The organism is Legionella parisiensis, assembly GCF_001467945.1.
GTDB classification, from domain to species: Bacteria; Pseudomonadota; Gammaproteobacteria; order Legionellales; family Legionellaceae; genus Legionella; species Legionella parisiensis.
Map to the genome: position 1 here is coordinate 683,311 of NZ_LNYQ01000013.1, position 57,671 is coordinate 740,981.

A 57,671-nucleotide genomic window follows, 5' to 3' on the forward strand; every position below is an offset into this window, starting at 1 on the left:
TCAGTTCGCTCAAGACAGGCGATAGTTCCTGGAACAAAGGCAACAATGGAACTGTCTTCATTGAGTAAAGCGAGTTTACCAATGAGTTTACCTATAAAAGGCATGTGCCCTACGAGCATGATGTCTTGTTTTTGCTGATTTATTTCATCTGCGATCGGGTCCACGGGATCCAGAGGCTCCAATCCTTGATGGTATTCAATTTTGTTTGAGGATAAACTCGATGCTAATATTCTCGCAGTTTGTTCGGCTCTGTGTTTACTACTGTGGAGTATACGATTAATTTCTATTTTTTTTTCAGCAAGAAAATGACCTAAATTGTCAACATCAGTTGTTCCTTTTTTACTAAGAGATTGTTGGGGGTCGGTTTCTTTTCCTAAGTTTTCCCCATGCTGAACGAGATAAATTTTCACGGCAGCTCCTTGCTAAGTATGGTCCAATGCGATCATGCCTAGTGGCATTCGCAAATGAATAATCAGTTCTTTGCGAAAGTTGCATGAATTTTGAGGGTTCAATTGCTATGATTTAAGTGCATTTCATTATAGATGATCTGAATATTTATAGTAAGCTAAAAGAATAAAAGTAATGAATTGGGTTAGGAGTTACGAAGATTTGCAGGGATTTTATTTGTCGATTATGGTTTGTTTATAACATCGGTATATGATTTTTCCTGTAGCAATCTCAATAATTTCTCCTGAAGCTCCAGAATGTTCTGAATCACATTTATCGATCAAATGTATTTTCAATGCATCGACATTTTTTCCGGTTATTTTGGAAATAACGATTTCCTCTATTTTAACTATGGCTTCATAGGGATCCTTCTCTATAGGTGAGTTCATATCCTATACCTCCAATTTCTGCTTCTATATACAGTATAGTGCAAACTGATTAATTAACTGGCTAAAATAGGTACAAAATTGACGTTGTAACGCAGGTGCAGCGCAGCGAAACCCCGCTTGAGATAATATGCTCAATATTTCGGGATCTACTGCGCCAGTGTTAGAGAATACTAGTTGCAGAGACTCTTATAAGTTGCAACCAGACTATTTGGATTAGAAACTGGTAAATCTGTATCAGCGCTCCACATAATGGCGCCTTTGAGTTGCTTATCCTTGATAAATCTACATACTGCTTTAACTACTTCAGGAGATTGGTAGCCAACAAATTGTTTCTCTGTTGCATTGTAGAGATAAGAACCGGTAATAAACGAGTTGTTCTTTTCATCCAAGGCATTCACGTGGTAAATCTTATAATTGAGTTGATTTATTAATTTATTTACAGCTTTATAAGGTAAAAGACCATCCTGGATTGAATATTCAGTAGCGAAATGGCTGGCACCAGACCACGGTTGTTCAAAGCCAGGAAGGGCGGTGTTTTCACCAGATGCCACTCCCGAGAAGCCACGTCCATAGGCAGCTAAACCCACTTGTAATTTTTCTTTGGGTATTCCGTATGCAAGAACCTGTTCTGTAATGGAGTCTGTTGCATAGTTAATTGCAAACTCATCTTTACGGCTGGTGTCAGGTTGTTTTAAATAAGCATGAACTGCAGTATAGGGATCACCACTTTGTGACCAGGGACCATGTAAATCGTAGGTCATTAAATTGATGCTGTCTGTGTAATTTGCAATTTGTTTAAACCAGCCACCATCAACTGATTGATTGATTTTTTCCAAATAATCCTTATTCACGGTAATGGTTACAGATATATATGCATCTTTTCCCAAAGTGTATCGACTGGCTTTAACTAAATCGAAAAGATGTTTGTAGTCTGCCAAGGTATTTGCACCGGGGGGTAATTGGCCGCCGGTCTGCAGATCAATAGGCGGTTCAAAATCATAATCAATTCCCTTTAAGTTTTTAAAATGATTCATCCAGGATTTAAATTGATTTAGGAATTTATCTTGATTGGCAAAAATGGCGGCAAAAGTGGCTGTGCTGATTCCTTTATTATCTGGCGTATTCGCTCCGCCAATAGCAATAATACGTTTTGTGGTGTATTTGGGGGAATGGATAAAAGCACCAAAACTATTGAGTTGCCCCACACCTTTTTGATCTGTGTAATTAAATAACTCCTTTTGACCGGTGTTGCCGTTCATTTGTACGGAAGTGCATGCACCTTGATTTGCGGTACAAAACTCAAGGAAATCTTTAGTCTCTGGAGGTAAGGGTGATATCCAGGAACCCTCTAAAGGTAGCTCACCCCAGAGATCAGAAAAGTGCATTAAACCATCCCAACTGGCAGGAATTTGGTACTGTGCCTGATTGGGATCTTTGCTATTCCATACTTGTAGAAAGCTCCAGGCAATGACATCAGCCTTATTAAATTGAGCAACCATTTCTGGATTGGAAACATAAGCTAATTGTCCATAAGGCCGACCATTTTTATAAGCGCCATCATATTCATAAGGATTTTGACCATACATAGACCAATTGGTGGTATATAAGGTTAACGTTGCATTAGCTACTGCAGGAATAAGAGAAGCAGCAAGCATGGTTGATGGAATAATTTTCTTTAAAAAATTCATGATGATTCCCCAATAGACAAGTGGGTAAATTTTAATACTTGTAATCGGTGGGTAACCACTGTCATTTATGACAGGGGTCATAGGGTCAGCAATTGATATGCTAATGCCTTGGCCAAAGATTGATATTTATTTTTGACACCTAATTTTTTATTGATTTTTTGAATATGAAAATTGATGGTTCGCTCACTGATTTCGAGACGTTGTGACATCTCTCTGACAGAGTGTTGTTCTGCAATCAACAATAAGCATTGGATTTCTCGTTGGGTTAAATGAAATGATTCCTGTTCACTGACCTGATCTAAAAGATGAGTTTGGATGTAGTGATAATAGTGATGTGCTGCAACAAAAAACTCATATTGAGCACAACTATCTTGTAAATCGCATTGTTGATTTTGCATTTGTACTAATAACAAAATTGCAAAATTATTATGCGGACCGTGAATAGGAATTGATAAACCTGACTCTGCGCCAAAGGCTATAGAATCTTTGCGCATTTTACGTTCTGACTCACTGGTCGCTTGTGCCAATTGCTGCTTTAAATTCCAATAAATCGGCAGATGATTGTTGTAAACAAAATTTAGTGTACTGTCGATGTTATGGTATTGTTCAGCAAGGTAATGTTGATGCCAGGATTTAAAATTGGCAGAACACATGTCATATTTTAAGCGATTGGCTGAGTTCGGATGGTAGGCATAATAAGTAAAGGAAAATGTGGTAACGCCTTTTTTGTTTAAATAACAACTCAAGGCGTGATCACAATCAGTCAGCGAGGAGGCTTGTACTAATTCATTTTCTAAAGACACGAGGAAATCAATCATTTTTATTCATCACTCCGCAGGTTAGAATAACCAGTGCTGTATTTGCTGCAAAAATATAAAGAAAAAAGCCAGAATATCCCAATTGTTGTTCTATCAGGCCACTTAATGCGCCAAAAAGTACATATCCTAAAGACATGATGGAAGTACAAATGGTATACATTGACATCGGATAACCACTTTTATTGGCAACCGTCAAGAGATATCCCATATAAGTCCCATTAGCTAACCCTACAGAAAATTGATTCAATAAAACAACAAGATAAAGTAGCGGATGATTGGTATGAAAAAGGGGGAATAAAAGGTAAAGTAAATGACCTAAAAGCAAGAAGAAGGTCACATTTTTCAGGCATTTTTCCAAGAGGAAATGTCTAATAAGCCATCCTGATACAAAAATACCGAGCATCAAGAATATACTTCCAGAAATTCCATATAGTTGTCCTACCTCATATAAATTGAGGCCTAATCCTTCTTTGTCGAGCAAAAATAAAGGAATAATTTTTTGCATCTGTGCTTCGGAGAAATTGTATAAAAAAATGAAGAATAAGATCGGATAGATCGACGAATTAAAAAGAAGTGTTTTAAAAACTTGGCGATAATTTGGATTAATTGATTGTTGTTTTGTCTGCCTTTCCGGGATTTTGGTTTTATGATAGAGGGTGAGTAAAAATCCTATCATAAACAAGGTGAAAAAAAACACTTGCCATACATTAATTTTATAATGCAAGGCTAAGCTGCCAATAAAAGCCAATATTCCTCCTTTAATGATTAACCGCCCCATTTGATAAAAGAAGCTTCGGAAAGCGACAAACTTTTTTTGTTCTTCACTATTTAAATTAATTAAATAAATACCATCAGAGGCAATATCATGAAGCGAGGAAACAAAGGCAAGAGCTGCGAAACTTAAGAAACTAATCATAAGAAAGTTGGGCTGTTCGACACATAATGCCAATATGATAAAAAGCAGGTTTACCGTTGTTTGAGTATAAAGAGTTAGCTTTTTTCTCGTAGCAAGATTTTCCAGAAAAGGAGCAAATAGAGGCTTAATTGTCCAGGGAAGCATGAAGAGGCTGGTTAAAAAAGCAGCCTGAGTATTGGTCATTCCATACTGTTGGTACATAATAGTTGCAATCAAAGTGATTACCACATAGGGTATACTTTGAAAAAAATAAAGACTGGCTATCCATTGATGATTCTTTGGAGATATTAAGGAAATCACGGGTTAATTCCACTCTATTGTTGCCCATATTGTAACATAATCGATCAATAATAAAAAATACAACTTAGCTCATTGAGACTATGATTGTTGTACGGGCTTTGTGGCAGGTTGATATTCTAATTCAACAAGATCTTCCTGTTCTTCTTCCATCTTAGTAATATAGGTATCCAAGGACTGCTGCAGTTCTGCAGGATTTTGCATGGTCATATTTTTTATTCGGTCTGCAATAAGTAACATGTCTTTAGCACAAAGTGTTTTGATTTTATATCTTAAAAAAATATTCTCATCAATATATGAAACAATTTCTTGCATGTTTGCAGGGATTTTCACTTCAACTATGGGTTTGGCAGAATATAATTCAAGATAGATGTTTGCTTTATCCATACTGGGGACGGCAGGATGCATCAATAAAGCCAACTTTTGCAAATGTATTGAAAGATTTGTTTTACATGATTTTGAATCCATCATCCATGCAGCAAGAGAAAAAGAGTTATCCTCCATTCCATAAGCTACATTTGATTGATAAATGTACCCTAAAACCCCCACGGATGTTTTTTCACAAGCAAGCATGACATAGGAGTGTCCAGGGATGTCGATACGAACAATTTTGGGCAAGTCTTTTTCTAGTTCTTCACCAAGATACTCGAGGGAGTAAGTTTCTTTCCCAGAAGAAATCATTTCGTCCCCGGTCATCATTTTACAGAACGTATTTGCAACATCACCACATCCAACCGGTGTAAAAATAGAGTTAGCTATAGACGTATTGAGTAGTCCATTTTTTTCCATTGCCAAAAGAATTTTGACTGTAGATTCCAAATCGATTCCGCATATAGTCAAATAAAGTCGAGCATCTGCCACACTGCTGTAGCGTTTCTTATAAGCAGATAACACGAGCTTGCGAAAAATAGAGTCAAAGTTATCTATGGATGAGACTTCATAATGAGACGAGGTGAAAAAAGTGGATTTGCTTTGCATGAAAATAGAATAAAATTATATATTGTTATACAATACTGCAACTTTTTGTTATTTGTGGCAAGAATTTAATTAACTAAATAGATTATGCGCGAACATTATAAATTTTTTAAAGAAGTGAATACGTTCAAAGTCCATGCTCAAACGCTACTATATCGTCTAAGAAAACAAAGAGATCCTAATTTAATTAATGCGATACATCTTGTTATTGATGGACAATTCAATAGTTCCTTGCCTGCAGAAATCGCAATCTTAAATGATCTTTTAAATCATCCGGAGCAATTTATTAAAAATATAAACCCCGACGCTAAGGAAGAAATTCAATCTGAAATTAAGGAAATGTTGATGAGTTTTGTAACTGAATTCTGTGATGAGGCAATTTGCTCAAAGGCAGCATTACGCGTTTAAAAAAGTTGTTTCATGAAGGGGGTACTGTTTCTGCTCTTTATTGATTATCATCATCTTTTTCGATCCAGCAATCACTTGGAACTCCAGGCGGTATCGGACGCCTTGGCATGGGTGTCGGATGAAATTTTGCTCCTTGTCCATTCCTGATACTCCGCGTTGCTTCTTTTTCCCGATGGGTGTTGATAATTCTGCTTAAGGTATCAATGAGAGTTCGTTCTTTAAATAAGAAAAAGAGATCATTATCCTGGACGGATTCATCTGATTCGCATTTGCTAATTATGAATAAATTGGCATCATTTTTATCATTGAAGTTTGCGATTGCTCTTTTTTTCAAGGCATTTTGTGTTTTAATCATCGCGTGGAAAGGAAATTGAATAAGATTAAGGTCTCCATTACCTTCTGCGTATTTTGCATAGGAAACAGAGATATTTTCCCTATTTATTTGGTGTAATAAATCAGAATCATCATACAACCTGAAAATAATTTTTTGTTTTTCCAAGTCTGCATTTGCTGCTTTTTTCGCAATAAAGATGTGTGTGTCCTTGAATTCGTTAAATTCGGCAATGACTTTTTCTTCACCTCGTGCAAATTGTTCAGTAATTTTATATCGCATAATAAATAAGTTATCAGTAATAAATTTTATAGATAGAAGACAATAAAATTATATCATAAAGTGCTCAAAATGAGCGATTATCATCTAATCCATCCGGGCATGATTTGTACAAAAAGTGTTCTCAGCAACAACAGAACGATATCAGAAAACTCATACTCTAGAAATAATGAGAGTATCTATTGATTTTTTGAAAATATTGCATAACGATAGCAATCTGTATTAGAACAAAACTCTAGACTGATAGTGTAATGGTACCACGAATTGGATATAAGCTTTTCTCGCAAACATGCATCTGTTGGTTGATAACTTAACTGCCCCTTTTTGTCGAGTGTGGACTGGAGAATAATTACTTCAGGTTTAAATTTCATCACTTCTTCACATTGCCACTTATATATATCTTTGCGCCAGCTCATTTCTTTATTGTTCAGACAATACGAATCTAAAAAATTCAAATTACTTTGGTAACCAATGAGACCAACATCACCCAACGAGACCCAGGATCCTTGGGGTACATAACGATCCAGCCAATCGATAATCTTTTCTCTTAATCTTTCCCCATGCTGGAGATTGATAGTAAAAGTTCGATACGCTTTTAGACTCATTGCTGGGATGAAGAAAAATGCGATAACTCCAGCAATAATATATAAAGTAAATGTATAAACTTCATTCCTGTCTGGTAAATATTTGTCAAGAAAATGCATTAATCCCTGTAAGGCAAGAGGAAGAATTAACGCAAAAGCAGGCAGAAATAAACGGTTAAAGTATGCTGAAAAGGGCATAGCTTTTATTAAAAGCAGCAAGTAAATAAGTGTTGGCAACCAAAAAAAGTAAGACCGCTTATCTTTTGACTTATAACTCGCCACAGCAGCAAGTAATAAAAAAGGCCAGGAAAAACGTAAATAGGACCAATCCAATTTATAGGTAAACTCATTACTGAAGCCTTTGCAATAAATAGGATTGGGAAATAACTGCCCAAAGTAATGCCACCTCCAGAGAAAATAGGGCAAAAAAATCCCAGCGAATACTAGCCCACTTGAAAAAAGAGGCCAGTAATATGTTTTAGTAAAGGATGGGCGATCCCAAAGTGCTACTGCATAAAATAGAAAGACGAGTACGGGGGCTTCTGGACGTGTGAATGCAGAAAATGCAAAAAAAAGCCCCGCAAAAGCCAGGAACAAGGGGTTCGAATGTGTGCGTTTTGCGGGGAAGGGGTTATAACCTATTCCCCGCAATAAAAAAAACAAGGCAAAGCAAATAAATGCTTGGTAAACTGCTGTCTCCATGCCACTCACAGCCCAGAAAATTTGCCCCCTGTAAATTAATAGCCAAAGACAAGGAATAAATGCGAACCAGGCTGAGCATAATAACCTGGATAAACAATATACTGCCCAGGCTGTAAATACCAATCCCAAAAAACCTGCCACTTTTAATAAAAGGATAGGATTTAAATTTACAACCATGCCTGCTGAAGAAAGAAGAAGAAAACTAAAACTGGAATATCCTTCTACTGGTGGTTCACTAAGATTCCATAGCAATCCATTTCCGTCCACCCAGTGTTTGGCATAACGTAGAGGAATATAAACATCATCAATAATAAAATGCCAGGCAGCAAGGGACTGTAAAAGAAGAAAGTAGGTACCAATAAACAGTATAACAAGTATGTATAGTTTTTTAGGCATTCATGTTCATCAATCCCGTATTTTAGAAAGTTATCCATAAATCCCATTATTCTATATTTGTATACGGGGATAATTGGCTATTCAACAATAGTAGAACAAAAGATACAAAAATCGTATCTTTTTGATGTTTTATTTCTTAAGCTTCGTACACACTCTGCACGATAGAGTAACCCTTAAGCTTTTTTGATTATTTGCACATAACTTTTTCCATCTTCTCCAGAAATAACTCCATGAATTTCAGTTGCAAAACCTGGAAGTTCTGTCCCTATATCGTCCAGCATCAATAAGAAATCAAGAATCACCTCGCAGCTATCTGTGATTTGCTCTCCTGGCATAATTAAGGGGATCCCAGGCGGATAGGGCAAGATCACGGCAGCAGAAACTTCACCTTTAAGCTGCGCCAAAGGAACCAGTTGGGTTTCTTGCCGAATAAGTTTTTGATATGCCTGATGGGGTGTCATGACACTAATTGGAAGTGCATCAAAAGCATGATACATCATTTGAGGTAAATTATGCTTTTGCATTAACCCGTGGATGGTTTTAGCTAAGGTTTGAATGGATATTTTTTCATAAAAATCTGGATGCTCCTTATAAAGCTGGGGAAGGATGACTTTAATTGGTGCATTTTCATCATAAAATTGTTTAAACTTATTTAAAGCCGCTAATAAGGCCATGGATTTGGCACGGGTAATTCCAGAGCTAAATAAAAACAACATCGAATATGGTCCCGTTTTTTCAACAATGATTCCATGGGATGCAAGAAATTTTTCCACAATCGTTGCGGGTATACCCCATTTCTCTAATTTATTGTTTTTAATTCCTGGTAAAAGAACGGTCACTTTGACGGGATCCAAAAATAAATGATCTTCATCTACCTGGTGAAATCCATGCCATTTCTCATTGGGTTTTAAGGGGAAACAGGACATTTTTTTTTCTGAGGCAGGTTGCCACACATCAAAATACCAATCACAACTTTGCTTTTTTAAACGTTTTATTTCTGTCCGAAAATCCAAAGCTAATTCAATCGCTTCATTAATTAAGTCATAACCATGATTACCGGCCATCATCGCAGCAGAGACTTCACAACTGGAAACAAGAGGATAAAAGGGGGAGGTGCTCATATGCATCATATAATTGGTATTAAGAATATTTTCATCAAAATTACCTTTAACATGGATCATGGACGATTGACTGAACGCTGCCAATAATTTATGAGTTGATTGGGTTTCAAAAATCACTTGATCTTTTTGTGGCGTTAAGCTGAGTCCAAATTTTTCAGCGTAAATAGGATGGAAATTGGTATATGGAACCCAGGCACTATCAAAATGCAAATGTTTTACTTTGAGTTCATTTTGAAGATTTTCAACTTGATAAAGTATGCCATCGTAGGTTGAGTTCGTAATGACTGCATAGGTTGGCCAGGCAGTTGCCTGAGGGTGTTCACTAATTTTGTTTTTGATTGCTTTTTCTGTATATTCCGATTTAGGGATTCCCCCAAGAATTCCATATGTATTTCGCGTAGGTTTTAAATAAATGGGGATTACATCAACCATCATTAAAAATTGTGCGATTGATTTATGACAGTTACGATCAACAAGTACTGTGTCACCGGAAGTTGCCGAATACATACCTACTATTTTATTCGATGTTGATGTGCCATTGGTTACGATTAGAGAACGATCACTTTTAAATACATTAGCTATAAATTCCTCTGCTTCGCGTTGAGGTCCTGAGTGCTCAAGTAAACTTCCAAGTTCTTCAATTGACACTGAAAGATCAGCGCTAAAAATATTTTTACCAAAAAAATCATAAAATGCAGCACTGGTTGGATTTTTTTGAAATGCTGTTCCGCCTAAATGCCCAGGGGTACAAAAAGCATAATTTAACTCACGAACATAATGCATGAGTGCTTTGGTAAAAGGAGGCAAAATTGCTTGCAGGTATTTTTCTATAGCAAGCACTATGCGTTTAAAATCATCGTGCGCTAAATTGGCATCATATTGCAAAAAGTCCAGATTGAGATCAAAGTCATTAAGATTAATGTCAATTGAGGCATGTTTATTCGTCATGGCAAAAACAGGCAATAGTTTATTATGATTTGAAAAATGATGTAAATCATCAAATCCAAAATCATCCCAATCATAAAGAATTGTGACAATTCTTGGGTTTAAGCTGCTCACGTCATAGGCTTCTTTTAACGAAGTGCATATAGTGAGCCCATAACTATTTTGTGTTAAAAAATCCTCCAGCATACTAATAAAATGCTTTTTGTATTCTTCAATTCCCTGTGCATAAACAATAAGAATATGATTCATTGGTTGTCCTTGACCTTATTCATTCTCTAAATGTACTTTAACTTATAAGTTTTAAAATGATATATTTTTTATGAATCTTTAAAAACATTTTGAAAAAAATTGATAGGAATAGTATGCCTCATATAAAAATTAATGATATTGCCATGTATTACGAGATACACGGCAATGGAAAGCCGCTTGTTTTTATCGCTGGATTCAGCGCAGATCATACAACTTGGCTAGAGGTAGTTGAGCTTTTTAAAGATACGTATCAAGTTATTTTATTTGATAATCGTGGGGCTGGCCGAACTGAGGTACCTGATGGACCATATTCTATAGAACAAATGGCTGATGATGTGCTTGCTTTATGTTCCGTTCTTAACATTAAGAAAGCTCATTTTGTTGGAAATTCAATGGGTGGTTTTATTGTGCAGACCTTAGCATATCGTTATCCGATGCTGGTTCAATCTGCAGTAGTGAGTAATTCAGCAGCAATATTACATAATGTTTTTCATATTTATGTTGATGCGCAATTAGAATTGATTAAAACCAATGCATCACTTAAAGCGCTGCTTAAAGCGAACTGCAGTTGGGTTTTTTCATATCCGTTTCTTTCTCGACCCGGGATCCTTGACCAATTAATTCAGATCGGTTTAGAGAATCCTTTTCCATTTACTGTAAATGGGTATGAAGGACAATACGCTGCCCTTGTGCATTTTGATTCAAGAAGCTGGATCAGCAAAATCAGCGTTCCAGTATTCGTACTGACTGCGGATCAAGATATAATATTTAATGAGAAAAATGCCCAATTTCTTGCTGATCAGATACCAGGAGCGCATTATTATCGCTTTATGGAGTGTGGTCATTTGCCACAAATAGAATATCCAGAGCTATTCACCAAAACAGTACGTGGGTTTATTGATAATTTATCCTAATAAAAGCGCTGCACCCAGCCTCGCTCACGGATGTTGTCATTCCTGCGCAGGCAGGGATCTATTCAAGATTAAGCACCTTGCCAATTTAGAAATAGATCCCCAATCTGCGTGGGTATGCCGGATATGAAAAATTTCTAATCAATATGGGCTTTAGTAAAGGCATGAATTTCTGGAATAATAATATTGCGGAATTTCTTGCCGTTGAACAATCCATAATGACCTACTCCTTCTGCAAGGAAATATTGTTTCATGGAGTCAGGTAAATTTTTACATAAACCCAGTACAGATTTTGTTTGTCCTACTCCCGTGATGTCATCCTGCTCACCTTCAATAGCCAAAATAGATGTATTCTGAATATCCTGCAAACGGACGTTATGTCCACGCGATTTGTACCGGCCGGTTGTTAACAGCTTTTCTTGAAAAACGGTATTTATTGTTTGCATGTAAAATTCAGCAGTCAGATCCATGGTTGAAAAATATTCAAGGTAGAATTTGATTATCTTGAAGGCTGCTTCTTTATCATTGTCCGCGTACCGATCAACCGCTTTTTGCAATGATTCCATATGGCGTTGAAAATTCATACTCATAAAACCCGCAAGTTGCATAAATCCCGGGTAAACAAGCCGCATTGCACCAGGAAAACGAGAGGGTACAATCGAGATAACATTTTGTTGGAACCAGTCATCTCCTCTGGAAGTCGCTAATTCATTGACTGATGTGGGAGATTGATTCGTATCAATTGGTCCACCAAGCAATATCGCTGTTCGAGGCAGGTTGGGCGAATTCTTGGTGGACATAAGCGCAACAGCAGCTAAAACAGGAACGGTTGGCTGGCAGACCGCCATGACATTCAAATTGGGTGCAAGCAAATTTAAATAAGAAATGATGTACTCAATGAAATCATCCAAATCAAATGACCCTTCAATTAAGGGGACGTCGCGCGCATTTTTCCAATCCGTAATATAAACATCGTACAAGGGAAGTAAATTTCTGACAGTATCGCGTAATAATGTTGCATAATGGCCTGACATGGGGCAACTACGAGCAGTTTTGGTAAATTCAACTGCTCGCCATTTACTTTTTTAAAACGAATTAGGTTGCAAAAACTTTTCTTGTCAATAAGTTCTTCTTGAACATCATAATATTCATCTTGGATTTTGACTTCATTAATATCAAATTTTGGTTTATCATATACATTAATAACCATATGAAATATATACGAATATCCAGATAACCTACGAAAATGACCTGAAGTTGCTTCCCAATATTTTTTTTAACCCGTTTTGCTCATCATCTGACATATAAGGAATGCGAACAGGTAAATTAATATTGTCAGAAATTCTACGAAAGCGTTTTGCCAGATTGTCAAAATAATCTGAGTAAGGTTGCAGCAAACGCATATTAAAATCATAGATATTATAAAGATAGCTATTATCAAGAGGATTAAACATTTACGAGCCTCGCATTTTAGTATGATGACAACTGGAGTGGTGCATCACGATACTAAAGTAATATACACAAAATTATAAAATAGCAAATCCTCTCATTTTGTGTTTCCCCAACACTGAGAATAATAATAATAGTCTCTAATTTCCTCTTGAATCACAGTTGCCGGTTTTCCTGCTTTAAATTGATAGATAAGCATTTTGGCGCTGATAAGGCGTTGTTGAAGAAGAACCACCAGGGAATGAGAGTTTTTTTCTGGTTTACCATAAAACTCAGCATTTAAATGGGATTTCAATTCATCAGCGTGTAAAGAAGAATCTAAAGTAATTGCGTTGTATGATTGTACTAATTCTTCTTCCAATAAATGAGGATTTTGAGTTATATTTTTCTCAGCCGCAGTAATTGCCTCACAAAAACCTTCAAGCATGGAGCGGCTAATCGGATCTTTTTCAGACATGTTGAATAAGTCGGAAATTACTGTATGAGGAAGAAGAGGAGCGACTAATTTATCAAAAGGGAGAGCAAAACCATGGCGGTAATGATTACGATAATTCTGTCCGAAAAATGAGTAACTTATTTTTTTAGCTGGGGAAAAATCAGGATCATCCAATGCTAGGGTATCTGCATGCCGTCCTTTGTAACTCAGAATACCTGCACAACCAAAATCAACAATAGCAGCTTGTTTTACAGTATTGTTAATCATGCAATAGCCAGAGTTGAGTAGTTTGGAATTTAATAAATCCCATAAATTAAAAACTAAAGCTACAGCATACAATTGCCCGAGAATTCTTGCCTCTTCTGATGTGAGGGATAAATGAGCACGTTTGGGTAAATACTCCCGTTCAAATAAAGGTTCTGTTTTCACTACTTCTTTTTTTGCTAAAAATTCGGAAAAACTGTTTATGAATTTGGAAATGACTCCAATTGATTTATCCTTATCGACATGAAGATAGTTTTCAGGGACAACTAAAATACCATCAAACATTTTTTTTGCCATTCGGGGAATTAAAACCTCAAGAAAAGCGCTTTCAAGCTTAATTGAGAAAATATGTTCCATGGTATCAAATGTAGGATTTTTCAGCTCCTCATGAGAAAGATATCCTTTAAATACATCCTCTACTGTCAGAGGGTCCGGTTTTTTAATCAGATAATAAGCACCAAACTGATCGCATAATATTTTTTTTTCTGTGATTCCCTTTGATAAAGAGGATGCAATTTTCTCTGGCAGCTCTTCTTTTATTACCTCTACAAGCTCAATATTAGGATGAAGCTTTGGCATGATTCATCTCCCACAAAAAACTCAATAAATGTCGTTGTTGGTTTTTAGTTGCAAATTAAAGTTTATTTTTGAGTAAAAAATGCTTACTTATTTCCATCTTATTACACAAAGAAAGAATAAGGCACTATTTTATTTGGATTTTTAACAAGGAAGTGAAGATGATTGGATTCTGTTCGAAATGAAAATATTTTCTATTGATCAGCCAAATCACATTATTTACATCAATGTGATTTGGTTATAAGCGAATGCAAAATTCAATTAAGCACTCATATATTGACCGCCATTGATATCTACATTAGACCCCGTAATAAATCCTGCTTCTTCACTGACTGAAAATGAAACTGCATTGGCAACCTCTTCGGGTTTACCTAGTCGTCCTACAGGAATACTGCTTGTGATCTTATCAAGGATGTCTTTTTTCAGAGTAGTTACCATGGATGTTTCAATATAACCAGGGGAAATGGTATTTACGGTGATCCCTTTACTCGCAACTTCCAGAGCCAAGCTTTTTGAGAATCCAAATAAAGCAGATTTTGTCGCAGCATAATTGCACTGCCCTAATTGTCCTTTTCTACCATTAATTGATGAAATACAGACAATGCGTCCATAATTTTTCTCAATCATGAAGGGTAGAACGTTACGTGTAATATTGAAAGTACTTGTTAAATTAGCATCAATTATTTGTTGCCAATGGTGAGGTTCCATTTTTTTTAAGCTGACATCACATGTGGCTCCTGCATTGTTTATCAGGATGTCAATGTGACCAAAGCGCTCTATAATTGAATTAGTGAGTGTTTCACAATCAGAAAAATTGATTAGATTTGCAAAAAGAATTTCAATATCATAACCCGCTTTTTGTTGTGCAGTTTGCCATTGCAATACTTCGTCATGCTTACCATTTTTAAAGTAACATGCAACAACTTTATAATTGGTTGCGAGACGACGACAAATTGCAGTACCTATTCCTCCTGTACCTCCAGTAACAACTGCTATTTTTCTATCCATGAATAGAATCTCCCGGGTGAAATTGGATATTGGCTCTCTTTATGCTAGATTAAGCGTTTCGATATTATTCTAAATTTTATTGTAATATGGCTAGTTAGTTTTTACCTTGGAAAGCGCTGTGGTAAACCCTAATAAACTAAAAACTCACGAAAATGGATAGAAAAGCTGTTAATGCTGTTAAAGTTGTTTAAAAAATTCTTTTGTAATGAAGGAATTGCTTTAATTTAGAAAAATTAACCGTTTATATTGGGGATAGCAATCACATGCTGTCTAATTATTTTAGTATTATTTTTACCAAGGGAATCGATATGGGTTTTGCTAATGCAGCTGTTTTTGTGGTGGATGACGATCCTGAAATTTGCCGGTCATTTCGTTGGTTATTTGAATCAGTGAATATCCCAGTAAAAACTTATGAAAATGCCAAAGCTTTTCTTGATAGTTATGATGTCACTCAGAAAGGATGTATTATTATCGATGTACGTATGCCAGTTATGAGTGGGCTCGAGTTACTGGAACATATCAATACTTTAAGAAATCAATTATCAGTGATCATGATCACTGGATATGGTGATATTCCAATGGCTGTGCGAGCTATGAAAGCAGGGGCTGCTGATTTCATCGTTAAGCCGGTTAATCACCAGCATTTACTGGAAATTACGCAAAAATGTCTTAAAAAAATACACACTAATTCCATCCAGTCACATCCTAATTTCTATGAGCGCCTGGATCGCTTAACGAAGCGTGAACGGCAGGTTATGGATTTAGTCATTGAAGGAAAATTAAACAAGCAAATAGCTCATGAACTTGACATATCTATTTCCACAGTAGAAGTCCACCGCGCAAATGTTATGCGAAAAATGGAGACTAAGACTTTAGCCGAACTCATAAAAATTAATCTGCTTCAAGCTTTTTCTAATGATGAGCTTAATTCTTTAGCGAGTCTTGATGGTTAGATACGCTTTCGAGTCAAATTGAGTGGTAAAACAAAACACCCGAATACAAGAGAATCTTAAATAGACTAACAATGTGCTATAAAGTGGGATTGATAAATAATCACAATGACAAAATAGTTTTTTAAATGGATAAAAAATGATATTATTTTCAGTTTTTTACATAGCGAGGTATGAATTATGTCACGATTCCCAAATACAACTTCTAATGAGTTACGCCGATACTTTAATAGCCAGAGCTTGGAAAATTTACTCAAAATTAACATCTCTTATGGGCCGCATTTTGAGTCGTTGGATGCTCGAATTGACGAGTTCAAAATGAATTTAGGTAAGGCTAATTCGCGCTTGGCTTATTTTACAGAAAAGCATACGGCTCATCTGTTAACTTATAAAGAGATTGAAATCCGTGAAGTATCATATCAATCAATTCGCAATAGCATGCTTTCTGAAACGGATCAAACTGACCGACTTCTAGGATTAAAAGCAATAGGTATTTCTCCCATGGAGACATATGAATATGAGGAAAGGTGCTTAGCAGAAGCAATATCAAAAACATCTGATGAAATTGAGCGCATGAATCGTTTTATTACTGATTTAGAGGAAAAGGTAAAAATCGCTTTTTCTGAATTAAGAATTTTAAATAGTGTTATACAAGCTAAAAGACAACTCATATCTGAACCCCCCTCGAAGCAATTGGGATCACAATACTAAATCCTGTCTTTAGGTATAGAATAAAAAGAGATTTAAAGTATTCGGTAATTCATCAACTTATCGAATACTTTGCTTTCGGGTCATGCACGAGGCCTATTCTGGGAGGGGGCTATTCCAAAATATCTTTAGTATAAATAAAATTGTTCCTTGCTTTATTCATGAGTATCTTAAATTGTTGTAAGTGTTTTTCTGTTGCTGTTGATGAATGTAAAACAAATTCAGAAACACATAGTGCAAATATGAGCCTGCGTATATCCCGAATTGTTTCCTGAAAAATATCAATTCGTTTTTTGGTTTCAGAGTTGATTTTAACTTCCAGTTTTAAATTTTCAGAACTAATCTCAATGGGGGCGCAATTTTTGATCACTTGACTTCGTAGTTTTTCAACAAAAATAAAGGTATTAACTTTTTCAGTCCGACACTTAATTATTTGTTTAACGATTTTGTTAAAAAAATTATAAACCATCATCTGGTGAAATAAATAGAGCTTTTGTGAATAACGATAGGTTTGAAATAAAAAATAATCCCCCACGAGAACAATAAAAACACCAAGCAAAGTACAGATACCGCGATTCAGCACCATCTCAAATGGACCCGCAGGTGAGTTCGCATCAGTGGTTTGGGCTAATAGCAAAAAAACAACAACAGTAATGAAAAAGACACTAATATCATAGCGGCGTGTATTTAATGCTGTAACAGATAATCCAATGATTCCTATGGTAAATACCACAGGAATTAATCGATAATTCACTTGCAGAAGATAAATTAAAGGAATTAAGATCAACAAAGCGGCAAAAGTTCCCCCGATACGATGAATAGCTCGCCTAACAATCAACCCTGGCTCGATTCCCGCACTAATCACAATTACTGTGAGTAAAACCCACCATTTATGCGGTATTGTTGTAAATAAATAAATTAACATGGCAACCATAAACATAATCGCCAAGTGCGTAAACCGCGCATAATCAAGTTTTTTTTTCAGTTGTGTCGCAGAAAGCATAATTTATTCCAACGAATAAACGTTTCTTGTAAGCAATGCGTAATGTAATGTTGTAATGTTGTTTCTGGTTCTATAGGCATTGTAGGCATGCATTGTGTATAGGTTTTCATATTGACTCTAAGCCAATAGAGATTGTTTTTTATACCGTACCAAAATACTTCATTCTTTTTCTCATAATATAAATTATCCAATGCGTGTTGGATATTTCGTATGCTTACCGACATACGACATGCTTGCATGATGTATTTTTTAGGGAGCAGTCGTCGATAATTTCGCACCATTCCCAAATGGCGAATTTCCTCTCCAGTAGGTTTTGTATGGCTCTGGTTTATTGCTGAATCAATATCTTCTTCGAGGTATTGAATAAATTTTTGCAGGGCCCTATTCCAAATAATCAAATAGACATTAGGGAAACATTTCAAACTCATGAATACAAAGATCATCGCTAATGTAGTTGATGAAATAAAACCATAGGCAACTTCAAGATTAGCAGGCGGTTCAGTACTCAGAACAACAGCTCCAGTTGCTATGAGCAGCATAATTAAATTTTTTAGGGCATAGAAATATTTTAATACACAAAAATAGGTTACTGCAAAGACAAAAACTGAGAAAAAGAAAAAAACGCCACGAAATGGATAAACAAGATAAAAAGATACGCTAATGAGAATAATTGCAGTGCCAATAAAAAACAGCAGTCGCTCTTTTTCTTTAAAAGTAGTTAGTACTGGAGCTTCATACAGGCCTACCAAAAGAAAAGGTGAAAAAAATGCCAGGAAACTGACTGGACGAAACAACCAGTAAACATATACTTCTACAGTCGCAACGAAAAGACACTTATAAAGGGTAATCCGTTGTAATGCGTAGGGATCAACCTCGTCAAGCCATTGCTTAAACTTTGATATAGACATAAGCACTTGTTCCAAGGCGCAGCGGGTAATGAGGATCCGGATCGGTGATTCGAATGATCACCGGAAGTCTTTGTGGCAATAAGACCCACTGATTTTCATTAATGACGTTTTGTAGCTGAGTGCGGTTGTCCACTAATTGTCGATTAGCTGACCAAAAATCTGAATCAATGACTCCATGAAACATTTTTCTTCCCAGATACATTCTAGGGAATATTAATACTTTTGCACCCTTACGTACATGACCCAGATCTGTTTCATTAAAGTTTGCCTGAATGTAAATATTATCCGTATCCACTAAAGAAAAAAGAGGTTGATTAATATTTACTGGTGTTCCAATACTAAAAAATAAATTTTGGATAATTCCATTATTTTGTGCGTATACATCAGTTTGTTCCAAATTCACCTTGGCATTTTTCAATCGTGCATGGATAGATTTAATTTCATTTTCTTGCGCTTTGATTTGATGTTGAACAATTTCTAATTGTTTTAAAGCGGCATCCCATCTATATTTAGCAGCTTTTGTTTCTTGCTGGGAATTTTGTAAGGTGATAAGAGAGACCGATTTTAATGCGTAGCCCTTGGAATATTTTTGATCATCCTGTTTGAGTCTGATGTAATTTTTTTGCTCATTTTCACTTAGTTTGAGATCACGTTCATAAGTACTTTTTAATGCAGCTAATTGCGCCTCGGCACCTGCCAAATCTGCGCTAAGTTGTTCTACGGCATAGATATAGGGTTTTTGAAAGACAGTGAATAGTTTTTGCCCCTTTTTGACAACATCCCCATTTTTTATATAAAGACTGGTAATGTACCCATTTGCAAGGGCTGCGACAGGGCGTACGTTATTAACGACAAATGCATTATCTGTGAAAGGGAATAAATAAGAAAAAATATAAATAACGGTCGTTAAAATACCAATCAAAATGATAACATTGGCTAAAGTGAACCAGTGTTTTAATCGAACATATCCCCGTTTAACGTGTAGATGATATCTGCGTAAATGTATCATAAATATAAGTTACCGTTAAAATTCCATACTTAAACATCATCAACAAGAACTCTATTGAGTATATGCATATCCACCCGCCAAGTCTTGATATAAAATAACCAATGACATGGCGAGCTCCAATTTGGCCTGATTTGTTGAGAGAGCCAAGTTATCTAAATAGATTTTGCTTTGTAATAATTCTTTATAGGAGATTAATCCCGTTTTTAGTAACCCTTGTTGTAATTTGTATTTATGACCATAATCCTTTTCAGCACGTAAATAAGCCATAAATTTTTCACTCATGCGCCTGTTGGCAGAAAAGTCACTATCGACTTCTTTTAAAATCTGTCTCACCGTTTTATTCAATTCAGCAGCTTTTGCATTATAGGCACCTTTACTTGCCGCAATGTTTCCCAGGGTACTGAGCGAAAGCGTCCAATTGACGTATGCATCCGTTGTGTCAGCAAAATTACTGTGCGGCAAATTTACTTCACCTAGAAAATCATCTAACTGAATTCCTGGGAAAAAATCACTATAGGCAACTGTAATACCTGCTCTAGAAGTTTTTAATGTATAGAATGCCATTTTCAAATCAGGACGATTATTTAATACGGTAGCAGGTAAGCTGCCTGGTTTAAAACGGGAAAAATCTATTTTCGCGAAATTATTTTTATTGTTTACCCTGCCTGGATTCGCATTAATTAAATAACGAAGTGCATTTTCACTGAGAACTATATTATGCAAAATAGGTTTAATTTGTGCTGCGATCAGACGCTCATCGGTTTGCAATTGAGCTAGAGTAATTTCATTTGCTAAACCAATTTTAATATCCCCTCGACTCAGTTTAATTAATGACTTTAAGTCACTATCCAGTTGTTGCAGTAATCTTAATTGTTCTAATTGAGCAATTAAAGTGAAGTATGCTGATGCGATCTGGCCAATTAATGCAAGGCGTACGCTCTCAATTGCAGTACGGTAAAATTGAACATTGTATGTGGCTTTTTTCTGTTGCGCATAAAGTTTCATAATGTTCACGAAATAATAGGGCCATACCCCATAGAAAGTACCTGGTGACCCAAGGGCCGGATTGGTGGAGTAGCCAGCGAGTATTTGTACGAAGGGCAGCCAACTGAGTTTGACTTGCAGCAATTCGCCTTTTGCTTGTTGTAAGTTTCCTATGGCAATATGAATATCCATGTTGTTCTGCAAGCCAGCGTCGATCAATTGATTCAATTCTACATCATGAAATTGTTGCCACCAAGCAACAAAAGGTAAATCAGCTATGGGTTTATAATCCTTTGTACTGGAAGGAAATTTAGATGGCAAAACGATGTGCTGTTCAACCCCTCTATTGCAGCTTAACACACCTGATACCAATAATATCAAGAACAGTATTCTCTTTAACATGAAGCGATCATCGTCTGGCTCAAAAGTGTATTTCTCATACTTATTTATATTTGGTTGTGTATTAGTACAGGTTATTCTTTATATTCCTTGAAATGATTGGGGTTAGTCAATAATTGCTAATGATGAATTCATACAGTGTGCTTACTCTCTCCATGTCGAATCACTTAAATGCTCGTCCATTGCTTTACCTGGAGCGCATTCTTTTGAGAAATAACTATCACGACGTTTAAGGTAAAAATTATTATAGTAATCCAAAGCATTTTTTTTTGCGATGTAATCAGGAATCCCGAGCAGTTTTGCTGTGCGGTAATTTCTTTGTACTGCCTCACATTCGGTTTTTGCTTCATTATATTCACCACGAGCGTGCATGCTTTCATGGGTTAAGATATTTAGAGAGATGATTTCATCCAAGGTTGCACGCTCAGGATGGTTCACATAATCCATCAATAGCGAGCATTTGGGATATTGGATGACAATGTATCCAGTTTTAGGGTCTGTATGGCCATAAACCCTTGGTTCCTCATCGAAAAGTGTGTCAAATAAGGTATTGCAGTGTACTTTTACAGAATGATTTTCGGCTAATTGTTTTGCAATTTCTGTTAAAAAATGTTCAAAACGCCAGTGACGAAAAGGAGGCCATGCAAATAACAAAGCCAAGATCAGGGATATTGCAAGATAACCTTTGGATATGGGTAAGTGACCAGTGAGCTCTCGGTAAACTAACCAGAAGAAAAATAGAGAAATCAGCGCCCAGAGCATGATGGTCCTTAAAATGAAATCAACATTTGGATCTCATAGTTAGTTGTTTACTGGAAGAAAAAAGCAGATCCTACGCTTTGTTATATCACAGGCATTAATTGTAGTATAAGGTAATGGCTGCTCAAAATAAATGAAGCCGCGAAGAACCTGTCTCTTTACAGGTTTTTCACGGCTTCATTTTCTCTTTTGATAAAAAATGGGATGGCTTTTTAAGGACAAAAGTGGTGATGTATTTTATGCATGTAGTGTAAGGCTTAAAAACAACCCCTGGAATGAGAAGTTATTTGTTTCATTACCAGCAATACGTTGAGGTCCTAAATTTACTCCATCAGGACTAAAAGTTACCCCAGTAAATCCTCTAAGTGTATCCATAGAGCTCAGATATTCGTTGATTTGATATCCAATAGCCGCTGTCCAGGTTGTACTATAAGTCAATGCATGAGTGTAGTCCAAACCAATTTTTCCTGTGATGCTATTAACAACTCGATTGCGCTTGGGCCATTTGAAGCTGAAGTTAGAACCTAAAAAAACCTCTGAGAAGGATTGCATGGAGCCTGCCATAAGCGCGTAATCAAAATAACCAAGCAAACCAAAGCCATGGCCCAAGTCGTAATGCCCGTCCAGACTGATTAAGGGGCCAGCACCGCTAAATTTGCTACTAACATGTCCTGGTGCTGCAAAAGACAGGTCATGCTTTATTTGCACGTAGCGCACCCCAAGAGAAGGGCGTATTTTAAACACCCCTGACGTATCACTGTATTTTCTTCCTGCTCTTATATCTGCTTGATCGACTCTATAATTCAAAAATGCATCACTGACTAATCCAGGCATAGACGCGATAGGAATAAACGCATCAGGGAATAAAATACTTCCAAATAAAACTGAGCCATTGGCAAAACTATTCACAGCGTGGGTTTTATTTTTTAAATAAAGATAATTGACTTCAATGTTATTTGCGGACATTGGTATATCATAACCAACAGCAACACTTCCTGCCCATTGGTAGTCAGGATCAAAAGGTGTGCTTTCTGCTTGAGTGCCGCCAGGAACATTGAATAGCCAGCTGTCAGTGACTAATCCGATGCCTGTTTCACTTGGTTGTACATAATAACCTGTACCACTTACGTAGAGCCCCCCAGGGTTTTTAAAAGCACATAGTACACCAGTACAAACAGGACCATCTTTATCAATGTATGGGGGTAGAGGTGCTGATGAGGCCGCACTTGCAGCACAAAAGCCCACAAAAGCCAACAACAACTTCAATGTCATATTTTTCTCCTTTTTGATTGACGCCATACATTACTTTTTTTATTCATTCAATTCAATGTAATTTACTTAAAAATCAGAAGAAGCCAATTGGTTTAACCTTAAGGAAAAGAAACAAGTAGTTAATCGAGATGATCTAATGGCAGGGATGTTGTTTCACAAATAGTTCTTAATATAAAGCTTGATTGCACACTTGTTACGCCATTGATACGCGTTAGCTTATCTAATAAAAAAGATTGGTATGCATTCAGGTCTGGTACAATTACTTTCAATACATAATCTGCAGATTGACCTGTAATTAAATAACATTGAATGACTTCAGGAAGAAAGCGCACAGCCTCTTCAAATTGGTTCATGACAGCGGGTTGGTGACTATTTAATCCAACTAAAACAATCACGGATAATTTTAAACCTATTTTTTCAGGTTCAAGAAGTGCAACCATTCTCTTTATGTATCCATTATCTTCTAATAATTTAACACGGCGAAGGCATGGAGAAGGTGATAAGGCTACCATGTCTGCTAGCTCTTGATTGTTGATTTGGCAATTTGATTGGAGTATATCAAGTATTTTTTTGTCAGTGCGATCCATAGTGTTTAAAAATAACATGAATTTTTTATATTTTAGCATTTAAATCTAAAAAATCATTAAAAAATGAAATTTTAGTTCAAATTAATTCTATAAAAGCCTATATTTGCAATAAAATTTCAAAAAAAATGAATTAAAATAGGGGGATGCATAGGTTATAGTCATTGTGCGTATATTAGCTGCTTGTTTTTTTGAGGATTTTTATGTCTACATCACGAGTTGTTGCCTGGTTTGTATGGATTATTGCGTCAATATTTTATGCATACCAATATGTTCTTAGAGTGATGCCCAATATTATGATGAATGATATTACGTCACAATTTCACATCGATGCGACGGTTTTTGGGCAATTTTCTGGCATTTATTATCTTGGTTACTCTTTAATGCATTTGCCAATTGGGATTATGCTGGATCGTTTTGGGCCAAGAAAAGTTATGACAGTATGCATCTTGCTTCCTGTTGTTGGATTGCTACCGCTTATTTTCGCTGATAATTGGATTTATCCCCTAGTAGGAAGGGCGTTAATTGGTATTGGATCTTCGGCAGCGATTTTGGGAACATTTAAAATCATACGTATGACTTTTAAAGAGCAGCATTTTTCTCGAATGCTTAGTTTTTCGGTGATGATAGGACTTATTGGCGCTGTTTATGGTGGTGGACCTGTGAGTTATATGTGTCAGGCAGTGGGTTACAAAATGGTAATTGAAGTGTTTATTGCTATTGGTCTCATACTGGCTTGTATCACCTATTTTATTGTTCCCGATGAAAAACCTACTTATCACACATCAGTTCTTTCTAATATTAAAACGGTTTTTACCAATAAAAAAGTAATCTTGATTTGCTGTTTTTCCGGGTTGATGCTCGGACCTCTTGAAGGTTTTTCTGATGTGTGGGGATCTGGCTTTTTAAGACAAGTTTATGGCTTGAATACATCAACAGCAAATTACTTGCCATCAATGATCTTTATAGGAATGTGTTTTGGATCCCCGATTTTAAGTTTAATCGCGGAAAAAACAGGATATTATCTGGGAACAATTATCGCTGCAGGGATAAGCATGTGCGTGGTTTTCACTGCACTTGTTATGGGTATGTTAACAGTATCCAGCATTACTGTATCTTTTATATTGGTTGGAATGTGTTGCGCTTATCAGATTTTGGCGATTTATACAGTTTCCACTTATGTTCCCGAGCATCTTGCTGGCCTGACGACTGCGATTGCTAACATGATAATCATGATTTTTGGTTATGCTTTCCATACAGTGATTGGTTTTGTAGTCAATGCAAACGGCGGGATTCGTGAAGCGAGTGCTTTTGTATATGGAATAGGTGTTATACCTGTCACGTTGGCAATAGGAGTTATGGGCTTTTTCTTCGTTGCCTATCGAGATAAATATATTGTGTCAAAGCTCCAACCAGTAGGCTCTCCCAGTTAAAACAGATCCTGCAAAAATGTAATCTGGCAGGTTGGGCCAGAATGACCCAACCTGCCTGTAAATAACCATTAAAAGTCAATCACATCCAAAACAATTTCCAGTGGAAAATTTATCGATATCAGCTACTATTTAATTGTAGTTGCCATGTTATGATGGTTAATAGCGCACATTACAATTCATTTTAAACACGGGCCGTTAGCTCAGTTGGTAGAGCAGGAGACTCTTAATCTCTTGGTCATAGGTTCGAACCCTATACGGCCTATCAATAAAATCAATGACTTATAAAAAAAATTTGCCGGCGCATTCTAGCTCCAAGTGCGACAATCATTTTTATGTTGCTGTATAAACACTTCTTTTGGCATTTTAAATCCTAAACATTTTCTTGGGCATAGGTTCATTTTATCAGCTAATAAATCAAGCTCTTTTTGTGTTACATTGTCAATTGTAGTTGTTTTTGGCAGATATCGTCTTATACGACCATTCATGTTTTCATTACTTCCTTTCTGCCAAGGAGAATGGGTTTCACAGTAGTAGACATTACAACTCATTTTATCTTCAAGATACCTATAATCAGCAAACTCAACCCCTTGGTCGAAAGTTATTGACTTAAGCATTTGTTGAGGTAAGTTTTCAAACTTATTACCTATCCTCTCCATAACACCTTTGGAATGCTTGCTATTATTCTTAATAAGAAAAACCATTCTCGATTTACGCTCAACTAATGTTGTAACTACTTTCTTTTTGTTACCCATAAATTGAATAGTATCCCCTTCCCAATGACCAAAGCGTGTTCTTGAATTAATATCAGCGGGTCTTTCTGTAATTAAACGCATGTCACCACCAAAACGGCAATGATGCTGTTTTCTCGAATAACGTTTGTATCTTTTAGCCTGTTTATAGGGTAAACAATGATAAAGCTCTTTATTTTTTGATTTATAAATATATTGATAAATGGTTTCTGGGCAAACATAAATAGTGAGCTTTTGGTATTTCATCCTTCCTGAAATTTGCTCTGGGCTCCAACCTTTTTTTAAACTTCTACATACATAGTCTCGTAAATACCCATCCTTTTCTAATTTACTGCGTCGACCATTCGATGCTCTTGAAACAGCGTACTGATGAGCTATACCAGGCAGATATACATGATGCTCTTTATTGCGATTAACTTCTCGGTATAAAGTCGATGGATGTCTTAATAGTTTTTTCGATATTGATCTTATTGATAAACCCATATCAAGATAGGTATATAAACGTTGTCGATCATTCAACGTTAAATGAGTATAATCTCTCATGTGGCAGACTCCTTTGCTTTAATATTCATGTATTCAACAACTTGAATATACAGTATTTTTGTCTGTCGCACTTCTAGTTAGAATTGGCCAAACCCCATCAGAAATTTTTGGTACCAGTTTTGGTACGGATTGATCTTCCCTCGAAAAACCGGACACCAACATTAAGCAACCATGCCAAAGTCATTAGGGGTTTGAAATCCTAAAGAGGAATGGATACGTTGTCGATTGTAAAAACACTTCAATGTAATCGAATAGAGCTAATTGAGCCTCTTTTCTTGTTTTATATGAAACTCCATAAATCCCTCAATTTTTAAGGTATGATAAAAGCTTTCCATAACAGCATTATCGTAGCAATTACCTGAGCCACTCATGGAGCAAATAAATCCATGTTCTTTTAGAAGTGCCTGATATGCGTTGCTACAATATTGCGATCCCCTGTCCGAATGATGAATAACACCATGAGGTGGTTTATTGCGTTGGATAGCCAGAATTAAAGCCTCCTCGATAAGTCCAAGCGTGTTCCCATACTCCACAACCCACAATTTTTCGATTAAATAAATCAATTACTGTAGCTAAATAGAGCCAACCCTAATCTGTATGGATGTAAGTAATATCAGAAGCCCAAGCAACATTGACAGCTATTGGAGTAAACTGTTTTCCCACTGCTGTAATCGCGGAACACTATAGGTTTGTCGTGATTTTTCATATTCTTCTCGTAGCGTCTTAGCCAAAAGTGCATCCCCTTGCTTACGTTGACTAAGCCTATCTTTTAACCATGAATAATAGGCGCTGCTTGATACATTTAATGCGTGACATAGAGTTTTTACACGATGGAAAGCCGATTGTTCTTTGATTAACTCGTACTTCGCTGGCCTTCCTTGGCGAAAAACGCTGCGGCTTTTTTTAGAGTTTCTCGTTCCTCTTCAAGTTCAGCAACTCGTGCTCTTAATCGCCTTAATTCCAATTCTTTTTCATCAAGTCGAGGTTGATTAGGAAATGATTTCTCTTGATTGCTCTTGTAATGTTTTCGCCAGTTATAGAGATTATTTTCCGCTACTCCTAATTCCCTTGCTACTTGGCGTAATGATTTACTGCTTTGCTCAGCTTTCATTTTGAACTCTTTTGTGTATACGTTTCTTACCATTATTACTCCTTGTTGACGAAATTGTATCTCTTAAACAAGGTGTACGGCTATTCGAGGAAGGATCATATCACCCATTGCATGGATTCATATTCTTTTTACAGGAAAATATAACTTCAAGAAGATCAATGGCATCATTGATATTTCTGGCCTTGTACAGAAATTCGAGAATCAGCTAAAACAGAGCTTTTGGAAAGATGAAAAACAAGCGGCGGCTTAGTATTTTCAAATGGTGTTATTTTGAAATCCCTCTTTTTGTTGGTTCTTCCAGGGAACCCCAATTAGTTACTTTAGGAAGACACTCAAATCCTGGTCTTGCAAAATAAAAACCTTGCATGAGTGAAATGCCATTTTCTTTAAACCACCGAGCCTCTTCTGCTGTTTCTACCCCCTCAGCAATAATCCTTATTTTGAGTAGATTAACAGTTAAAATAATTCCTTTAACCATAGCTTGTTTCACTGGGTCAGAATCAATATTACGAACCAACTTAATATCAATTTTAATGAAATTCGGTTGGAAATCAGAAAGCAACCCAAGACCGGCATATCCCGCACCAAAGTCGTCAATAGCAGTTGAAAAACCCCGATTTTGGTAATACTGAAAAATAGTAAGTAATTTTTTTGGATCATTAATTTGTTCGCTTTCAGTCACTTCAAAAATAATTTTATCTAAGGGAAAATTTGCTTTGTCTGCTGCAGCTATAGTAGTTCTTATACATAGTTCAGGTGAGTAAATTGCATTGGGTAGAAAATTAATGGAAATACATTCCTTCATTCCAAGTTTTTGGGCAAGAAAAATACTTCGTATACGGCATTCTTGATCAAATCGATAACGATTTGTTTCGTTAACTTTAGACAGAATCTCTTCTGCTCCTTCTCCTTTCAATCCTCGTATCAAAGCTTCGTAGGCAAAAATCTCTTTTTTATTCACATCAACAATGGGTTGAAAAGCGAAGGTAAAATCAAATTCGAGGTTGGTTTCACATAATGCACAGACAAGATTTATTTGATCTTTTTTAGTTTTTTTTTTCAAAATTAGTTCCTTTCAATACTATTAATACCATCTGTAGCTTTCAATCAGACGAATTGCATGCCTGAGGCTAAGAAACAAAGCCGTAAATTGCTCCAAAATGAGATTAACTAAAACTTCCTTTAATTAAGATCTCTTTAAATGTGACCCTATATTATGGCATTTTGGTTGTCTACTAATCCATTTATCTTTGATAATTTAGTGCAGAAATACTCATATTAATAGGGTTGTGTCGCAAAAATATGATCTAGCTGATGAAGTCCTATGATTTTTCAAGGAAATTGGATTGAAAACTGACCGCATATCCAGCCCAAACTGGCAATGAATAAACTTAACCTTGAGATTTAAATTGATATACAAGTAGTCCTTCATGGCCTTGATAAGTCATCTTAATTGTAATAACTGGTTTGCTTACAAACTTTTGAATTACATTGTTCCAAAATGCACTAGCAATTTCATTGTTGTCCCACACTCTTAATTGCCAAGATCCTTCATGCTGCTTCCACAATTGATGTGCTACAAATTGTCCAATATTTTTTTGACGAAATTTTCTCATAATAAAGAACTCTGCTATATCCCAAATAAGAATCATAATGATAACTACTCACAAAAAGCACCACGGCAAACGTCTTTCTCCCTCAATAAAACAAATTATTGGGTTTAAAGCCATCCGCAACGAAGAAACTCTCACCCACATTTCCCATACTTATGAATGCAGTCGGGGTACTGTTTATGCTCAAAGAGATAAAGCGCTTCTCGCAGTCAATCAAGCATTTGAAGAAGATGATAATGAGGTACTTTATTATATTGTATGCGTTGGGGAAATACGGGTTGAATTATCTGATAAAGCCAAAAGGCTGTTTGCCTATGAAGCAGAAAATGTGTTTATGACCCATGGGCTTCTTGGTCAAGGTTTAGAAAGCAGGGTAAATTACCCTGAAAATACAATCGGATTAAATTAAGGAAGAGATTTATAATCCATTTAACTCTAGTGAATTTTATTTTCAACAAGTTAATATGGTGATAGGGGAATCAACTGGTTGTAGGATTATCAAAGTATGAATCAATTTGAAAATCGTTATTGGTAGTTATTGAAAAAAGTGGCTTAACTGGGGTGTATAAATTTGCTTGATTACATCACTAGGCATTTAAGCCAAAAGGACACTCACATTGCCTTTCCCTTTTTTCTTAGCCTGATAGAGTGCTAAATCTGCTCTAGCAATTAAATCGTCAATATTAGTATCCTTTTTATCTACTAATGTTGCACCGATGCTTACACTGGTTTTGATGTCTTGATTATTTGATATGGCAGTTATAATTGAATCCGCTTTAATTTTTAATGCATCGCTATCTACTCCATGAACCAGTACTATAAACTCATCTCCACCGAATCGACATAAATAATCTGTCTGTCGAATCTTACTGAGACATATAGATGAAATTAACTTTAACTGTTCATCACCCTCTAAATGCCCAAATGTATCATTAATATCCTTAAAGCTATCAACATCAATGACCATAATCGCAAAGTTTAGGTTGCTCCTGAGATGATTAGCAAAAGATACAGCAGCAACATCATAAAAGCGATTTCGATTAATTGCGCCTGTGAGCTCATCTTTATTTGCAAGTTCGTATAAGTTATTCTGCGAGATTTTCTGTTGGGTAATATCTCTCTCTATCGCACCAAAATAGGAAACTTCGCCCTTATCATCGAATAGTGGAATTACTGAAAAATCTAACCAATATTCTCGACCATCTTTACTATAGTTGAGAAGTTCAACACGAACAGGTTTTTTAAGTACCAGTGATCTTTTTATGCGTCTTAGCGTATTTTTATCAGTATTTGAGCCCTGCAGTATGCGAGGCGTTTGACCAATCGCTTCTTCTTTAGTAAAGCCAGTTAGATTCTCAAAAGCTTTATTTACATACAGAATTATAGGGTTGTCTAGATTGTTATCTGTAATAAGAACAACGTCACTTGTTGATTCTAAAAGTTTTGCTTTATATTGGTTTAGATCGTCCATAGAAATTTGTTGTCCGTATGTTTTCACGGCTCTTCCGTATTTTTAGTGTAATGTTATTATGCATAGATTTCGAAGCCTTGCAAATCGAGGAGTAATCCCAAGGACAAAGCGCATGCCTGTCCTTAATTACTAAAGGCACTAAAAAATAATATGCTTGGAGGGATCATCAAACTATCGCTTTTCAAGAGAGCAGCACAAGTTCACCAGAATGAGTATTTTAAAAACTCATCTCAATATCTAAGTGTCAATAACTCATGTTTAAAATTGGTTATTGAGATACCTCAATCTTAAAAAAATTTTAGATAGAACGTAAACGTTCGTGGAAATACGGGTTGCTTGGAAAGGAACAATTAGTTTAATCCTGTCAAGTTAAAAGGCAAGAGAGCCTTATAGTCCTCCGCTGCTCTACCAGGCTCTGTTCATTTTTTGACACAGAGCATAACCGAACTTCACATAAACCTCCTGTCATCAAAAACACATTCCAAAAACAAGAATATTAGTGTATTTTCGAACACTTTGATTTGGAACTAGTTCTGGAGCGGAATTTTCCCCGGTTTACCCTATAAAAGCAAGACCTCATCGTTATGCACCAAAAACACCCGTTTTATTAACCATCGGGCAAGATTAAAGTTTTAGTCTAAAGTTATGAGTCCCGGCGATGAATTTTAAGAAAGATAACCATGAATCAATGCTCTGAAAATAGGGGTAGAACTTACTGAGTGGCAGGTCGCGCCTAAAATCAAATACAAAGCATGGAATCATTATGATAAACACAGCAAGCCTAGGTACTGATTAAATTTAAAAGCCTAAATTAAAACATGATGCAACTTGTCTGAGGTGTAGGTGGCTGGGTTTCAAGCAAAGAAGCACATTGATTAATTAAGCGTAAAATCATCTGTGGTTTACTTTCAGCGGTAAAGCTAAAAAAGCGTAAATTACAGCCAGATGTATTATCTTCGGCATACTTCATGCCTGCTTTGAAATCTTGCATCATCCCTGTAACAATTTCATTAAAATAACGTGTTTTGATGTTTTGTTCTGGGTTTGTGTTAGTAAGAAAAGCCAGCATATCACTTACATCGTCTTTGAGCTTATTAATATCTTGTTCTGAAATAGGAGTTCTTAGTGAATCACTCTCATCATTAGAAGTAACTAAATAAGAAACTGCCCATGCTGAACTCGTTAGTACGTCGGGTTCGCGTAGAAGTGTAAATTCTATCTGGTTATGGTTGGTATAGAAATACAGCACTTCATATAATTGTAATAATAAGATACCAATAGTGGCTGTTTTTTCGTTTGGATCTGATATTTTAGGCAATTCATCAAGCGCAAATACATTTATAAGATAGATTATCTTTAGAGGGTTTACTGAGTCAAAGTTTATAGTTTTTGTTATTAGGTAGTCGGTGAAAAACTTTTGCGCTTCATTTTTGGTTACTTCTCTATCAGCTTCTAGGAAGCGTTTGCACACTAACATGCCGTGATGATTGCTAAAGCGGAGCAAATATTGCAGTGTTTCATTGGGCAAATTATCAAAAGGATTTATAGCGTCGGCTCTTAACATTTAGTTGTTTTCATTTAGTTATCGTGAAGGAATTGTTACGTTTCTTTAAAGTGGAAAATGTTACCATGGTGAATGGATATTGTACAGCATGTGTGTCTCCGTGATCCGCTTTGCTTCTTAGGAGCTATGTTTGCTCATCAAACAATACAATAGCCTATAATTTAGACACGCCTTGGTATGAAGTACACACTTGTGTTTGATGTATCAAAAAGTGAGTGGGATATTGCAGAAAAGCATTTTATCTCTAGTAATTAAAGGTCAACTTATAAAACAATTTTAAAAAATTTACACCAGGTAAATCCCTAGTTAGAGACTTAGAAGAGCGCGTTAATCCTTAAGATAATGGAGCAGGCGATAGAGCCGTTTTTTCCTTTGGTGAACTTAATAACTCATATTTATATGGTCGGAGTGACAGGAATTGAACTTGCGACCCCTGACTCCCGAAGGCAATTTCAAATAATTCTCAATGTAATTCCAAAGAGGTTTTTTAAAACTATTTGATACGGTTTAAAATCGAATGGAGAAAAAATGGGGGCTAGGTCGAAGGTTCAAATCCTTCCTTCCTGACCAATTTCCATCAGAAATATTTGGTATCGATCGCAAAATGGCACCATAAAAAAATCAGTGAAAACTGGCTTAACTGTATTCTATAATTTTGAAATCTTGTGAGTATTAATGACTATGAATCACATGGGAGTGGATAAATGTTAGCTGATTCTGTTATATGTGGAAAATACAGGCATTATAAAAACGAAAAATTATATGAAGTCATTGGCCAAGCACGTCATAGTGAAACAGATGAAGAGATGATAGTGTACAAAGCACTTTATCATTGTGATCAATTTGGGGATAACCAACTTTGGGTTCGACCTATGCAGATGTTTTTTGAGAATGTCATTCATCATGGGAAAACAGTCCCTCGATTTCAACGAATAGAATAGCAAGCTGCCTGATTGAAAAGTGCAACCCGGGTTTCGGTCCTAGCCGGCGCCCAGGCTACGCTTAAGCTAAGTGTGCTAATGTAAGTATTTTCTAAAACCCTTATTTAAAATAAAATTGCTGGGTGTCAACAAAAACCGGTTCATATTAATTTGTGCGCTTAATTAGACGTTCAGGCAATAACTATGTGGACTATAATATTTTGACAAAATCAATACGACTAACTTATTATCATTCGAATGCATGAATGACGTGCAACGTGTCTTCTCCTCGGGATGAACAGGAGAACTGGTTTCAAAACTTGGTTTTCAAGAATAAACTGGGTTTGTTGCTGAGGTAAAGAAAATTAAGTGAGCTATTGGGTTGATAGACTTTCGTCTTCCTAGGGATCATCTAGATGCTTTAATTCAGCAGTGTTATGACTCCACTCACCATTTTTTCAATATCACTTTTGTATTTATTATTACTCAATTACTGAGAGGTTATTCATTCTCATACATTAACATAATTAATTATTTGGAGTTTTTAATGCTTAATAAAACAATTAGTACTGTTTTACTGGGAACTTGTCTGGTTACTTCTTCCTTTGCCTCTAGTTTTTGGAATAAATTTTATCCGGTACAAAAACTTCATTACCAAACAGTTGCCACTCAAAAAAATACACTGAAACAAAACTACACTGATTTTTCTGGAAACTGGTCTGGAACTTGTTCAGGAAATGATGAAATACAGACTTTAATCATTAATAATGACTCTTTTTATATCGAATTGGATGGACAACAATACAGCATAGGTGAAATGTTAAGTGAGTCGTCATCCAGTAAATGGTCCTCATCAAATTTACATTTTCTCCTTACCTGGAATACTGAACGAACAGTGTTAAAGAATAAGGCTGTGTTTGTTAACACCAATTGGACTGATGGTAGTTCCGATCAAACACTAATGACCGCTAATTTAGAAACTACTTTCAGCATGAGTGGTGATGAACTTATTGTACAAACTTATCAGGTTAATTCTGATGGAGTTCCTCAGCAAGGCACTGAGAATAAATGTACTTTTCATAAAACTGCTTAAATAAACTGAAACTAAATCAATAGGTTCAGCAAGCGTAGCCGTAATCCCCGATGATAGAAGTTCAATATCCTGATTACGGCTACGCTTGCTGAGATAATTATTTTTGTTATCGCGAGTTTTTTAGCACTACCTCTATTACCATCAATTAAAGTAAAACGAGAAATAGAACTCGATTTTGTAGAAAGGAAATCAAATATGTTAAAATCGAGAAAAAACCGTAGTTACATCTTTTAGTGTCTGAGCAGATTAGGGGCTCATTGTATTAAATTAATATTATTTATTTTAAAATCATATCCTTCATCATCATGTTCCATAAGGTATAAAACGCCAGTCCGATGTTATTTATCACAAGGAGAGGCTGTAAATGGGGCATAGGGGAGTATAACCTTTACTAACTTCTTTCGTGATGTGTTGTATACTCGCTTCTGTATCAGTCATGCCTAAAAGACCCATTTTTCCTAATAGATTTGAATGCTTATACAATATATTTTGCTCCTCTTGGGTAAATTGCATCACGTGCTTCCCTTGCATTATGGCCCCAAGGTTGACCAATAATTCCGATTTTTCCGTATCGTAATCCGGATCTCATCCAAAAGTACAATAAATCATTGCTACATTGCGTAATGCAAAAGAGGAGTCTTTAGCAATAATTAAAAAATTAAAAGACGTTTAAATTCTTGTTCGTTTAAAACCCAAGCTTTCCTTCGGGAGACATAAAAGTAAATGAGTTCTATAAATATTATTTATTATAACATTTTAAGAACTCATTAATTGGAATAACGCTTTAATTACTTATTTAAGCATTTAAAAAGCGGAGAGGTTTTCTAATGTATCTTTCTAGATCTCCATGATGTGTTTTTTGATGTGAGTATGCAAAAAATTTAAAGCAATTCAGGTAATAGAAGGCTCGAATCCTCAGGAGGCATAGGTTTCTCATATTCTTGAGATGGAGTAAAGAAAAACATTAATGATTGTTCGCGCCTTAAGTTTGGTGTTAGGGCGGCTTGTTTTTCTCCTACTAGGTTTAAATTAGACTCAAATGATTTTGAACGTGTGATTTTTGCTTTAGCATGACTATCATTGTTTTCTTTTGCAAAAGCCACAATTGCATTTTGTTTTCTTGCTCTTTCAATATATACAGCAGCCCAAGAATAAGCAATATGCGAATTATCACCTAGAATGCGTCCTTTTTTTATCAGTTGCCCATTTCGATAAACTAAACATGCATCTTTCAGACTTCCATGAGAGCCTCTTTTATCTTTTTCCATTTCAGTGGTAACTGAAAATTTAGCATTGCCGCTCACTTTTATCATACCTGTATATCCTGTTACCCTCGGCTTCTCATATTTAAATATAGCAAAGAGTGCATCGGAGGTATCATGGGCAAAATTTAGTTCATGATATTGGGTGGCGGAAAAACAGGCTAATAAATTAATATTTATGTCTATGTCTGGTAAGTTATTTTTTGCTAATAACTTTGCTAGTTTAAAGGGGGTTAAATCATAGTCACTAGGTTGTTCTAATCCAATAAGGAAGGGCTGTCCTTCTCCATGGAGAACAATTTCGTCTCCATCATTAAGTTGTTTTATTAGTTTCTGCATGTTCTCTTTATCATAAAGATAAAAGATTTCGTTAGAATGCTCACCTTTTTCTTTTCTACATAATTTAGTCAAACTGTTTTTCAGTTCTCTCTTGGCATCAAGAAATGCAAATTTTAACTGGCTATTATTATTTTCCTGATGAGTTAATTTTTTAGGAATAGGAAGTAGATGATATTTCATAAAAAACCTTAATTAATATAGTTGACAGTTTCTTAAACTCTTATGGTAAGTGTCATTCCATCCATTTTTTGAGGAAACGATTTCATTTTCTTGATTCCACTGACTGTGAGTAAACAAAGTTACACCTGTCAAAAAGATAGAAATCCTTTTTGGATCTTTTGATAAAAGTGTTTCTCCCTTAAGCTTAAATTGCTCTTTGATAAAATCTACCAGTCTGGCAAGATGCTTATTTTTTGAAAGTTCTTTATTATAAAAAGGAAGTCGTTCATCAAAATAAGATTTAATATCATTGTTGGTACTCCCAAAGAGCAAGGGACTGTTTGTTGCGATCAGTTTTAGCATCACTTCAATTTCATAGGTATATGCATTTGCTTTATTATTCGCGATTTTAGCTGAAACATTAAGTGCATGACCTGCTTCATGCCCAATTTCGCCAATAATATTGATCACATGCTACGAAATGATTATTGCGAATCGATATCCATCAGTCAATACATTTAGTGTTCATTTGGATTTTATTTGAAGTGATCTGACAAATATTATGATCAAAAACTTAATTTAAATACATAAAGATTTATAAGGCGGGAGATTAACTCAATAATGAATGATTCCTACTTGAATTAAATTCGGGCATTTACTGTAGACGCTATATTAGAAATGCTTTTGATCACACTTAATTTTCAGAATAATCCTACCCGTGATAATCAGAGATAAATTCATTTCCGTTCACGCGGGTCCAACTCGCTAATGCAACCACTATTAATTAGTTGCTTGAGGTAAAAATACATATTAGCAAGCATAGACTTGGCCGAAAAACCCAGCAAATACTCGGGTAAATCACTGATATGCGTTATTATTATATTTTTTATTAATAATCAATTTCTAAGGTCAAGATCGGGCGTTGGGCTTACAGCCCAACCTCGCTTGCTTTTATTTTGACGGATTATTTTTTGCTTATATTTTAAATTGATTTGTATCAGTTCTTGAATTAGGTGGGGTAGTATCCTTGGATGCAAATAGTCGTGGAGAGTAGGGTGAATCCAAGTCACTTTTTTTCTTAGCAGTTAAGGGTACATCGCTATCCGTCTCGTTGATATCTATTTGAGGGGATTGTGACGAATGCTCTGTTAGAAATTTTTTAATATTATTAATGTTATCTGTACTGAATGGACGTACAGTATCCATCGCGTTAGCCAAAAGGCTCATGTTCCCTTCTCTTAGATCCTTCTCAAATTTATCTATTTCCGCTTCGTTTTGAAATATAACTGTAAAAATGTGAGTGCGTGTACATCCCGATTTTTCCTTTTCAGAAATTGATATAGCGCGGGAAAGCGTCTCTCCTTTTACATAACAAGGATAGGTTTCATCATCTGCATTATCTTCAATATCGGATGCCCCAATTTTTCTTTTAAATTCGCTGTCAGTTAAATTAGCACGGTAAGTAAAATGGACCTCACTTTTTGTTCCTTGATCAAAGATGAGGGTAATTTGTGGTATTCTTTTGGACATAGCGTATTTTCCTCTCTTAATTGAAAGTCGTTATTATAACAACTCGATATCATGAGAGAATGCGCTCATTTTGAAACTGCTTTTTTCCAAAAAAGGAAAAGCTAATGAGAGCGAATTGTAATTTCAAACTACTTCAATTTCAACTGGGGCAATGCCTTTTATACCGAGCTTTTTAGCGGCACCAAAGGATAAATCAATTAACCTGTTCGATAAAAAAGGTCCTCGATCAGTAATTCGAACCACAATCGTACGGCCATTATTCAGGTTTTTAACCCGTACTCGGGTAGCAAATGGGAGTGTTGGATGAGCTGCTGTCATCGCATACATGTTGTAGCGCTCTCCGGTAGATGTTTTTTGATTCCGAGCGTGCGACCCATACCAGGAAGCAACTCCTTTTGCTTTGTAATTTTTGGCAGATTTCATCACATGATATGTCTTCCCTCTGACTACATAGTGATCAGGACCATTAGGTTGCTGATGGGTACAAGCAACCAGTAGCATTGGGAGCAAGCCTGTAATGAGTTGGTAAATTCTTAACAAAATCGCATAATAGTTCATAAAGTTATCTTCTACTTCCGTTGCAGATATTTTAAATATAAGTTTTTAAATGTTATTAAGAGGACATTTATAAATCACATAATTTTAAATATACATAATTAATAGATCACGAGAAACAAAGATAATTCTTGCAAAGAAAATCGTCAATGGGTAACACTTGTTTATCATTTGCCTTCATCATTGATTATATATTTTTTGGATGCACATGTACTAACAAATTTTGCTGTATAACCCCTTATCCATAATTCAGGATTCAGTGGCAGAAAAAGAGGGTATATGGTCGAAGAAAGTACTCAGAGCCTGGCGTGCAGCGTTATCAAAAAATAGTGGGAGAAACGCTACATGCCCCAGAGATAACTCGTCAAAAATAAGAGAGCATGATTGACCGCAGGATAATCAGCAAAATAACTTCATTGGGAATGCTTATAAGCTATAGATTTATCTAAATTGTAATACAGACCTCATGACGAGGGGCTAGGAAAAAAGCCCTATAGCCTCTAAAAATTGCAAAGGCTATAGACAACCATATTTTATTCTTTAGATTTAAAACCTGCGCCGACTGTTAAATTCTTCATTTCTATTTTCTCTTCTTCTTTCAAGTTGTTTATTCGATCGTCGTTCGATACTATCTTCATAGGACATCGATGTTTGTTTAAATAAACGTAAACGATTGGTGTATTCGAAGTCATCATTTACTTTATTTTCTGGTTTGTAAATAAAAAGACGTCTTTCTGAGGCGCGTGAAACTACACTATTTTTATCTTTAGAATATTTATGACCCTTATTATCAGGACCAAAAAGAATACCTTCATAATGATTAATTTTTATATTCTGGAAGGTATCCACGAGTGATTGTTGAAATATTTGTGCTATATATTCATTGCTATCCGTTAAATTACAAAAATATAATTTAACCCCTTGAATATTATTTTTATAAAAGAAAAAATCTTGTTGATATCTTTTAGCCACCTCTTCTATAGAGATGATATTGTATCCAAGTTCTGGACCTGCACAAATGTGATGATAGAGCCCGTGTTCTTGTATGAATTCCGGATTACATATCCCGTGTCCTATTATGTATATTTCCAGTAACTCATCCTCCGGTATCTCCAAATTGTCTTCACCATGCCTTATAATTCGAATATGTTGCTCTAATTTTTGATTATCCCAATTAATCGCTAGTTCGATGAGATCTGTTTCTACAGACATAGGAAAAGGGATATATAATATAACGCACATTTTGGAACCAAATAAAAATGGGATTAAAGTATGACATACAAACCTTAAGGAACACTTATCAATCAATATGTATTCAATTTATTTTTCTGAATATGAAAACTCTGGAGAAGAAAGAAATAAGTCGATTATTTGATTAAATTGGAAGATCAACAAATATATCGGCATTTCAAAAAATCAAATCGATTACTAAATAAGCCAAAATGTTATTATCTATCAGTTGAGAAAGCCAATAACACGCTAATTAAGAAAGACATATCAACGACATCTTTTAAAATCTCCATTTTGCATGCTATTAAATGAAAAGATCGGACCCCGTATGCATGTTTAGGCACGCGTTGAATATCAAACATCAAATGAATACAATGAGATAAAAACATATTAATGATAGAGTTCAAATGCGTATACTTTTAGCTATATTCTTACCGTTTTCAGTATTTTTCACTATTGGTCGTCCAATAGCTGGAATTGTTTGTTTGATATTACAACTAACCCTTATTGGCTGGATCCCTGCTGCTTTATGGGCTGTATACTCCCTCTCGCAATATAATACAGATATGAAAATTCGCGAATACAATAAACGAAGAAAATAGCAATTGTAGCCTTGGTGCGGTGAAGGGTAATCAATGATTTTTCACCTTATGTGTTAATTATGAAATGTAGAATCCATTCTCACTAATCTTTCACTATTGTGAATGCACTTTTTTATTTTTGAATTCCATTCATAATCTTATTGAGCATAATTGCATGCAGAGATAGAATACTTCTTGAAAATGGCTCCATTATTTCATAGTGACTGCTATCGAGCAGCTGATTCCGCTCTGCTTCAAAAATAGACCCGGAATGCTTATTAGCAAATAATTTCCGGGAGAATATAAACATTATAATGTGTCTGCCTTTAAATAAATTAATAATTAACGGATAAAAAGGAATTATTTTTGAAAAAAAGGATTGCAGTAATTGGTTCAGGGATTTCTGGTTTAACGAGCTCCTATCTTTTAAGCAAAAACCATGATGTTTCCTTATTTGAAGCAAATGACTATCTGGGTGGTCATACACATACAATAACTTTGGAGATTGAAGGAAATTTATACGCAATTGATACCGGCTTCATCGTTTTTAATAAAAGGACATATCCAAACTTTTGTAAGTTGCTTGAAGAGTTAAATGTACCAATTCAACCCAGTGAAATGAGTTTTAGTTATCGCTCCGATTCTCGAGGGTTTGAGTACAGTGGCCATAATTTAAATACCCTTTTTTCAGACCGCCGAAACCTCCTTAAATTAAACTTTTATCGCCTAATCAAAGACATTATTTCATTTAATTCTGACGCAAAAAAATTCTTGGCTCGGACAAATGATCTCGAAATAACCATTAATCAATTCATTAAGGAAAACAAGTACTCGGAGCAATTTAGAGAGTGTTATCTTATTCCAATGATGGCTGCTATTTGGTCTAAAAATAAAAAAGATACCCTAAATTGTTCTGCTTCCTTTATTTTACAATTTTATAACAACCACGGACTTCTTGATTTGTTCAGTCGACCTATGTGGTATGTCATTAAACACGGCTCAAAAAATTACATTACACCAATGATTGAGAGGCTCAAAGATCAAGTTTACTTAAGTTCTAAAGTAGAACAAATAATACGAGAACCTAATAAGATTAAGATAATTGTGAATTCTGAAGAGCACATCTTTGATGCGGTCGTATGCGCTACTCATAGCGATCAAGCATTGAAGATGCTTCAAGAACCTACTCCTGAAGAAATCAACATTTTATCGGCAATAAAATATACTGAGAATGAGGTAGTGCTTCATAAAGACAGAAAGGTAATGCCAAAAAATAAACGAGCTTGGGCGAGTTGGAATTACCTCGATAACCAAGAGACCGCACCAACACTCACCTACTACATGAATCGATTGCAATCAATTCATTCCAGCCATGATTTTTTTGTATCGGTTAATCTTGCACATGAAATTGCAGAAAATCAAATCATCCAAACATTTAAATATGCGCATCCCTGTTTGAATGTGCCTGCGTTAAAAGCTCAAAAGCAAATTAATTTGATTAATGGTATGAATAATACATACTATGTTGGAAGTTATTTAGGGTATGGCTTTCATGAAGATGGGGTCAATAGTGCGTTCAATGCCTGTAACCTGCTGGGAGCCTAGATGATGAATCATATCATTTTTACAGGTCATGTACGACATCGTCGCTTTTTTTCAAAACGGCATCAGTTTTCATATAAGTTATTTATGTTCTGTTTTGATCTGGCTAACATAAATACCACCTTCAAAGACATCAAACACGTTTCTATAGAGAAATTTAATTGGTTTTCATTTAGACGAAAAAATTATCTTAATGAGGTGACTATTCCACTGGATGAATATGCTCGTCAATTGGTTATGAATCGGTGCGGAATTTATCCCAAGGGAAAAATCTATTTATTAACCCAACTGAGTTGTTTAGGATATTGCTTTAACCCCATTAGTATTTATTTCATTTTTGATAAACACGAACAAAATTTAGAATATTTAATATTGGAGGTGACTAATACCCCCTGGGGAGAGCGGCATAATTATGTTCTCAAGTATTCTGCCAAACCTAAAAATGAAATTTATAGTTATCAATTTGAAAAGGAATTGCATGTATCACCCTTCATGTCTATGAATTATACTTATAAACTGAACTTAAAATTAAATGAACAAAAAATAGTTGTTCATATGGAAAACTATAGAGAGGGACAAAAAGATTTTGATGCGACATTAACTTTAAAGGCCCAAGATAACTCATCAACAAATAAAGTATTCCGGAACTACCCACTAATCACATATAAGGTGGCATGTGCAATTTATTGGCAAGCACTCAAATTATGGATTAAGGGTGTTCCATTTCATGCACATCCAAGCTCCAATAAAAGGACATCGAATGGGCCAAAATAATCATTTATCTACCCTGAGCACAGGACTTTCGAAAAAATTATTTTTCAAGTTATTAAATGGCATCACCTACGGATCCATTAAAGTCAATGATGTGAATGGGAGCTTTGTATTTGGCAATGAAAAAGATAAAAATGATTCAATTGCTACCATTAACATAAACAACCCCAAAGCCTATAAATCGATCCTCATGGGCGGCTCTATTGGTGCAGGAGCAAGCTACATTAATGGAGATTGGGATACAGATGACCTGAAAAAATTAATTGAGCTTATTATTAAAAATGACTTCCTCTTCAATAATATTGAAAGCCCCATCTCCCGCTTGTTTAGTCTTATTAGAACAATAGACTATAAATTAAAAATTAACTCCATTCGTCGTGCTAAAGAGAATATTCTGGCTCATTATGATTTAGGAAATGATTTTTTTAAATTAATTCTTGATCCTTCAATGATGTATTCATGTGCTCTTTATAAACCTTCGGATATTTCTTTAGAGGAAGCTTCTCAGAAAAAAATTCAGGCCATTTGTACTGCATTGCAACTAAAATCGACTGATCATATTTTGGAGATAGGTACAGGATGGGGTGGATTTGCATGTTTTGCCGCGCAAGAATATGGATGTAAAATCACCACAACGACGATTTCAGAAAAACAATATCTTTATGTCAAAGAAAAAATCAATCAATTGGACTTAAGTCATCAGATCGAATTATTAAAAGAAGACTACAGAAAGCTTTCCGGGCAATATGATAAGGTAGTTTCAATCGAGATGATTGAGGCTGTTGGACATAAGTATTTTGATGCTTTTTTTCATCAGTGCAATCAACTTCTCAAACCTGAAGGTTTATTTTTCTTACAGGCAATTGTCATTAATGACGAAGCTTATGAGGCAGCAAAAGATGAAGTGGATTTCATCAAAAAGTATATATTCCCAGGAGGATGTCTGCCTTCGGTTTTCTCAATCAATAAATCGATTGCCAGCCAAACCACTCTGCAATTACAGTCATTTGAAGACATAGGCCAACATTATGTCGCTACTTTGAATGATTGGCATAAAAAGTTATTAGCGAACAAACAGAAAATTCTTGCACAGGGATTTACTGAATCTTTTATTCGCACTTGGGAATTCTATTTTTGTTATTGTGCCGCCGGTTTTAAGACCCATTACATTAGCGATATTCATGCTCTATGGCGAAAAAGACGATGAATACATTACATTACTTAATTCATACAACTGCTTATTATGTTGCGTGGTTTGCTTGCATCACTCTTGCTGCTCGGGGATATGCATGGATAAGCTCTCTTATCGCAGTTGCTTGTGTTGTGTTGCAATTGTACTGGCAACATCAAACCGGAAGGACACTACAAGGGTTATCGCTTTTATTAGCGGTAATTGTCTCTATCAGTACTCTAATTGATAGTATTCTAGTTTATAAGGGAATTGTCATTTATGCAGCAAACCCTTTTTCCCCCTATTTTACTTCTCCTTGGATGATAACGATATGGATAAGCTTTACAGTTGTTTTATATGCCACCCTGAGCAACCTATTTGATCATTTATTTTTGCTTGGACTCTTGTCATTCGTAGGTTTTACCTTGGCATTTCGTATTGGAGAACACTTGGGCGCCGCATTTTTTCCTTATGGTAGTAATACAACCTCTCTTTTTATTGGGATAGTTTGGGCTGTGGTTTTACCATTTTGCGTGTACTGTTATCAAAAGATAAGGGATGATAAATAATGTATTCTATAGGAATTGTAGTGATTTATCTTTTCTTACAAATGAGCTTTATGTGGGGATTATATCGTGTTCTAAAAAATCCTTCCGTTGTTGATGTGTCTTGGTCATTAGGATTAATGGTTTCAGGGTTAATTTATTTAAGTTTTACTCCTTTCAGTTGTCGTACCCTGGTTATTGGCATTCTTCTCATTCTATGGGCTTTACGCCTTGCATTCTATCTATGGTACACACGAATAAGAAAAGGGCATGTTGATAAGCGTTATATCGAACTCAGTACCAATTGGAAAATAAGCCACTCTCTTGGTTTTTTTATCAACTTTCAACTCCAGGGGCTGCTCATCCTAATTATTTCAAGTGTATTTTTTCTGATTAGCAAATCAGGGCTGACTGATATTACCATGATAGATATCCTTGCATTGAGCATTATTGTAGTAGGAATCACGGGAGAGACTGTAGCAGATTTCCAACTGCAACGTTTTAAAACGCAACATAAAGGGGAGGTATGTAACAAAGGTTTATGGAATTATTCACGCCACCCTAATTATTTTTTTGATTGGTTAAGCTGGATAGGTTTTGCTTTATTTGCGATACAGTCGAACCTAGGTTACCTATGTTTACTATCCCCTTTAATGCTTTATGTTATTTTTACCCGTATGACAGGTCCCTTGACAGAACGAGGTTCCATTCAATCAAGAGGACAAAAATACATTGATTACCAAAAGCAAACTTCAATGTTTTTTCCCTGGTTCAAGAAAAAAAGCGGCTCTGAATGAAGGCAGCAAATAAACTACTTAGTCCACATAAGACCATTCCCCAAATAAAATCGATTAGGGTTATCCTCAAAGGCCAGTTTGCAAGGATTGAATAATTAGTAAAATCATAAATCCCATAGGTCACAAGACCAAGCATTACTCCTCCGGATAATGCCAGCATATAATTGCCTTGAGCGTTGGGAAGAACAAAATAAATAATACCTAGAGTGATGCACACATATACTACTCCTGCGGCCCACCAAATAGGCGCCATACCTTCACCCGATTTACGTAGCAGCATTCCGATGTTTTCTGCATAAATACTTTTGGCAAGGAAGCCTAACCAAATCATATCCAATACAAAAACACAAATCATTGTTAAGAAAAAAAGCCCTGTAAGTTTCATCATCGTTCTCCATAAATTTCAGCAACTATTTTGGGGTCAAGTTCTGTTCTAATACAGATTTAGGCACTGGTTTAACATCCCAAACAATACCCATAAGTTCTAAAAGTTTGATTAGGTAATAAGTAATGTCAATTTCCCACCATCGGAAACCCTGACGTGCTGATGCGGGATAATGATGGTGGTTATTATGCCAACCTTCTCCAAGTGTAATTAGGGCAAAAAACATATTATTTTTACTGTTATCCGATGTTGCATAACGTTTTGAACCATACACGTGGCATAAAGAATTGATAATAACTGTTGTATTAAATACTGCCACCAGGGAAACGCTAAAGCCCCAGACCAACATTTCACCGATACCAGTGTTCCATTGCGGTTTATAAGTCTGGAATATCCAACCGAGCATGAAAAGAATAATAAATAATAATGCTGGCATTAGAATGTCATAGCGTTCAAGAAAAACGAGTTCCGGATATTGCTCCAAATCCCTAACTCGCTCAGGATTGTAATGGTAATGCTTTTTTGTAAGAAACCAACCCACATGACTCCACCAAAACCCGTGCTGTACTGGTGAATGTGCATCTTCCGGCATATCAGACACCATATGATGCTGCCGGTGATGTGCTGCCCACCAAAGCGGTCCTCGTTGGGCTGACGTTCCTGCAAGAGCAGCAAAAATGAATTGCCAAAAGCGATTGGTTTTAAATGCCTTATGAGAGAAATATCGATGATAAAAAGCACCAATGGTAAACAACCGAAAAAAATATAGAATCACGGCAGCACTCAAAGCAATCCAACTGAAATGTACATAAAAAACGAGCAAACAGCTCAGATTAATCATAAGGAAAGGAATCGCTCGAATCCAATCAATTTTATTGCTTAATGGTTCATCAGGGTTGTAATCATTTTTACTGACAATCCAACTTTGTATCAAACATCCTAAAGACTTCATCAAATTAATCCTTAACTTTTCACCAATCCAAACTGTCTACTTGCTCACTAATTATTTTTGGTGTTTTTATCCTTTGAATAAAGAGGCATGTAATCAAAAGCTTGTGGCCCACCCTCAGAACCACATTCATCATAAGTATTATCAGCACACAGAAAAAATTCTTCTGCTCCATATTCTGCTGCGCGAGATATCGCCTCGTCAATAGAGTTGAAATGCCATAGTTCTTTTCCTTTATGAATAAAGGTATCAGAATCTTTAGCGATAATTTCAACAATGTATTCATGAAGTTTAACAGGTGAGTAAATCAAAGCAATTACTTTAGAATCACTCTTAACTTTATTGATCAAATTCTCTCGTTTTGAATTTTCCATGATTCGATTCCTCATGAAACCACATTAGTATCATTATAGTTGCAATTTTGCATATAAATTCATAATGGACATTTAGATATTATTTGAGCATTTAATTCATTAGAGAACAGAGGCTACTAATTCCTTACTACTACTTGAAGTCAGGAATATTCTCCTTCATAGTAAGATTTTTTTACCGCTAAGGCAAAATTTATGGCTCGATATTTAATTATTGCAGCAAGCAGTGCGATTGGTCAGTCAGTGGTTGAACTTTTAAAAAAGAGGGGTGAAGAGGTTGTGACTACCGCGCAAAACAAGGACAAAATTATACCAGACTTTGTACTTGATGCATCTGACTTTAACGCCGTTGATAAGGTATTTGAGCAAGCAGGCCCTCTTGATGGAGTGGTTAATTGCGCGGGCTCTTTATTACTTAAGAGTGCTCATGCGACAAATTTTGAGGAGTTTCAAAAGACAATCAATTCCTCCTTGACCACGTCGTTTGCGATTGTGCGTGCTGCAGGAAAGAGAATGACCCATGGTGGTTCCTTGGTACTTATCGCCTCGGCAGCAGCGTTAACCGGATTGGCTAATCACGAAGCGATTGCTGCAGCCAAGGCAGGAGTTATTGGCTTAGCACAATCAGCAGCATCGACTTATGCATCCTCCAATTTGCGTATCAATGTAGTAGCTCCTGGGATGGTTAAAACGCCTTTAACGGATTCATTACTTAAGAATGAATTGGTTGCTAAAGCATCTACTGCTATGCATGCTTTGGGGCGAATTGGTGAGCCAGTGGATATAGCACAGGCAATTCTATTTTTTCTTAATCCTGAGAACAGTTGGATAACGGGACAAGTGCTTGCAGTGGATGGTGGCTTAAGTTCACTTCGTCCTAAGCTTAAAGTATAATTTACTTTCTTTTTGGACACTTCTGAAAGGAGATGAAAAAGAAAAAAATTAGACTAGTCAACCAGAGTTCAGTCAATAAAAAAATATTTGGCTTTTCTTAGTTAAAATAACTTATAACTATTAGTATTCACAGAGAGTATTAAGAGCTAATATGTTACAATTGATAATGGATTCATCACAGCTGGGGTCTTTATGCTTGTAGAAATTCTGTCTCGTATTCAATTTGGTTTTAGTATTGGTTTTCATATTTTGTTTCCCACATTAAATCTCGGTCTTGCTGTATTTCTTGTGATTATGGAAGCAACTTGGCTGAAAACAAAAAATCCGATTTATCTCGAGATCTGCAAGCTTTGGACTAAAATCTTCGCTTTGACTTTTGGCATGGGAGTCGTGTCTGGAATCGTTTTAGCTTATCAAATTGGCACTAATTTTGGACCATTCATCACGCAGTTTGGAAACGTTTTAGGTGCTTTATTTGCTTACGAAACCTTGACTGCTTTTTTTCTAGAGGCTGGTTTTTTAGGAGTGATGCTCTTTGGTTGGAAAAGAGTTCCACCGACGCTTCATTTTATTGCCACTTTCTTGGTGACTGTTGGTACTGCAATCTCTGCATTTTGGATTATGTCAGCGAATTCGTGGATGCAAACTCCGAGTGGTTATCAGTTGATAGATGGAAAATACATTGTCAACAGTTGGTCGGACGTTGTATTTAATCCTAGCTTTATTCCGCGTTTTATTCACATGCTGTTAGCCTCTTATGTGACAACTTCTTTTGTGATTATGGCTGTTGCAGGATATTATTTATTAAAGGGAAATTTTAATGAGATTGCCAGAAAATGCTTGGCTTTTGGCCTATGGGCGGCATTAATTTTAGTTCCCTTGCAAATTGGTATTGGGGATGTCGTAGGGCTTAATGTGCATCATTACCAGCCTTTAAAAACAGCGGCAATGGAAGGAGTTTGGCAGACACAAAAAGGGGCTCCCCTTGTGCTATTTGCTATCCCATCGCAAGAGAAGCAAAAAAACCTTTATGAAATTTCAGTACCCAAACTTGCAAGCCTCATTAATACGCATGAGTGGGATGGAGAGCTTATAGGCTTAAGTTCAGTTCCTGCTGCTGAGCAGCCACGTATGCTCCCTGTATTTTTTTCATTCCGCATTATGGTAGGCATTGGAATTTTAATGTTATTTACTGCCATAGTAGGGGTTTTCCTGCATTTAAAAGGTGCGCTTTTTAGACGTCGCTGGTTTCATCGTTGGTGCCTTGCAATGGCGCCATTAGGATTTATTGCGAGTATTGCAGGATGGTTAACTGCTGAAATTGGCAGACAACCCTGGGTGGTCTATAACCTGTTAAAGACAAAGGATTCAGTGTCTTCAATAGGTTATGAAGAGGTGTTGATTTCCTTTGCGTTACTTATTCTTGCTTATGGGATTGTTTTTGGGTTTTATCTCTATTATTTACTCAAGCTTATCGCCCATGGGCCAGAGACATTAACAGAAGATGCAATAGAGCATCATGCATTTCAGTACATGACCGACATTCCTGAGGAGAAAAAATAATGTTACCACTTATTTTTGCCGTACTTCTTGGGTTTATTATTCTAATGTATGTCATCCTCGACGGTTTTGATTTAGGCATTGGTATTCTCTTTCCTTTTACTTCCAATGAGAAAGACCGTGATACCATGATGAATTCGATTGCCCCTGTTTGGGATGGTAATGAGACATGGCTCGTTTTTGGCGGAGCGATGCTTTACGGTGCATTCCCAAAAGTATATGGCTTGCTTTTACCCATTCTTTACATGCCCATCATGCTTATGTTGATTGCTTTAATATTTCGCGGCGTGAGTTTTGAGTTTCGCTTCAAGGCAAAAAAATCAAAAGCCATCTGGAATTGGAGTTTTTCAATCAGCTCGGTTGCTGCTACGTTCTTTCAAGGGGTTATTCTTGGTGCTTTTGTCCAAGGTTTTTCTATCAATGAATCGTCAATGACTATCAATAATCCCAACTGGTTAACTCCTTTTAGTCTGTGTACAGGGATTGCTTTGGTTTGCGGGTATGCTCTTTTAGGAGCAACTTGGGTGATTATTAAAAGTACAGGAAGGCTCCAGCGTCAAATGACGCATTATGCGCGAGGATTGTTAGTATTGGTCAGTTTATTTTTGATTTTTGTGAGTATCTGGACTCCTTTACACAGTAATGAAATCTTTCATCGTTGGTATAGTGTTCCTAACGTGTTTTTATTAAGTCCCCTACCACTGCTTGCGGCAGTTGCTATTTATAAAGTTTGGCAAAATTTAAATGCAACAAGTGAATACAAACCATTCTTTTATAGTATTGTTGCATTTTTGTGTGCTTATATAGGAATTGCGATTAGTGTTTATCCTTATTTAATTCCGCATCAGGTGACTCTTTGGGAAGCTGCAGCCCCTGATTCAACGCTTAAGTTTATTCTAGTTGGTGTAGTCATCATGCTTCCTATACTCCTTGCTTATACCCTTTATTCGTATCATCTATTTCGAGGAAAATCTTCGGGACACTATCATTAGAAATACAAAATATATTATATGGATTATTCCTGGTTAATTTATTAATAGCTGGATCCTGAGTGACCTTCATCTGTAGAAACTTAAGGCGGGGAGAAATAACTCATAGAGCTGATGAAATGAACTTTTATATATTAGATAAAGGTTAGCAATCATGCGAATACCTTAAACAAAGTAACAGTCGACTTTGTAAGCGGATTTTTATTGATGGCAATCACCATTTATTGAGTTTAGGCTCAGATAAAGAAATTATTTCTCCAGTAAAAATTTAAGGTTTTTTCAAAGTTGAAAATAAAGGACTCCAAAGTGAGAATAAATGTTTTGCGAAAAAGGTGCTAAAATATAATCAAATAGATAAATAATATGGCCATTTTATGGTTATTGGTCCTTATTTCACTGATTCAGGCTGGGTTCGATTTCGCCAACAAGGCAATCATATTGTAGCGGAAACAACAAAGTCTTCAGAAAATATATGGGAGACTAGCTCGAAACATGACTGGGTGGTTGAAGGTTCGGAAACAAAAGAATCCTTTCGATTTCTTCTAAAAGAGGGTGAATTATTCCGCATTCATCATAATGAGAAAGAAGAGGACACTCCAAAAGCTTTTCGTGCGGTTATTCATGAGCAACACATAGAATGGCAACCCATAGATTCATTATTACAAATTGAACAAAATGAAAAGAATGATTATCAGCAACTCAGTCCCAAAATGCGTCTATTATTTTCCTTAGCTAAGGAGGGTAACGGCAGCGCTGTTTCTGAGCTAATTACCACGCTTACCCCTGCAGAAATCATTGAGACCGATGCCAAGGGTTTTTCCTTAGCTTATTGGTTAGTACGTAATGGATTGCAAAATCAAGCAGACCTCTTTTATCAGCAAATTAAATTCTTTCAAGAGCGATACCAATTAGGAAATAAAGAAAATTTCAGGCAACTTCATTGGGGGGTAATTTGTAACCAAGATACATCCCTTTTTAGCGATTATTCCGCTGATTTCTTTTTTGATGATGAGGATAATTTATCCCCACTACAATTGGCGGTGAAATATGGCAATCAAAAATGGGTTGAATACCTCTTGAACAAGGAGGCAGAATGGAAAAACTCACTTGAGCTCGCTATCGAATTTGGACACTTCGAAGTATTCAAATCTTTAATGAATCTAGTTTCAGATTTTCAAGAAAGAATAATCCTGCTTGCCGTGGAAAAAGGCCAAACCGAAATGGTCAAGTTAATTTTAGAGAGAAACTCAATTATCTTAAAAAAACCGGAGCAAATTAAATCCCTTTTTGAAAAAGCGGTGCTTAGTGGAAATGAACAGTTAATTGAATTATTCGGTAATCTATTATTACCTCTTGAATTCGAAAACGACTCTTTAGAGATCCTAAATATTCTCATAGCTCAACCTAATTACAATATAAACGCAATTTTAGAAGATGGACTTACTCCAATGCAACTTGCCGTTAAAAGTGGTGCATACAACGCTGTAAAAAAAATGGCTAATCTTGGTGTTGATTTACATCAAAAAGACAGTCGAGGTGATTCTCTCCTCCATCTAGCTGCGCGTAATGATAATGATAATAAATGGAATAAAAGCGTTAAGATTGTATATTTTTTGGTAAAGAAGGGATTGCATGTAGATGCTGCCAATCATAAAGGAGATACTCCATTGCACTTGGCTGCAAGTGTTAATCGTTCTAGGCATTTTTGGAAAAAATCAATATTCTATTGTTTGCTTTTATGTGGAGGCAAACTTGACAGGAAAAATCTAGAAGAAGAAACACCAATTGATGTGCTAAGTGTAGATTACAGAAAAAAGGAGGTAACGGAGTTTATTACCGCATTTCGCTCATTTTTAGGACGGATTTTTAATGATAAAATGTCAATGGATTTGTTAATAGGTGGTCAAAATGCTGCAGTAAGAAAAATTTTTAATGAAAATCCAGAAATGCCGCGTGGGAAGGCAATTTTCACTATTTTACTCAGCGATAAGGTAGATTCTTCTTTACTTTCAAAACTTGCGATGAAAAAAGGCAAAGAAGAGGTCGTACTTTTTCTTAGAGCATTGCCCGCGCAAGAAGAGCTGGCTTATATAAACAGCATTCTCGATGAGCAAAATGAACATGCATTAAAACGTTTCTTTTATGTGCAAAGGGGGTTGTTAAAGCCTTCTATTGAGAGAGGTCAATTATTTGCTCTTCAACAAAGGCAAAAGGAGTTAACTACATCGCCTTCTGTGAGATTAGAAGATAGAGTTAAGCCTAAGCCTCTTCATAATAAGATAGATAAAGCTTATGTTAACGTTATGTCTATCGCAGCGCCAACACGAGCAGAGAACATAGAGAAAGTCTTACTCTTATTAGAGAGTGATCTGATGAAAAATCAAAAGGGAGCAATTCCAGATATCATTTGCGAAATAAGGGAAACAATAAGAGGAATCAATCCTAAAATAACTTCAAGTGTCATCTCCACCCTGAACGAAATTAGGGGAGTAATTGCCAGCATGGATGAAAAAGAACAGGAAAAGAATGATGTTGTAGTATCTGTTTTGGATGTTTTCGCGAATAAACAAAACAGCACTTTCCAAATAATTCTTCATAAACTAGAAGAAATTCCAGAATTAAAAATGGATAAAAGAAATAATCTTCCCTAACATTATTCTTGTTAGGTCTGATTGTCGTGAAAACATAAAGTGGGAGAGGGGAGAGCCTTAATCGACATACCTCAAAAAACGCCAATGAGATAATACCTCTAACAGATATCAATCCATTTAGGAAGTTTTCATTTTGGAATAAATTAATTTCTAAAATCACCTATTCTCCGATTAGATTTATTTAAATACAATTTGCTAACAAATATTTATTGAATGTTTAATAGATGCGTTCGGAGCAGAACAATGTTTTATAAAAAAGAGACTAACGCATTATCAACTAAAGTTGAATTTCAGGGTAAATGGATTCCCTTTCCAACATACTATAATCTTACCAATAAACGAGTGTTATATGTTTTTAATGATTATGAGCAAAAAAAATTAATACTCAAACTTTTTTTAGCTTCTAATCTGGAGACAGCAATTTGTGAAAAGGATTTCGATGACTGTTTTTATCACTTTACTTTATTAGGCATATTTCAAGAGGGATCTATCCTGGTCAGATTAAACCAACAACTCGTAAAAATTTCTTCTGAGGACTTAAGTATAATTTCTTCTCAAGAATGGCACTTTAGAGGAAATTTGATTGGATTTATTGATAACCATAATTTTTTTTGTATTGATTCCGTCGCACGTAGCCACCCCTATTTTTTATATATTTATAGATGGCATGAAGATAAGTTTATTCCGATACATCACGAAGAACTGAAAACGCAACCAAAGAAAAATGCTGGTTTTTTTGATATGGGAGAAATAATCAAGGTAACCTCTTTGGGGCAAAATCGTTATTGCTGCCATATTCATAATTCGAATCCCTTTGAATTTAAATTAGTAATTCTTGAAATTAATCAAAAAATTAATGAGGTTAAAGAATTAAATCAAATTCAACCGGAAGCGCCAAATACTGAGGGAGAACCCTATTATTTAGGAGGAAAATATCTTGTCTTTCCTAATGGATACCTGCTTACGTATTATCCACATCATGATGGGCTACAAATATGGGATCCAGTAGCTGGAACTTGTATGAAACAATGGAATTGGGGCGACCTCGAACTACCAGAGTGTTTTAATGGTCGTAATGCGAACATTGAGGTTTTTCCAGATTCAATACACTTATTAATCTATGTAAACAATACCTTATTTTTATTTAACACCGATAATCTTGCAATGAAAATCATTAAAGGCACCGGTGAAGTAGCAAAATTTCTGAAACTTCATATATTGACAGGTGGTTACGGTATGGTTGCTTTAAGACAAGGTAATGAACTTAAAATTTTATCCTTTGATTTACCGGAAATAAAATATGAGCGAGATACTTTAATCGACAGCCAACGTTTTTTTAGACTGGCAGCTCATCGAGCAAATATCCCCAGAGAATTGGTTGATTTGATTATTTTACGAACGATCACTCCCGATGCGAAAAATTTATTGGCGACAAAATCATCTGATACAGCAGAAATCGAAAAAGAACAGTCTGCGCTAACAGGAATTTACAAGTATTAGAAAAAAGTTGAAGGGTTCGTCTTTCCTTTATCCTGGAGGGAAAGGGAAAGATCTGACCCTTGATGTGCTGCGAGTAACTTATTAGGAATTCACCGTAATTTAATCGTTATCTTTTTTAGAAATCGCACCAGTTGTTGCATCGATTTTTATTTTAAATTTCTTACCTTGAGCATTTCGCCCCTTAACTTCCCATTGACCATGTTCGAGCTCAATTTCTCGAATATTGGTATATCCTGCTTTCTCAGCGACAGAAAGTGCTTGTTGAATGCTTACCTTTGGCTGGTCAGCAAAAGCAGCTGAACATACTAGAGCTAGTGATGATAAGACAATTTTTTTTATTTTCATATTGGATCACCTGGTAGTTTGAATTTTTAAAAATTAACATTTTACTATCATGTTGTAAACAAAAGTTCAATTTTATCAGTCGCTTGCGGTACTTCATACCACGAACCTTGAAATTGAGAGGTTAAGGAGTGCAAACCGGGGCGAGGTCGTCTTGAATTTTGCATTTATGACTCACATAAAAGCAAGCGTAGCCGTGATTTCGCTACGCTTCTTTCCTCAAGGTTTCTTGCTATTAATGCACTTCACCACCGTATTTATAACAAACAGCACCACGTGCAAGCTTACCTTGTTTATATAATTTACTAAGTTTTTTATTACATCTTTTTTTAGCCTCGGCACAGGCAGCTGATGCTTTTAAAGCCATACCTGATTTGGTAACCCCTGCATAAGTGCCATTCTGATACTGTGCCATATATGTGCATTTTTTAAATGTCTTAGCGCTGGCACTTTCTGCGAACAAAGTCAAAATTAAGGCGGAAGCTAACATGATATTTGAAATTCGTACTATGGTTTTCATCCTTGATCTCCAAAAATTGTACCCATCTATAGCGCGTTTATCGTGCTATATTTTGTAAATATAGCAGTTAATCATGCAGGTTGGATCATTCTGACCCGACTTGTTGTCCCCGAGCCAAATCCGCCTGATGGTAGTCAAACAATTTTTGATGAAGATCATGATGATTCCAAGATAAAACATAGCGTCAGAGGTTGTTGTGTACTCAGTGAATATTGCATCGAGAACTTATAATCGTCTTTTCAGCAAGCATAGCAACTTCCTTCTCTAGACAATTGTTATGTTTGCTGAAAATGCTATGAGTGTTACCTAGGTCTTAGGTAAGACATGGCGCTAGTCCTTGCTTTATCTGTTTTAAACCTTGCGCCACTTTTTCTTTACTCAACGCATAACAAAAACGTAATACATGTTTTCCTTTATTCGGATTTAAATAAAAAGAGCGCCCAGGAACCACAGCAACTTTTGCTTGCTCAAGTAATATGCGTGTCATGGTGGCATCATCTTTAAAGCCCATGCGTGAAAAATCAGCCATAATATAATAAGCTCCCTGAGGAACTGTGACTTCAAAACCAATGTCGCGTAACTCTCGAACAGTATGATCACGTTTTTCTAAATATGTTTCACACATTGTTTGATAATAATTTTCTTCTAATTTGAATGCATCGATTGCCGCATGTTGTAAGGGTGTTGCAGGACACACATACAATAAATCTTGAACCAAAGCCATTTTTGCAATGACATGTGCTGGACCACTGGCATAGCCTAAACGCCATCCCGTCATATTATAGGTTTTGGAACATCCTGAAATCGTGATAGTGCGATCTTTAAAATTTTTTAAACTAGCAAACGACACATGTTTGTAACCAGGATAAGTAATATACTCATAAATTTCATCAGTGATAACTACTAAATTATATTGTTCTGCAATTGCGCCAATCGCTAATAATTCATGCTCAGAAAAAACCTTGCCACAAGGATTACACGGCGTGCAAATGATAATAGCGCGGGTTTTAGGGGTAACTACTTTTTTAAGATCATCGATTTGAATGCTAAAATCATGTAAATTAATAGGTACCGCTTTAACATTAACTCGATAAAGCTCCAAAATATTTTTGTGATAGCCATAGAATGGTTCAAACAAAATAACTTCATCTCCTGGATCAAATAAAGACATCGTCGCACAAATAAATGCACCAGTAGAACCGTGGGTCACCAGAATTTCTGTTTCGGCATGGACCGGGATTTTATTAAACGTTTGAATTTTATTGGCAATAGCAAGGCGCAAATTGAATATCCCTTCACAAGCAGAATACACATTTTTTTCTTGTTCAATCGCGCGTACAGCAGCCTGCTTGATGACCTCAGGTGTAGGTAAATCACAAATGCCCTGACCTAAATTTATCCCCCCAATTTTTTTACACTCTGTGCTCGCCGCACGAATACCAGATTGACACAAAGCTTCACTCACTTGACTTGTTTTCAGCATGATATTAGTTCCTCTGATTTTTTGTCCTGTATATAAGAAAAAATCCTCGCCTTATTACTACCTTGTTAAATTAGTTTTTGTGACAAGATATAATCCATTATGGGGAAAAATCCTGTAGTGAGATGTGGTTTCAATAGTAATTGCGCCTATTTTTTCATAAAACCCAAGCACTTCATGAATATTATCTGAATATAAATCGAAATGAACTCCAATTTTCCTCTTATTAATTTCCTTTACTTTATTCTAAGGTTGTTTGCCATAAGGGTGACCTATAAAGGTATTTAATATCTATAGATAATAAATCCAATTCAGTAATGGGTCTTTTGGAGGAGGGAGCCCGCATTCCAATGACTCCTAAGGTTGTATCATGATACTTGGCAATTAGTAAAATATTATTTTCAATATGGTAAGCATTAAGTCTCAAATTTGAACGAATTCAATTATCTATTGTTCTTTATTGGGATGTAAGTGCCATTTTGAGCGAATGATAAAATTTATTATTTCAGCTAACTCTGACATATCTGCGCTTTTCAAGTATATAAAGCATGTAACCGAGGAGCGCTCACGTGTTCGCTTAGAGGAAGCCAGAGAGTCGATGGGAGGTAAGTCCCAGGTGTTTTATATGGGGTTAGGTCTTGAGTTTTGCTTTGCTACTCATTGGCTATATTGGTCGGAAGGATTTAAACTGCCATTCTTTAGGTGCAAACAAAGCGTTACTCGAATTTAAAGGCTTTGTTGATGTAGGAGAAGTTGCTGGTAAAACAGATGAGGAGCTGTCGCCTTGGTCTATCGAAGAGAATAAAATGTTCCAGCAGCAAGATTTGTGTGTTTTAAAAGGCGAAACAGTATCAGCAGTACATCTCGACTCAGAAACTTGTGAAGTGTATTTATTTGAAAATGTCCTTTAACAGACCCAAACAATAAACGCGACGGGATTAATTTATTATTGCCGTCCTTGCTATAAGAATGAAGTTTTTAGAATGCTAAGACAGTATGATGATACATTGCATTTAAGCCCTCATCATTACACACTGAGTAACACTGAAAATAAATATGAATTAACAAACCGTGAATGTGTTTTCTTGTTAATAAGGGGTAAATCGGCAAAAGAAATAGGGGCTTTGCTTTCTCTATCAAAACGAACAATAGAGCCTTACATAGAAAATATTAAAAATAAAATGGATTGCAAGAATAAATACTGGTAAAAGCAGTTTTAAATGGCT

The 57,671-nt window shown here is 35.9% G+C and carries 60 protein-coding genes and 1 tRNA gene (1 of these 61 running past the window's edge); 22 read left to right on the top strand and 39 right to left on the bottom strand.

The window, feature by feature from the left end; all coding sequences use genetic code 11:
* The 6 genes from sixA to Lpar_RS09145 form a co-directional block, all read right to left on the bottom strand.
* Window positions 1-410, bottom strand: the 5' portion of a protein-coding gene (gene sixA / locus Lpar_RS09120; RefSeq protein ID WP_058517653.1) for a phosphohistidine phosphatase SixA. Its footprint begins 40 nt before the window's first position; only the first 410 of its 450 coding nucleotides appear in the window; its start codon is at window positions 408-410; the stop codon falls past the left edge of the window.
* 210 nt (window positions 411-620) lie between these two features.
* Window positions 621-836, bottom strand: coding sequence for a hypothetical protein (locus Lpar_RS09125; RefSeq protein WP_058517654.1), 216 nt, complete (start codon window positions 834-836; stop codon window positions 621-623).
* A 170-nt stretch (window positions 837-1,006) separates the two neighbouring features.
* A complete protein-coding gene (locus tag Lpar_RS09130) occupies window positions 1,007-2,524 on the bottom strand; it encodes a glycosyl hydrolase family 18 protein (RefSeq protein ID WP_058519224.1) in 1,518 nt (505 codons plus the stop codon).
* Window positions 2,525-2,601: 77 nt separating this feature from the next.
* Complete coding sequence (locus tag Lpar_RS09135; RefSeq protein WP_058517655.1) at window positions 2,602-3,342, bottom strand: helix-turn-helix transcriptional regulator; 741 nt, start codon at window positions 3,340-3,342, stop codon at window positions 2,602-2,604.
* Window positions 3,335-4,558: an MFS transporter gene (locus tag Lpar_RS09140; RefSeq protein WP_058517656.1), complete on the bottom strand. Its 1,224-nt coding sequence runs from the start codon at window positions 4,556-4,558 to the stop codon at window positions 3,335-3,337. The genes Lpar_RS09135 and Lpar_RS09140 overlap by 8 nt, the downstream gene beginning before the upstream one ends.
* Window positions 4,559-4,636: 78 nt before the next feature.
* Window positions 4,637-5,533: a hypothetical protein gene (locus tag Lpar_RS09145; protein WP_058517657.1), complete on the bottom strand. Its 897-nt coding sequence runs from the start codon at window positions 5,531-5,533 to the stop codon at window positions 4,637-4,639.
* A gap of 84 nt (window positions 5,534-5,617) precedes the next feature.
* On the opposite strand from Lpar_RS09145, the gene Lpar_RS09150 reads away from it, so the two are divergent.
* Window positions 5,618-5,938, top strand: coding sequence for a hypothetical protein (locus tag Lpar_RS09150; protein ID WP_058517658.1), 321 nt, complete (start codon window positions 5,618-5,620; stop codon window positions 5,936-5,938).
* Between the two features lie 37 nt (window positions 5,939-5,975).
* Here Lpar_RS09150 and Lpar_RS09155 read toward each other — a convergent pair whose 3' ends face one another.
* The 3 genes from Lpar_RS09155 to ldcC form a co-directional block, all read right to left on the bottom strand.
* Entirely contained in the window at window positions 5,976-6,551 is a 576-nt protein-coding gene (locus Lpar_RS09155; protein ID WP_058517659.1) for a hypothetical protein, read from the bottom strand.
* Window positions 6,552-6,727: 176 nt separating this feature from the next.
* The gene (locus tag Lpar_RS09160) at window positions 6,728-8,230 is read right to left on the bottom strand and encodes a hypothetical protein (RefSeq protein WP_058517660.1); all 1,503 of its coding nucleotides are present in this window, start codon (window positions 8,228-8,230) and stop codon (window positions 6,728-6,730) included.
* 173 nt (window positions 8,231-8,403) lie between these two features.
* Entirely contained in the window at window positions 8,404-10,545 is a 2,142-nt protein-coding gene (gene ldcC, locus Lpar_RS09165) for a lysine decarboxylase LdcC (RefSeq protein WP_058517661.1), read from the bottom strand.
* A gap of 113 nt (window positions 10,546-10,658) precedes the next feature.
* On the opposite strand from ldcC, the gene Lpar_RS09170 reads away from it, so the two are divergent.
* Complete coding sequence (locus Lpar_RS09170; RefSeq protein ID WP_058517662.1) at window positions 10,659-11,459, top strand: alpha/beta fold hydrolase; 801 nt, start codon at window positions 10,659-10,661, stop codon at window positions 11,457-11,459.
* Between the two features lie 134 nt (window positions 11,460-11,593).
* On the opposite strand, the gene phaZ is transcribed toward Lpar_RS09170, so the two are convergent.
* The 4 genes from phaZ to phbB form a co-directional block, all read right to left on the bottom strand.
* The gene (phaZ, locus tag Lpar_RS09175) at window positions 11,594-12,490 is read right to left on the bottom strand and encodes a polyhydroxyalkanoate depolymerase (protein WP_237759377.1); all 897 of its coding nucleotides are present in this window, start codon (window positions 12,488-12,490) and stop codon (window positions 11,594-11,596) included.
* A 204-nt stretch (window positions 12,491-12,694) separates the two neighbouring features.
* On the bottom strand, window positions 12,695-12,910 hold the full coding sequence (locus Lpar_RS19325) for a hypothetical protein (protein WP_237759378.1): 216 nt from the start codon (window positions 12,908-12,910) through the stop codon (window positions 12,695-12,697).
* Between the two features lie 92 nt (window positions 12,911-13,002).
* Window positions 13,003-14,184, bottom strand: a complete 1,182-nt coding sequence (locus Lpar_RS09180) for a hypothetical protein (protein WP_058517663.1) — start codon at window positions 14,182-14,184, stop codon at window positions 13,003-13,005.
* Between the two features lie 258 nt (window positions 14,185-14,442).
* Window positions 14,443-15,189 (bottom strand): acetoacetyl-CoA reductase, encoded by a 747-nt coding sequence (phbB, locus tag Lpar_RS09185; RefSeq protein ID WP_058517664.1) that lies wholly within the window; start codon window positions 15,187-15,189, stop codon window positions 14,443-14,445.
* Between the two features lie 308 nt (window positions 15,190-15,497).
* Here phbB and Lpar_RS09190 point away from each other — a divergent pair, with 308 nt between their 5' ends.
* On the top strand, window positions 15,498-16,142 hold the full coding sequence (locus tag Lpar_RS09190; RefSeq protein WP_058517665.1) for a response regulator transcription factor: 645 nt from the start codon (window positions 15,498-15,500) through the stop codon (window positions 16,140-16,142).
* Window positions 16,143-16,319: 177 nt separating this feature from the next.
* Window positions 16,320-16,850, top strand: coding sequence for a hypothetical protein (locus Lpar_RS09195; RefSeq protein WP_058517666.1), 531 nt, complete (start codon window positions 16,320-16,322; stop codon window positions 16,848-16,850).
* Window positions 16,851-16,959: 109 nt separating this feature from the next.
* On the opposite strand, the gene Lpar_RS09200 is transcribed toward Lpar_RS09195, so the two are convergent.
* The 7 genes from Lpar_RS09200 to Lpar_RS09230 all read right to left on the bottom strand — a co-directional run bounded on the left by Lpar_RS09200 (window position 16,960) and on the right by Lpar_RS09230 (window position 23,768).
* The gene (locus tag Lpar_RS09200) at window positions 16,960-17,850 is read right to left on the bottom strand and encodes an FUSC family protein (protein WP_058517667.1); all 891 of its coding nucleotides are present in this window, start codon (window positions 17,848-17,850) and stop codon (window positions 16,960-16,962) included.
* Window positions 17,829-18,758, bottom strand: a complete 930-nt coding sequence (locus Lpar_RS09205) for a hypothetical protein (RefSeq protein WP_058517668.1) — start codon at window positions 18,756-18,758, stop codon at window positions 17,829-17,831. The genes Lpar_RS09200 and Lpar_RS09205 overlap by 22 nt, the downstream gene beginning before the upstream one ends.
* Window positions 18,739-19,767: an HlyD family secretion protein gene (locus Lpar_RS09210; RefSeq protein ID WP_058517669.1), complete on the bottom strand. Its 1,029-nt coding sequence runs from the start codon at window positions 19,765-19,767 to the stop codon at window positions 18,739-18,741. Before Lpar_RS09210 ends, Lpar_RS09205 begins: the two co-directional genes overlap by 20 nt.
* A gap of 51 nt (window positions 19,768-19,818) precedes the next feature.
* Window positions 19,819-21,153, bottom strand: a complete 1,335-nt coding sequence (locus tag Lpar_RS09215; protein ID WP_058517670.1) for a TolC family protein — start codon at window positions 21,151-21,153, stop codon at window positions 19,819-19,821.
* A gap of 141 nt (window positions 21,154-21,294) precedes the next feature.
* A complete protein-coding gene (locus tag Lpar_RS09220) occupies window positions 21,295-21,912 on the bottom strand; it encodes a hypothetical protein (protein ID WP_058517671.1) in 618 nt (205 codons plus the stop codon).
* 234 nt (window positions 21,913-22,146) lie between these two features.
* The gene (locus Lpar_RS09225) at window positions 22,147-23,181 is read right to left on the bottom strand and encodes an Lpg1974 family pore-forming outer membrane protein (protein WP_058517672.1); all 1,035 of its coding nucleotides are present in this window, start codon (window positions 23,179-23,181) and stop codon (window positions 22,147-22,149) included.
* Between the two features lie 119 nt (window positions 23,182-23,300).
* A complete protein-coding gene (locus Lpar_RS09230) occupies window positions 23,301-23,768 on the bottom strand; it encodes an Lrp/AsnC family transcriptional regulator (RefSeq protein WP_058519225.1) in 468 nt (155 codons plus the stop codon).
* Window positions 23,769-23,968: 200 nt separating this feature from the next.
* On the opposite strand from Lpar_RS09230, the gene Lpar_RS09235 reads away from it, so the two are divergent.
* On the top strand, window positions 23,969-25,198 hold the full coding sequence (locus tag Lpar_RS09235; RefSeq protein WP_058517673.1) for an MFS transporter: 1,230 nt from the start codon (window positions 23,969-23,971) through the stop codon (window positions 25,196-25,198).
* 189 nt (window positions 25,199-25,387) lie between these two features.
* Window positions 25,388-25,460, top strand: a tRNA-Lys gene (locus Lpar_RS09240).
* 43 nt (window positions 25,461-25,503) lie between these two features.
* Here the strand turns inward: Lpar_RS09240 and Lpar_RS09245 are convergent.
* The 5 genes from Lpar_RS09245 to Lpar_RS09265 form a co-directional block, all read right to left on the bottom strand.
* On the bottom strand, window positions 25,504-26,490 hold the full coding sequence (locus tag Lpar_RS09245; RefSeq protein WP_058517674.1) for an IS30 family transposase: 987 nt from the start codon (window positions 26,488-26,490) through the stop codon (window positions 25,504-25,506).
* A gap of 257 nt (window positions 26,491-26,747) precedes the next feature.
* Complete coding sequence (locus Lpar_RS18480; RefSeq protein ID WP_082650355.1) at window positions 26,748-27,053, bottom strand: DDE-type integrase/transposase/recombinase; 306 nt, start codon at window positions 27,051-27,053, stop codon at window positions 26,748-26,750.
* 290 nt (window positions 27,054-27,343) lie between these two features.
* Window positions 27,344-27,634 (bottom strand): transposase, encoded by a 291-nt coding sequence (locus tag Lpar_RS09255; protein WP_058517675.1) that lies wholly within the window; start codon window positions 27,632-27,634, stop codon window positions 27,344-27,346.
* Window positions 27,635-27,866: 232 nt separating this feature from the next.
* The gene (locus Lpar_RS09260; RefSeq protein WP_058517676.1) at window positions 27,867-28,664 is read right to left on the bottom strand and encodes an EAL domain-containing protein; all 798 of its coding nucleotides are present in this window, start codon (window positions 28,662-28,664) and stop codon (window positions 27,867-27,869) included.
* 328 nt (window positions 28,665-28,992) lie between these two features.
* Window positions 28,993-29,217 carry a hypothetical protein gene (locus Lpar_RS09265; RefSeq protein WP_133133965.1) on the bottom strand — a complete coding sequence of 75 codons (225 nt, stop codon included), beginning with the start codon at window positions 29,215-29,217 and terminating at the stop codon, window positions 28,993-28,995.
* Between the two features lie 37 nt (window positions 29,218-29,254).
* On the opposite strand from Lpar_RS09265, the gene Lpar_RS09270 reads away from it, so the two are divergent.
* On the top strand, window positions 29,255-29,623 hold the full coding sequence (locus tag Lpar_RS09270; RefSeq protein ID WP_058517678.1) for a hypothetical protein: 369 nt from the start codon (window positions 29,255-29,257) through the stop codon (window positions 29,621-29,623).
* A gap of 186 nt (window positions 29,624-29,809) precedes the next feature.
* On the opposite strand, the gene Lpar_RS09275 is transcribed toward Lpar_RS09270, so the two are convergent.
* Complete coding sequence (locus Lpar_RS09275; protein ID WP_058517679.1) at window positions 29,810-30,712, bottom strand: sensor domain-containing diguanylate cyclase; 903 nt, start codon at window positions 30,710-30,712, stop codon at window positions 29,810-29,812.
* Window positions 30,713-31,496: 784 nt separating this feature from the next.
* Window positions 31,497-32,249 (bottom strand): hypothetical protein, encoded by a 753-nt coding sequence (locus Lpar_RS09280; protein ID WP_058517680.1) that lies wholly within the window; start codon window positions 32,247-32,249, stop codon window positions 31,497-31,499.
* Between the two features lie 704 nt (window positions 32,250-32,953).
* On the opposite strand from Lpar_RS09280, the gene Lpar_RS09285 reads away from it, so the two are divergent.
* Window positions 32,954-33,190 carry a DUF1653 domain-containing protein gene (locus Lpar_RS09285; RefSeq protein ID WP_058517681.1) on the top strand — a complete coding sequence of 79 codons (237 nt, stop codon included), beginning with the start codon at window positions 32,954-32,956 and terminating at the stop codon, window positions 33,188-33,190.
* Window positions 33,191-33,716: 526 nt separating this feature from the next.
* Window positions 33,717-34,262, top strand: coding sequence for a hypothetical protein (locus Lpar_RS09290; RefSeq protein WP_058517682.1), 546 nt, complete (start codon window positions 33,717-33,719; stop codon window positions 34,260-34,262).
* A gap of 345 nt (window positions 34,263-34,607) precedes the next feature.
* Here the strand turns inward: Lpar_RS09290 and Lpar_RS18825 are convergent, their stop codons facing one another.
* From Lpar_RS18825 to Lpar_RS09315, 6 genes are all read right to left on the bottom strand, one after another.
* On the bottom strand, window positions 34,608-34,793 hold the full coding sequence (locus tag Lpar_RS18825) for a hypothetical protein (protein WP_133133966.1): 186 nt from the start codon (window positions 34,791-34,793) through the stop codon (window positions 34,608-34,610).
* 350 nt (window positions 34,794-35,143) lie between these two features.
* A complete protein-coding gene (locus Lpar_RS09295) occupies window positions 35,144-36,043 on the bottom strand; it encodes a hypothetical protein (RefSeq protein ID WP_058517683.1) in 900 nt (299 codons plus the stop codon).
* Window positions 36,044-36,055: 12 nt separating this feature from the next.
* On the bottom strand, window positions 36,056-36,493 hold the full coding sequence (locus tag Lpar_RS09300; RefSeq protein WP_058517684.1) for a hypothetical protein: 438 nt from the start codon (window positions 36,491-36,493) through the stop codon (window positions 36,056-36,058).
* A gap of 504 nt (window positions 36,494-36,997) precedes the next feature.
* Window positions 36,998-37,552 (bottom strand): hypothetical protein, encoded by a 555-nt coding sequence (locus Lpar_RS09305; protein ID WP_058517685.1) that lies wholly within the window; start codon window positions 37,550-37,552, stop codon window positions 36,998-37,000.
* A gap of 123 nt (window positions 37,553-37,675) precedes the next feature.
* Window positions 37,676-38,110: a septal ring lytic transglycosylase RlpA family protein gene (locus Lpar_RS09310; RefSeq protein WP_058517686.1), complete on the bottom strand. Its 435-nt coding sequence runs from the start codon at window positions 38,108-38,110 to the stop codon at window positions 37,676-37,678.
* Window positions 38,111-38,653: 543 nt separating this feature from the next.
* Window positions 38,654-39,319 carry a hypothetical protein gene (locus Lpar_RS09315; protein ID WP_069683587.1) on the bottom strand — a complete coding sequence of 222 codons (666 nt, stop codon included), beginning with the start codon at window positions 39,317-39,319 and terminating at the stop codon, window positions 38,654-38,656.
* A gap of 425 nt (window positions 39,320-39,744) precedes the next feature.
* On the opposite strand from Lpar_RS09315, the gene Lpar_RS09320 reads away from it, so the two are divergent.
* From Lpar_RS09320 to Lpar_RS09345, 6 genes are all read left to right on the top strand, one after another.
* A complete protein-coding gene (locus Lpar_RS09320; RefSeq protein ID WP_058517688.1) occupies window positions 39,745-39,939 on the top strand; it encodes a YqaE/Pmp3 family membrane protein in 195 nt (64 codons plus the stop codon).
* A 345-nt stretch (window positions 39,940-40,284) separates the two neighbouring features.
* Window positions 40,285-41,523 carry an NAD(P)/FAD-dependent oxidoreductase gene (locus Lpar_RS09325; RefSeq protein ID WP_058517689.1) on the top strand — a complete coding sequence of 413 codons (1,239 nt, stop codon included), beginning with the start codon at window positions 40,285-40,287 and terminating at the stop codon, window positions 41,521-41,523.
* A complete protein-coding gene (locus Lpar_RS09330; RefSeq protein ID WP_058517690.1) occupies window positions 41,524-42,294 on the top strand; it encodes a DUF1365 domain-containing protein in 771 nt (256 codons plus the stop codon). It begins immediately after the preceding gene.
* Window positions 42,281-43,498, top strand: coding sequence for an SAM-dependent methyltransferase (locus Lpar_RS09335; protein ID WP_058517691.1), 1,218 nt, complete (start codon window positions 42,281-42,283; stop codon window positions 43,496-43,498). Before Lpar_RS09330 ends, Lpar_RS09335 begins: the two co-directional genes overlap by 14 nt.
* Complete coding sequence (locus Lpar_RS09340) at window positions 43,495-44,031, top strand: DUF2878 domain-containing protein (RefSeq protein ID WP_058517692.1); 537 nt, start codon at window positions 43,495-43,497, stop codon at window positions 44,029-44,031. The genes Lpar_RS09335 and Lpar_RS09340 overlap by 4 nt, the downstream gene beginning before the upstream one ends.
* Entirely contained in the window at window positions 44,031-44,804 is a 774-nt protein-coding gene (locus Lpar_RS09345; RefSeq protein WP_058517693.1) for a DUF1295 domain-containing protein, read from the top strand. The genes Lpar_RS09340 and Lpar_RS09345 overlap by 1 nt, the downstream gene beginning before the upstream one ends.
* On the opposite strand, the gene Lpar_RS09350 is transcribed toward Lpar_RS09345, so the two are convergent.
* From Lpar_RS09350 to Lpar_RS09360, 3 genes are read right to left on the bottom strand one after another with little or no spacing between them, the layout of a single operon-like run.
* Window positions 44,779-45,192: a DUF2177 family protein gene (locus Lpar_RS09350; protein ID WP_237759379.1), complete on the bottom strand. Its 414-nt coding sequence runs from the start codon at window positions 45,190-45,192 to the stop codon at window positions 44,779-44,781. The genes Lpar_RS09345 and Lpar_RS09350 overlap by 26 nt on opposite strands.
* Window positions 45,193-45,214: 22 nt before the next feature.
* Window positions 45,215-46,141 (bottom strand): acyl-CoA desaturase, encoded by a 927-nt coding sequence (locus Lpar_RS09355; RefSeq protein WP_058517695.1) that lies wholly within the window; start codon window positions 46,139-46,141, stop codon window positions 45,215-45,217.
* A gap of 47 nt (window positions 46,142-46,188) precedes the next feature.
* Entirely contained in the window at window positions 46,189-46,512 is a 324-nt protein-coding gene (locus Lpar_RS09360) for a hypothetical protein (protein WP_058517696.1), read from the bottom strand.
* Between the two features lie 192 nt (window positions 46,513-46,704).
* Between Lpar_RS09360 and Lpar_RS09365 the strand changes: the two genes are divergently transcribed.
* The 5 genes from Lpar_RS09365 to Lpar_RS09385 all read left to right on the top strand — a co-directional run bounded on the left by Lpar_RS09365 (window position 46,705) and on the right by Lpar_RS09385 (window position 54,103).
* Window positions 46,705-47,403, top strand: coding sequence for an SDR family NAD(P)-dependent oxidoreductase (locus Lpar_RS09365; RefSeq protein ID WP_058517697.1), 699 nt, complete (start codon window positions 46,705-46,707; stop codon window positions 47,401-47,403).
* A 192-nt stretch (window positions 47,404-47,595) separates the two neighbouring features.
* Window positions 47,596-48,966: a cytochrome ubiquinol oxidase subunit I gene (locus tag Lpar_RS09370; protein ID WP_058517698.1), complete on the top strand. Its 1,371-nt coding sequence runs from the start codon at window positions 47,596-47,598 to the stop codon at window positions 48,964-48,966.
* Entirely contained in the window at window positions 48,966-49,955 is a 990-nt protein-coding gene (gene cydB, locus Lpar_RS09375; protein ID WP_058517699.1) for a cytochrome d ubiquinol oxidase subunit II, read from the top strand. The genes Lpar_RS09370 and cydB overlap by 1 nt, the downstream gene beginning before the upstream one ends.
* 845 nt (window positions 49,956-50,800) lie before the next feature.
* Complete coding sequence (locus tag Lpar_RS09380) at window positions 50,801-52,603, top strand: ankyrin repeat domain-containing protein (RefSeq protein WP_133133967.1); 1,803 nt, start codon at window positions 50,801-50,803, stop codon at window positions 52,601-52,603.
* A 243-nt stretch (window positions 52,604-52,846) separates the two neighbouring features.
* The gene (locus Lpar_RS09385) at window positions 52,847-54,103 is read left to right on the top strand and encodes a hypothetical protein (protein ID WP_058517701.1); all 1,257 of its coding nucleotides are present in this window, start codon (window positions 52,847-52,849) and stop codon (window positions 54,101-54,103) included.
* Between the two features lie 99 nt (window positions 54,104-54,202).
* On the opposite strand, the gene Lpar_RS09390 is transcribed toward Lpar_RS09385, so the two are convergent.
* From Lpar_RS09390 to Lpar_RS09400, 3 genes are all read right to left on the bottom strand, one after another.
* Complete coding sequence (locus Lpar_RS09390) at window positions 54,203-54,448, bottom strand: PepSY domain-containing protein (RefSeq protein WP_058517702.1); 246 nt, start codon at window positions 54,446-54,448, stop codon at window positions 54,203-54,205.
* Window positions 54,449-54,680: 232 nt separating this feature from the next.
* On the bottom strand, window positions 54,681-54,965 hold the full coding sequence (locus tag Lpar_RS09395; protein WP_058517703.1) for a hypothetical protein: 285 nt from the start codon (window positions 54,963-54,965) through the stop codon (window positions 54,681-54,683).
* 313 nt (window positions 54,966-55,278) lie between these two features.
* A complete protein-coding gene (locus Lpar_RS09400) occupies window positions 55,279-56,448 on the bottom strand; it encodes a pyridoxal phosphate-dependent aminotransferase (RefSeq protein WP_058517704.1) in 1,170 nt (389 codons plus the stop codon).
* Window positions 56,449-57,083: 635 nt separating this feature from the next.
* Between Lpar_RS09400 and Lpar_RS19335 the strand changes: the two genes are divergently transcribed.
* Together Lpar_RS19335 and Lpar_RS19340 are read left to right on the top strand one after the other, a co-directional pair.
* Window positions 57,084-57,356, top strand: a complete 273-nt coding sequence (locus tag Lpar_RS19335) for a hypothetical protein (RefSeq protein ID WP_237759380.1) — start codon at window positions 57,084-57,086, stop codon at window positions 57,354-57,356.
* A gap of 72 nt (window positions 57,357-57,428) precedes the next feature.
* Window positions 57,429-57,653, top strand: coding sequence for a helix-turn-helix transcriptional regulator (locus tag Lpar_RS19340; protein WP_237759381.1), 225 nt, complete (start codon window positions 57,429-57,431; stop codon window positions 57,651-57,653).
* Window positions 57,654-57,671 lie beyond the last annotated feature (18 nt).

What these genes read in the sequence shown, in the direction of transcription:
- Lpar_RS09125 (WP_058517654.1), bottom strand. Translation starts at nt 836, where the DNA reads ATGAACTCACCTATAGAGAAGGATCCCTATGAAGCCATAGTTAAAATA.
- Lpar_RS09130 (WP_058519224.1), bottom strand. Translation starts at nt 2,524, where the DNA reads ATGAATTTTTTAAAGAAAATTATTCCATCAACCATGCTTGCTGCTTCT.
- Lpar_RS09135 (WP_058517655.1), bottom strand. Translation starts at nt 3,342, where the DNA reads ATGATTGATTTCCTCGTGTCTTTAGAAAATGAATTAGTACAAGCCTCC.
- Lpar_RS09145 (WP_058517657.1), bottom strand. Translation starts at nt 5,533, where the DNA reads ATGCAAAGCAAATCCACTTTTTTCACCTCGTCTCATTATGAAGTCTCA.
- Lpar_RS09150 (WP_058517658.1), top strand. Translation starts at nt 5,618, where the DNA reads ATGCGCGAACATTATAAATTTTTTAAAGAAGTGAATACGTTCAAAGTC.
- Lpar_RS09155 (WP_058517659.1), bottom strand. Translation starts at nt 6,551, where the DNA reads ATGCGATATAAAATTACTGAACAATTTGCACGAGGTGAAGAAAAAGTC.
- Lpar_RS09160 (WP_058517660.1), bottom strand. Translation starts at nt 8,230, where the DNA reads ATGCCTAAAAAACTATACATACTTGTTATACTGTTTATTGGTACCTAC.
- ldcC (WP_058517661.1), bottom strand. Translation starts at nt 10,545, where the DNA reads ATGAATCATATTCTTATTGTTTATGCACAGGGAATTGAAGAATACAAA.
- Lpar_RS09170 (WP_058517662.1), top strand. Translation starts at nt 10,659, where the DNA reads ATGCCTCATATAAAAATTAATGATATTGCCATGTATTACGAGATACAC.
- phaZ (WP_237759377.1), bottom strand. Translation starts at nt 12,490, where the DNA reads ATGTCAGGCCATTATGCAACATTATTACGCGATACTGTCAGAAATTTA.
- Lpar_RS19325 (WP_237759378.1), bottom strand. Translation starts at nt 12,910, where the DNA reads ATGTTTAATCCTCTTGATAATAGCTATCTTTATAATATCTATGATTTT.
- Lpar_RS09180 (WP_058517663.1), bottom strand. Translation starts at nt 14,184, where the DNA reads ATGCCAAAGCTTCATCCTAATATTGAGCTTGTAGAGGTAATAAAAGAA.
- phbB (WP_058517664.1), bottom strand. Translation starts at nt 15,189, where the DNA reads ATGGATAGAAAAATAGCAGTTGTTACTGGAGGTACAGGAGGAATAGGT.
- Lpar_RS09190 (WP_058517665.1), top strand. Translation starts at nt 15,498, where the DNA reads ATGGGTTTTGCTAATGCAGCTGTTTTTGTGGTGGATGACGATCCTGAA.
- Lpar_RS09195 (WP_058517666.1), top strand. Translation starts at nt 16,320, where the DNA reads ATGTCACGATTCCCAAATACAACTTCTAATGAGTTACGCCGATACTTT.
- Lpar_RS09200 (WP_058517667.1), bottom strand. Translation starts at nt 17,850, where the DNA reads ATGCTTTCTGCGACACAACTGAAAAAAAAACTTGATTATGCGCGGTTT.
- Lpar_RS09205 (WP_058517668.1), bottom strand. Translation starts at nt 18,758, where the DNA reads ATGTCTATATCAAAGTTTAAGCAATGGCTTGACGAGGTTGATCCCTAC.
- Lpar_RS09210 (WP_058517669.1), bottom strand. Translation starts at nt 19,767, where the DNA reads ATGATACATTTACGCAGATATCATCTACACGTTAAACGGGGATATGTT.
- Lpar_RS09215 (WP_058517670.1), bottom strand. Translation starts at nt 21,153, where the DNA reads ATGTTAAAGAGAATACTGTTCTTGATATTATTGGTATCAGGTGTGTTA.
- Lpar_RS09220 (WP_058517671.1), bottom strand. Translation starts at nt 21,912, where the DNA reads ATGCTCTGGGCGCTGATTTCTCTATTTTTCTTCTGGTTAGTTTACCGA.
- Lpar_RS09225 (WP_058517672.1), bottom strand. Translation starts at nt 23,181, where the DNA reads ATGACATTGAAGTTGTTGTTGGCTTTTGTGGGCTTTTGTGCTGCAAGT.
- Lpar_RS09230 (WP_058519225.1), bottom strand. Translation starts at nt 23,768, where the DNA reads ATGGATCGCACTGACAAAAAAATACTTGATATACTCCAATCAAATTGC.
- Lpar_RS09235 (WP_058517673.1), top strand. Translation starts at nt 23,969, where the DNA reads ATGTCTACATCACGAGTTGTTGCCTGGTTTGTATGGATTATTGCGTCA.
- Lpar_RS09245 (WP_058517674.1), bottom strand. Translation starts at nt 26,490, where the DNA reads ATGAGAGATTATACTCATTTAACGTTGAATGATCGACAACGTTTATAT.
- Lpar_RS09255 (WP_058517675.1), bottom strand. Translation starts at nt 27,634, where the DNA reads ATGGTAAGAAACGTATACACAAAAGAGTTCAAAATGAAAGCTGAGCAA.
- Lpar_RS09265 (WP_133133965.1), bottom strand. Translation starts at nt 29,217, where the DNA reads ATGAGAAAATTTCGTCAAAAAAATATTGGACAATTTGTAGCACATCAA.
- Lpar_RS09270 (WP_058517678.1), top strand. Translation starts at nt 29,255, where the DNA reads ATGATAACTACTCACAAAAAGCACCACGGCAAACGTCTTTCTCCCTCA.
- Lpar_RS09280 (WP_058517680.1), bottom strand. Translation starts at nt 32,249, where the DNA reads ATGTTAAGAGCCGACGCTATAAATCCTTTTGATAATTTGCCCAATGAA.
- Lpar_RS09285 (WP_058517681.1), top strand. Translation starts at nt 32,954, where the DNA reads ATGTTAGCTGATTCTGTTATATGTGGAAAATACAGGCATTATAAAAAC.
- Lpar_RS09290 (WP_058517682.1), top strand. Translation starts at nt 33,717, where the DNA reads ATGCTTAATAAAACAATTAGTACTGTTTTACTGGGAACTTGTCTGGTT.
- Lpar_RS18825 (WP_133133966.1), bottom strand. Translation starts at nt 34,793, where the DNA reads ATGCAAGGGAAGCACGTGATGCAATTTACCCAAGAGGAGCAAAATATA.
- Lpar_RS09295 (WP_058517683.1), bottom strand. Translation starts at nt 36,043, where the DNA reads ATGAAATATCATCTACTTCCTATTCCTAAAAAATTAACTCATCAGGAA.
- Lpar_RS09305 (WP_058517685.1), bottom strand. Translation starts at nt 37,552, where the DNA reads ATGTCCAAAAGAATACCACAAATTACCCTCATCTTTGATCAAGGAACA.
- Lpar_RS09310 (WP_058517686.1), bottom strand. Translation starts at nt 38,110, where the DNA reads ATGAACTATTATGCGATTTTGTTAAGAATTTACCAACTCATTACAGGC.
- Lpar_RS09315 (WP_069683587.1), bottom strand. Translation starts at nt 39,319, where the DNA reads ATGTCTGTAGAAACAGATCTCATCGAACTAGCGATTAATTGGGATAAT.
- Lpar_RS09320 (WP_058517688.1), top strand. Translation starts at nt 39,745, where the DNA reads ATGCGTATACTTTTAGCTATATTCTTACCGTTTTCAGTATTTTTCACT.
- Lpar_RS09330 (WP_058517690.1), top strand. Translation starts at nt 41,524, where the DNA reads ATGATGAATCATATCATTTTTACAGGTCATGTACGACATCGTCGCTTT.
- Lpar_RS09335 (WP_058517691.1), top strand. Translation starts at nt 42,281, where the DNA reads ATGGGCCAAAATAATCATTTATCTACCCTGAGCACAGGACTTTCGAAA.
- Lpar_RS09340 (WP_058517692.1), top strand. Translation starts at nt 43,495, where the DNA reads ATGAATACATTACATTACTTAATTCATACAACTGCTTATTATGTTGCG.
- Lpar_RS09345 (WP_058517693.1), top strand. Translation starts at nt 44,031, where the DNA reads ATGTATTCTATAGGAATTGTAGTGATTTATCTTTTCTTACAAATGAGC.
- Lpar_RS09350 (WP_237759379.1), bottom strand. Translation starts at nt 45,192, where the DNA reads ATGATGAAACTTACAGGGCTTTTTTTCTTAACAATGATTTGTGTTTTT.
- Lpar_RS09355 (WP_058517695.1), bottom strand. Translation starts at nt 46,141, where the DNA reads ATGAAGTCTTTAGGATGTTTGATACAAAGTTGGATTGTCAGTAAAAAT.
- Lpar_RS09360 (WP_058517696.1), bottom strand. Translation starts at nt 46,512, where the DNA reads ATGGAAAATTCAAAACGAGAGAATTTGATCAATAAAGTTAAGAGTGAT.
- Lpar_RS09365 (WP_058517697.1), top strand. Translation starts at nt 46,705, where the DNA reads ATGGCTCGATATTTAATTATTGCAGCAAGCAGTGCGATTGGTCAGTCA.
- Lpar_RS09370 (WP_058517698.1), top strand. Translation starts at nt 47,596, where the DNA reads ATGCTTGTAGAAATTCTGTCTCGTATTCAATTTGGTTTTAGTATTGGT.
- cydB (WP_058517699.1), top strand. Translation starts at nt 48,966, where the DNA reads ATGTTACCACTTATTTTTGCCGTACTTCTTGGGTTTATTATTCTAATG.
- Lpar_RS09385 (WP_058517701.1), top strand. Translation starts at nt 52,847, where the DNA reads ATGTTTTATAAAAAAGAGACTAACGCATTATCAACTAAAGTTGAATTT.
- Lpar_RS09390 (WP_058517702.1), bottom strand. Translation starts at nt 54,448, where the DNA reads ATGAAAATAAAAAAAATTGTCTTATCATCACTAGCTCTAGTATGTTCA.
- Lpar_RS09395 (WP_058517703.1), bottom strand. Translation starts at nt 54,965, where the DNA reads ATGAAAACCATAGTACGAATTTCAAATATCATGTTAGCTTCCGCCTTA.
- Lpar_RS09400 (WP_058517704.1), bottom strand. Translation starts at nt 56,448, where the DNA reads ATGCTGAAAACAAGTCAAGTGAGTGAAGCTTTGTGTCAATCTGGTATT.
- Lpar_RS19340 (WP_237759381.1), top strand. Translation starts at nt 57,429, where the DNA reads ATGCTAAGACAGTATGATGATACATTGCATTTAAGCCCTCATCATTAC.